At 71.3% G+C, this 49,905-nt stretch carries 48 protein-coding genes and 1 other RNA gene; 12 read left to right on the forward strand and 37 right to left on the reverse strand.

The features are described 5' to 3' along the window. Positions 1–234 precede the first annotated feature (234 nt). On the reverse strand, positions 235–2,169 hold the full coding sequence (locus EXE44_RS14525; RefSeq protein ID WP_137717744.1) for an ATP-dependent DNA ligase: 1,935 nt from the start codon (positions 2,167–2,169) through the stop codon (positions 235–237). Positions 2,170–2,322: 153 nt separating this feature from the next. Between EXE44_RS14525 and EXE44_RS14530 the strand changes: the two genes are divergently transcribed. Next, entirely contained in the window at positions 2,323–2,907 is a 585-nt protein-coding gene (locus EXE44_RS14530) for a GNAT family N-acetyltransferase (RefSeq protein ID WP_137717745.1), read from the forward strand. Between the two features lie 470 nt (positions 2,908–3,377). Here EXE44_RS14530 and ffs read toward each other — a convergent pair. Together ffs and EXE44_RS14540 are read right to left on the reverse strand one after the other, a co-directional pair. Next, positions 3,378–3,689, reverse strand: an RNA gene (gene ffs, locus EXE44_RS14535) — signal recognition particle sRNA. A gap of 115 nt (positions 3,690–3,804) precedes the next feature. Beyond that, positions 3,805–4,218 (reverse strand): hypothetical protein, encoded by a 414-nt coding sequence (locus EXE44_RS14540; protein ID WP_121561889.1) that lies wholly within the window; start codon positions 4,216–4,218, stop codon positions 3,805–3,807. Positions 4,219–4,365: 147 nt separating this feature from the next. On the opposite strand from EXE44_RS14540, the gene EXE44_RS14545 reads away from it, so the two are divergent. Next, on the forward strand, positions 4,366–4,824 hold the full coding sequence (locus tag EXE44_RS14545) for a hypothetical protein (RefSeq protein ID WP_137717746.1): 459 nt from the start codon (positions 4,366–4,368) through the stop codon (positions 4,822–4,824). Positions 4,825–4,877: 53 nt separating this feature from the next. Here EXE44_RS14545 and EXE44_RS14550 read toward each other — a convergent pair whose 3' ends face one another. Then, a complete protein-coding gene (locus EXE44_RS14550) occupies positions 4,878–5,903 on the reverse strand; it encodes an aldo/keto reductase (RefSeq protein WP_137717747.1) in 1,026 nt (341 codons plus the stop codon). An 81-nt stretch (positions 5,904–5,984) separates the two neighbouring features. Next, positions 5,985–6,629 (reverse strand): FAD-dependent oxidoreductase, encoded by a 645-nt coding sequence (locus tag EXE44_RS14555; protein WP_137717748.1) that lies wholly within the window; start codon positions 6,627–6,629, stop codon positions 5,985–5,987. A gap of 425 nt (positions 6,630–7,054) precedes the next feature. Between EXE44_RS14555 and EXE44_RS14560 the strand changes: the two genes are divergently transcribed. The 3 genes from EXE44_RS14560 to EXE44_RS14570 all read left to right on the forward strand — a co-directional run bounded on the left by EXE44_RS14560 (position 7,055) and on the right by EXE44_RS14570 (position 11,132). Then, the gene (locus tag EXE44_RS14560) at positions 7,055–8,812 is read left to right on the forward strand and encodes a 2-oxoacid:acceptor oxidoreductase subunit alpha (RefSeq protein ID WP_121561885.1); all 1,758 of its coding nucleotides are present in this window, start codon (positions 7,055–7,057) and stop codon (positions 8,810–8,812) included. A gap of 3 nt (positions 8,813–8,815) precedes the next feature. Beyond that, positions 8,816–9,679: a 2-oxoacid:ferredoxin oxidoreductase subunit beta gene (locus EXE44_RS14565; protein ID WP_137717749.1), complete on the forward strand. Its 864-nt coding sequence runs from the start codon at positions 8,816–8,818 to the stop codon at positions 9,677–9,679. A 217-nt stretch (positions 9,680–9,896) separates the two neighbouring features. After that, positions 9,897–11,132 carry a digeranylgeranylglycerophospholipid reductase gene (locus EXE44_RS14570; protein WP_137717750.1) on the forward strand — a complete coding sequence of 412 codons (1,236 nt, stop codon included), beginning with the start codon at positions 9,897–9,899 and terminating at the stop codon, positions 11,130–11,132. Positions 11,133–11,204: 72 nt separating this feature from the next. Here the strand turns inward: EXE44_RS14570 and citZ are convergent, their stop codons facing one another. From citZ to alaS, 5 genes are all read right to left on the reverse strand, one after another. Next, positions 11,205–12,356 carry a citrate synthase gene (gene citZ / locus EXE44_RS14575; RefSeq protein WP_137717751.1) on the reverse strand — a complete coding sequence of 384 codons (1,152 nt, stop codon included), beginning with the start codon at positions 12,354–12,356 and terminating at the stop codon, positions 11,205–11,207. A gap of 147 nt (positions 12,357–12,503) precedes the next feature. Further along, the gene (locus EXE44_RS14580; RefSeq protein WP_137717752.1) at positions 12,504–14,393 is read right to left on the reverse strand and encodes a PINc/VapC family ATPase; all 1,890 of its coding nucleotides are present in this window, start codon (positions 14,391–14,393) and stop codon (positions 12,504–12,506) included. 93 nt (positions 14,394–14,486) lie between these two features. Beyond that, a complete protein-coding gene (locus EXE44_RS14585) occupies positions 14,487–15,203 on the reverse strand; it encodes a type 1 glutamine amidotransferase (protein WP_137717753.1) in 717 nt (238 codons plus the stop codon). 107 nt (positions 15,204–15,310) lie between these two features. Further along, entirely contained in the window at positions 15,311–16,114 is an 804-nt protein-coding gene (locus EXE44_RS14590) for an alpha/beta fold hydrolase (RefSeq protein WP_137717754.1), read from the reverse strand. A gap of 20 nt (positions 16,115–16,134) precedes the next feature. Beyond that, positions 16,135–18,915 carry an alanine--tRNA ligase gene (gene alaS / locus EXE44_RS14595; protein ID WP_137717755.1) on the reverse strand — a complete coding sequence of 927 codons (2,781 nt, stop codon included), beginning with the start codon at positions 18,913–18,915 and terminating at the stop codon, positions 16,135–16,137. 234 nt (positions 18,916–19,149) lie between these two features. On the opposite strand from alaS, the gene EXE44_RS14600 reads away from it, so the two are divergent. Genes EXE44_RS14600 through EXE44_RS14610 form a run of 3 tightly spaced genes read left to right on the forward strand, consistent with a single transcriptional unit; the run spans position 19,150 to position 21,641 of the window. Next, on the forward strand, positions 19,150–21,069 hold the full coding sequence (locus tag EXE44_RS14600; RefSeq protein ID WP_137717756.1) for a PAS domain-containing sensor histidine kinase: 1,920 nt from the start codon (positions 19,150–19,152) through the stop codon (positions 21,067–21,069). A gap of 60 nt (positions 21,070–21,129) precedes the next feature. After that, positions 21,130–21,408 (forward strand): signal recognition particle subunit SRP19, encoded by a 279-nt coding sequence (gene srp19, locus EXE44_RS14605; RefSeq protein ID WP_053771557.1) that lies wholly within the window; start codon positions 21,130–21,132, stop codon positions 21,406–21,408. A gap of 2 nt (positions 21,409–21,410) precedes the next feature. Beyond that, positions 21,411–21,641 (forward strand): H/ACA ribonucleoprotein complex subunit GAR1, encoded by a 231-nt coding sequence (locus EXE44_RS14610; protein WP_137717757.1) that lies wholly within the window; start codon positions 21,411–21,413, stop codon positions 21,639–21,641. A gap of 14 nt (positions 21,642–21,655) precedes the next feature. Here EXE44_RS14610 and EXE44_RS14615 read toward each other — a convergent pair whose 3' ends face one another. The 14 genes from EXE44_RS14615 to EXE44_RS14680 all read right to left on the reverse strand — a co-directional run bounded on the left by EXE44_RS14615 (position 21,656) and on the right by EXE44_RS14680 (position 33,838). Then, positions 21,656–21,946: a hypothetical protein gene (locus EXE44_RS14615; RefSeq protein WP_137717758.1), complete on the reverse strand. Its 291-nt coding sequence runs from the start codon at positions 21,944–21,946 to the stop codon at positions 21,656–21,658. Between the two features lie 151 nt (positions 21,947–22,097). Beyond that, positions 22,098–23,600, reverse strand: coding sequence for an NADH-quinone oxidoreductase subunit N (locus tag EXE44_RS14620; RefSeq protein ID WP_137717759.1), 1,503 nt, complete (start codon positions 23,598–23,600; stop codon positions 22,098–22,100). Further along, positions 23,593–25,107 (reverse strand): NuoM family protein, encoded by a 1,515-nt coding sequence (locus EXE44_RS14625; protein WP_137717778.1) that lies wholly within the window; start codon positions 25,105–25,107, stop codon positions 23,593–23,595. Before EXE44_RS14625 ends, EXE44_RS14620 begins: the two co-directional genes overlap by 8 nt. Positions 25,108–25,121: 14 nt before the next feature. After that, positions 25,122–27,155, reverse strand: a complete 2,034-nt coding sequence (gene nuoL, locus EXE44_RS14630) for an NADH-quinone oxidoreductase subunit L (protein WP_137717760.1) — start codon at positions 27,153–27,155, stop codon at positions 25,122–25,124. A gap of 1 nt (position 27,156) precedes the next feature. Further along, positions 27,157–27,477 (reverse strand): NADH-quinone oxidoreductase subunit NuoK, encoded by a 321-nt coding sequence (gene nuoK / locus EXE44_RS14635; RefSeq protein WP_053771562.1) that lies wholly within the window; start codon positions 27,475–27,477, stop codon positions 27,157–27,159. Beyond that, complete coding sequence (locus EXE44_RS14640; protein WP_053771563.1) at positions 27,474–27,833, reverse strand: hypothetical protein; 360 nt, start codon at positions 27,831–27,833, stop codon at positions 27,474–27,476. The genes nuoK and EXE44_RS14640 overlap by 4 nt, the downstream gene beginning before the upstream one ends. Beyond that, positions 27,830–28,096, reverse strand: coding sequence for an NADH-quinone oxidoreductase subunit J (locus tag EXE44_RS14645; protein WP_017342604.1), 267 nt, complete (start codon positions 28,094–28,096; stop codon positions 27,830–27,832). Before EXE44_RS14645 ends, EXE44_RS14640 begins: the two co-directional genes overlap by 4 nt. Before the next feature lie 49 nt (positions 28,097–28,145). Then, complete coding sequence (locus tag EXE44_RS14650; protein ID WP_004596401.1) at positions 28,146–28,607, reverse strand: NADH-quinone oxidoreductase subunit I; 462 nt, start codon at positions 28,605–28,607, stop codon at positions 28,146–28,148. Between the two features lies 1 nt (position 28,608). Next, positions 28,609–29,682 carry a complex I subunit 1 family protein gene (locus EXE44_RS14655; protein ID WP_121561872.1) on the reverse strand — a complete coding sequence of 358 codons (1,074 nt, stop codon included), beginning with the start codon at positions 29,680–29,682 and terminating at the stop codon, positions 28,609–28,611. After that, the gene (locus tag EXE44_RS14660) at positions 29,682–31,346 is read right to left on the reverse strand and encodes an NADH-quinone oxidoreductase subunit D (protein ID WP_137717761.1); all 1,665 of its coding nucleotides are present in this window, start codon (positions 31,344–31,346) and stop codon (positions 29,682–29,684) included. Before EXE44_RS14660 ends, EXE44_RS14655 begins: the two co-directional genes overlap by 1 nt. Further along, on the reverse strand, positions 31,343–32,041 hold the full coding sequence (locus tag EXE44_RS14665; RefSeq protein WP_053771566.1) for an NADH-quinone oxidoreductase subunit B: 699 nt from the start codon (positions 32,039–32,041) through the stop codon (positions 31,343–31,345). Before EXE44_RS14665 ends, EXE44_RS14660 begins: the two co-directional genes overlap by 4 nt. Then, on the reverse strand, positions 32,041–32,457 hold the full coding sequence (locus tag EXE44_RS14670; protein WP_121562442.1) for an NADH-quinone oxidoreductase subunit A: 417 nt from the start codon (positions 32,455–32,457) through the stop codon (positions 32,041–32,043). Before EXE44_RS14670 ends, EXE44_RS14665 begins: the two co-directional genes overlap by 1 nt. 204 nt (positions 32,458–32,661) lie before the next feature. Continuing rightward, positions 32,662–33,270: a 5-(carboxyamino)imidazole ribonucleotide mutase gene (purE, locus tag EXE44_RS14675; RefSeq protein WP_137717762.1), complete on the reverse strand. Its 609-nt coding sequence runs from the start codon at positions 33,268–33,270 to the stop codon at positions 32,662–32,664. Between the two features lie 76 nt (positions 33,271–33,346). Beyond that, complete coding sequence (locus tag EXE44_RS14680) at positions 33,347–33,838, reverse strand: NUDIX hydrolase (protein WP_137717763.1); 492 nt, start codon at positions 33,836–33,838, stop codon at positions 33,347–33,349. An 83-nt stretch (positions 33,839–33,921) separates the two neighbouring features. Between EXE44_RS14680 and EXE44_RS14685 the strand changes: the two genes are divergently transcribed. Together EXE44_RS14685 and EXE44_RS14690 are read left to right on the forward strand one after the other, a co-directional pair. Beyond that, the gene (locus EXE44_RS14685; RefSeq protein ID WP_121561868.1) at positions 33,922–34,191 is read left to right on the forward strand and encodes a type II toxin-antitoxin system HicB family antitoxin; all 270 of its coding nucleotides are present in this window, start codon (positions 33,922–33,924) and stop codon (positions 34,189–34,191) included. 1 nt (position 34,192) lies between these two features. Further along, positions 34,193–34,444, forward strand: coding sequence for a type II toxin-antitoxin system HicA family toxin (locus tag EXE44_RS14690; protein ID WP_121561867.1), 252 nt, complete (start codon positions 34,193–34,195; stop codon positions 34,442–34,444). Between the two features lie 18 nt (positions 34,445–34,462). Here EXE44_RS14690 and EXE44_RS14695 read toward each other — a convergent pair whose 3' ends face one another. The 4 genes from EXE44_RS14695 to EXE44_RS14715 form a co-directional block, all read right to left on the reverse strand. After that, positions 34,463–35,689, reverse strand: coding sequence for a 5-(carboxyamino)imidazole ribonucleotide synthase (locus EXE44_RS14695; RefSeq protein ID WP_137717764.1), 1,227 nt, complete (start codon positions 35,687–35,689; stop codon positions 34,463–34,465). Positions 35,690–36,015: 326 nt separating this feature from the next. Continuing rightward, the gene (locus EXE44_RS14705) at positions 36,016–36,750 is read right to left on the reverse strand and encodes a hypothetical protein (RefSeq protein WP_137717765.1); all 735 of its coding nucleotides are present in this window, start codon (positions 36,748–36,750) and stop codon (positions 36,016–36,018) included. 78 nt (positions 36,751–36,828) lie between these two features. Continuing rightward, positions 36,829–38,016, reverse strand: coding sequence for a cell division protein FtsZ (locus EXE44_RS14710; protein ID WP_137717766.1), 1,188 nt, complete (start codon positions 38,014–38,016; stop codon positions 36,829–36,831). An 81-nt stretch (positions 38,017–38,097) separates the two neighbouring features. Further along, positions 38,098–39,201: an AI-2E family transporter gene (locus EXE44_RS14715; RefSeq protein ID WP_137717767.1), complete on the reverse strand. Its 1,104-nt coding sequence runs from the start codon at positions 39,199–39,201 to the stop codon at positions 38,098–38,100. Between the two features lie 118 nt (positions 39,202–39,319). Between EXE44_RS14715 and EXE44_RS14720 the strand changes: the two genes are divergently transcribed. Next, positions 39,320–39,817, forward strand: a complete 498-nt coding sequence (locus EXE44_RS14720) for an NYN domain-containing protein (protein ID WP_137717768.1) — start codon at positions 39,320–39,322, stop codon at positions 39,815–39,817. Between the two features lie 52 nt (positions 39,818–39,869). Here the strand turns inward: EXE44_RS14720 and EXE44_RS14725 are convergent, their stop codons facing one another. The 8 genes from EXE44_RS14725 to EXE44_RS14760 form a co-directional block, all read right to left on the reverse strand. Then, the gene (locus EXE44_RS14725; RefSeq protein WP_137717769.1) at positions 39,870–41,114 is read right to left on the reverse strand and encodes a M20/M25/M40 family metallo-hydrolase; all 1,245 of its coding nucleotides are present in this window, start codon (positions 41,112–41,114) and stop codon (positions 39,870–39,872) included. Continuing rightward, entirely contained in the window at positions 41,111–42,058 is a 948-nt protein-coding gene (gene dapF / locus EXE44_RS14730; RefSeq protein WP_137717770.1) for a diaminopimelate epimerase, read from the reverse strand. Before dapF ends, EXE44_RS14725 begins: the two co-directional genes overlap by 4 nt. Continuing rightward, positions 42,055–43,422, reverse strand: a complete 1,368-nt coding sequence (gene lysA / locus EXE44_RS14735) for a diaminopimelate decarboxylase (RefSeq protein WP_137717771.1) — start codon at positions 43,420–43,422, stop codon at positions 42,055–42,057. Before lysA ends, dapF begins: the two co-directional genes overlap by 4 nt. Continuing rightward, positions 43,419–44,258, reverse strand: coding sequence for a 2,3,4,5-tetrahydropyridine-2,6-dicarboxylate N-succinyltransferase (locus EXE44_RS14740; protein ID WP_137717772.1), 840 nt, complete (start codon positions 44,256–44,258; stop codon positions 43,419–43,421). The genes lysA and EXE44_RS14740 overlap by 4 nt, the downstream gene beginning before the upstream one ends. Before the next feature lie 57 nt (positions 44,259–44,315). Further along, positions 44,316–45,107, reverse strand: a complete 792-nt coding sequence (gene dapB, locus EXE44_RS14745; RefSeq protein ID WP_137717773.1) for a 4-hydroxy-tetrahydrodipicolinate reductase — start codon at positions 45,105–45,107, stop codon at positions 44,316–44,318. Then, entirely contained in the window at positions 45,104–46,105 is a 1,002-nt protein-coding gene (gene dapA, locus EXE44_RS14750) for a 4-hydroxy-tetrahydrodipicolinate synthase (protein ID WP_137717774.1), read from the reverse strand. The genes dapB and dapA overlap by 4 nt, the downstream gene beginning before the upstream one ends. Positions 46,106–46,339: 234 nt before the next feature. Further along, positions 46,340–46,762, reverse strand: coding sequence for a hypothetical protein (locus tag EXE44_RS14755; RefSeq protein ID WP_137717775.1), 423 nt, complete (start codon positions 46,760–46,762; stop codon positions 46,340–46,342). A gap of 4 nt (positions 46,763–46,766) precedes the next feature. After that, positions 46,767–47,450: a haloacid dehalogenase type II gene (locus EXE44_RS14760; protein ID WP_137717776.1), complete on the reverse strand. Its 684-nt coding sequence runs from the start codon at positions 47,448–47,450 to the stop codon at positions 46,767–46,769. A 137-nt stretch (positions 47,451–47,587) separates the two neighbouring features. On the opposite strand from EXE44_RS14760, the gene EXE44_RS14765 reads away from it, so the two are divergent. Continuing rightward, a complete protein-coding gene (locus EXE44_RS14765) occupies positions 47,588–48,502 on the forward strand; it encodes an HD domain-containing protein (protein ID WP_137717777.1) in 915 nt (304 codons plus the stop codon). Between the two features lie 33 nt (positions 48,503–48,535). Here the strand turns inward: EXE44_RS14765 and EXE44_RS14770 are convergent. Beyond that, a partial coding sequence (locus tag EXE44_RS14770) for an aldehyde dehydrogenase family protein (RefSeq protein ID WP_241991838.1) occupies positions 48,536–49,905 on the reverse strand: 1,370 nt, incomplete at its 5' end.

The following is a 49,905-nucleotide window of genomic DNA, read 5'->3' on the forward strand; positions in this document are numbered from 1 at the left end:
CCGCGATCCGCTCGTCGCCGCGGGCCGCGACCGCCGGGGGCTCGGCGCCGCTCTCCGGGCGGTCGACCGCGAACCCGTCGGCGGCGAGCCGGGCGGCGGCCGCGTCGGTGAGGTCGCGCCGCGTCGCGTCGCCGAGCGGGCCTGGCATGGGCGTCACTACGCGCCGAGGGGTCAAGGGGTTTCGCGTGGCGGAACGCCGGGCGAGGTCGCGTCGGCGCCGACCCGTCGGGCGGCTCAGTCGTCGCCGGCGAGCCGGCGGACCCGGGCGAGCGAGTCGGCGTCGTCGACACCCTTGTCCTCGCGGACGCCGACGAACCGCGGGAACCGGAGGGCGTAGCCGGCCGAGTACGTCGGCGAGGTCTGGATCTCCTCGTAGCCGACCTCGACCACCAGTTCGGGGTCGAACGCGACGGTCGTCCCCGTCTCGTCGACGATGTGCGGCTCCAGCCGCTCGGTGAGGTCCGCCAGCGCCTCGTCGGTGATCCCCGTGGCCACCTTGCCGACCGTCGCGTACCCCGCCGGCACGGGGGCGTCGGCGTCGCGGTCGGCCGCGTCACGCTCCGCTGCGTCACGGCCCGCTACGTCACGACCCGCTGCGTCGCTCGCGTCCCCCCCGTCGTCGCGGACGGCGAGGAGGAACGTGCCGAACAGCTCCGCGCGGCGCCCCTCGCCCCACTCGGCGCCGACGACGACCGCGTCGAGCGTCTCCACGTCCGGCTTGCGCTTCAGCCAGTCGCGCCCGCGGTCGCCCGGAGTGTACGCCGCCTCGGGGTTCTTCAGCATGACGCCCTCGTGGCCCGCGTCGAGCGCGGTCCGCTCCGCGGCCGCGATCGCCTCGGGGTCGTCCGCGAGCGTGAGGTCCGCGGCCGCGTCCGGGAGGACCGCCCGGAGCCGGTCGTGCCGCTCGCGGAGCGGGCGGTCGAGCAGGTCGTCGCCGTCGGCGTGGAGGCAGTCGAACGCGTGGAGCCGCAGCGAGACCGCCTCGCGCATGCGGTCGACGTCGTGCTTCCGGCGGAACCGGCGCAGCACCTCCTGGAACGGGAGCGGGTCGCCGTCGTCGTCGACCGCGACGACCTCGCCGTCGAGGATGACCGGGACGTCGACCCGCTCGGCGACGTACTCGACGATCTCCGGGAGCGCCTCGGTCACGTCGTCCATGTTCCGCGAGTAGAGCCTCGGGCCGAGCGCCCCGTCGCCGCCGGCGGCGGCGTCGCCGCCGCCCGCTCCGTCGTCGCCTCCGGGGTCGTAGTGGACCTGAACGCGGGCGCCGTCGAACTTGGTCTCGACGGCGACCTCGCCGAAGGCGTCGACCGCGTCGGTCGCGGTGCCCGCCTGCGCGAGCATCGCCTGGACCGGGCGGCCGACGCGCAGCGACTCCTCGCGGAGCCCCGCGACCCCCTCGTCGCGGGCGCGGACCGCGACGCGGCCGTAGTCGTTCGTCACCTGGAGCGCCCGCTCGACGGCCGCGACGGCGTCGTCGGGCGCGGCGAGTTCGGGCACCTCGTCGTCGTCGGGCGCGCCGGTGTCGTCGGGGTCGTCAGCGCCGTTGTCGTCGCCCGCCTCGGCCCGTTCGTCCTCCGCGTCGGCGGTCAGAAACGCCTCCGCGATTGCGTCGCGGACCGTTCCCTCGCCGACGCCGAGCCGCATCTCCCCGAGGACGAGACGGGCGAGGAACGCTGCCTCACTGGGCGAACAGCGCGTGAACAGGCCGAACAGCGCGTCCCGCTTGCGCGACTCGCTCCCCTCGCCGCTCGCGGCCGCGAGGTCGCGCAGCTCCTCGTCGAGGGCGGCCACCGTGAGCGCGTCGCGGCCGCTCCCGAAGGCGGCGAGCCCCCGCTGGCCGCCGAGGTCGTACTCGGCCGCGACGGCGCCGATCTCGCCGCGCTCGGCGAGGCGGTCCTCCACGTCGGCGGCCGAGACGTTCTGCCCCGCGGCGCGGGCGATCGCCTCGCGACAGAGCGCGGGCCCGACGTCGAGGGTCCGGGTGTCGTGGGCGGGGAAGACGCGACCGAGGAGGAAGCGGACGACGACCGAGAGGTCATCGGTCGAGCCGTCGTCGGCGGCGCCGCCGGCGTCCGCGAGCAGGTCGGCGACCGCGAGCGTGGTCTCGATGTCGCCGTCGTTCGCGGCCACCCGTTCCGCCCGTTCAGCCAGCGCGGCGAACTCCATACGCGTCCGGTCGGCGGGCGGGGGGCAAAAGCGGCCCGATGCGCCGTGCGCGGCGGGGCGCGGTGGGCGAGCGGATCCGCGTCGCGGCGGGGGACGCCGGCGGACCGGGGCGGCGGGGAACCGCTTTTCACCTCCGGTCTCGTACGAGCGTTCATGTACGTCCGCGACGCCAAAAACCGTGACGAGGCGTGGTTGTTGGACGCCATCGAGCAGCTGGGGCTCGACGACGTCGCCTTCCGGTCACGGGACTACGTGATCGCGGTCGACGAGGAGTCCGGCGACCGGGCGGGGTTCGGCCGCCTCCGCCTCCACCGCGGCGACGAGGACGAGGCCAACCGGATCGAACTCACCGGCATCGGCGTCCTCCCGGAGTGGCGCCGGCGCGGCGTCGGGGCGCACGTCGTCGAGCGCCTCGTCGACACCGCGGCCGCGGACGGGTTCGAGACGGTGTACGTCCTCACCGACCAGCCCGACTACCTCGCGCAGTTCGGCTTCGAGCGCGTCGACACCGACGATCTCCCGCCCGCGCTCTCTGACCGCCTGACTGAGAAGCGGGAGTTCCTCGGCGGCGGGGTCGTCGGCCTCGAACTGGCCGTCGACGCCTTCGAGATGCCGAGTTCCCTCCGGAAGGCGTTCAAAGACGCCGAGCCGACCGGCGACGACGAGCCCGAGGAGTCTGCCGAGGACTTCGGCATCGACCCAGACTCCGCGACGTACAAGTACGACACCGGTCGCTGAGTCGCGATACAACTGCTTTTGAGGTCGCGGTGGCGCGTGCCGGCGAGCGGCCGCCCTCGGCGGCCGCGAGGAGCACGCGCGAGGGACGCGGCGACCGTAGGGAGCCGCGAGGCTGGGGAGGCGTGAGGTGCCGTGCGGTGCGGGGGCGGGACTCGAAGGGGCAGCTGCGCGGCCGGCGTAGGCGTTCACGAGAGCAAAGCTCTCGTGAGCCAATCAGAACGCGGAGCGTTCTGATGGCGACGCAAGCACCACAGGGAGCGAACGGAGTGAGCGACCGAGGAGCACAGCGAGCGTACGGCGGCCGCGCGGCTGGGGCTTCGGCGGTGTTCGCGGCGGCGACGTCGATTGTTTATATACAGAACTCCGCGCAGACGGCGTTCATTTATAAACAACCGCTCGCGAGTTCGACGCTCACGCCGGCGACAACAACGTCGTATCGTCACCACTCCTCGAACGAAACGAAGTATGAATGGCGGACAGGCGGGGTAGCCCGACGTTCCGTCACGGGGTATCCCGATTGCCTCCTCCACCCCGCGACCCGACGAGCGACGGGCGTCCGGCGGTGGGCTGCTCGCTTCCGCGCCTGACCCGGTGTCGCCGACGAACCGCGACGGACCGCTCCTGCGAGCGGGCGCCACGGACCGCTGTCCCCGGCGGACGAGGCTTCCACGTTGGCTCTCGGGGCCCGTGCCGGTCTGACCGGACGTGCCCGCTGTTCGGTCCCCGCTGAAGACTGCCTCACGGGTGACGAGCGGGGCCTAACCGCCCGACCTAGTCCGTTCGACGATATTCGGGTGCGGCATAAGGGCCTTTCGTTCGGCGGGCGCCGTCGAGGCGGGGCAGGGCGGGGCAGGGCGGGACGGGACAGAGCGGGGCGTCGCGGAGCAGGGGGCGCGACTACGTCAGGAGGCCCCGAGCGTACGCCGCGGCGGCGAGCGGGACGGGGACGGAGAGCGCGACGACGACGCGCGCGTGCCACACGAGCCAGAGGTGGTCGCGGAACACCGGGCTCGGCTCGACGGCCAGCGCCCAGCTCGCGGCGCTCGCGGTCGTGGCGACGCCGAGGACGACCGCCACGCCCGCGAGGGTGCCGGGGTCGACGTTCCCGCGTTCGACGGAGGCGATGACGACCGCGGACAGCAGCGCGAACAGCGCGATGCCGCCCCAGCCGACGACGCCGGAGGCGTAGTACGTCGCCAGCTGGGCCGTGTACTCCGGCCCCGTGATGACCGCGTACGGCGCGACGAGCGCGACGACGGTGACCACGGCGGCGGCGATCCCGACGCGACGCGAGACGGCGCGGAGGTCCATACCAGTCCTCGGGACGGCGCCGCGGTAAAAGGACCGGATCGGTCGCGGCGGGCGGGCGGGACGGGCAAGCAGTCGCGCGATCGGGGAAGGCGGCTCGGTGCGCCCCGTTCCCGTAGGGTTTTGCCTCATCGGCGCCCATCGTAGGGCATGACACTCGACGTCGAGCCGCCGGACCCCCCCGAACTCGCCGCCGTCGACCCGAACGAGTACGAGGACGCCGAGGTAGCGGGCGGCGAGTATCGCCGCGACGAGCTCGAAGCGTTCCTGCGCGAGGGCGCGTGGGAGGAGGCGTTCGGGGAGTGGGCCGCCGGCAGCGACATGGACGAAGACGACTGGCGGATCGCCGTCGACCTCGGGTTAGTCTCCCGGTTCGACTTCTTCTGGGACGACTTCGCCGACCGCGTCGGCTACCACGCGCCGGGCCTTCCCGAGGACTGGAAGGAGCGCGACCTCCATCCCGACCTCGACTCGTGGGGCACCGTCTCCGCGATCAACGCCGGGCTCACGGAGCTGGGACAGATCGTCTGCGAGACGCTCAAAGAGGAGTACATCGACTGGGAGGCCGACTTCGAGGCGCCGGACGACCTGCCCGACTTCGAGGCGTAGCCGGCGGCGCGCTCGCGCGGAGTCGTCGGACCCGCCCTACATCCGCGGACCGGTCAGTGGCCCCAGAGGTTCCCGTCGGGGTCGTAGCGCGCGTCCATGATCCGGTCCCACTGCTCGTCGGAGAGGTCGAGGCCGGCGGCCGCGACGTTCTCGTCGAGCTGGTCGACCGTCCGCGCGCCAACGATGGGGACGCAGGTGAACTCGTCCCACTCGGTCAGCCACGCCAGCGCGACCTGCGCGGGCGTCGCGTCGAGCTCGTCGGCGACCTCCCGGACCGCGTCGAGCACCTTCCAGCCGCGCTCGGAGAGATAGAAGCGCTCGAAGCGATCGTCGAAGCTCGCGCGCGAGCCGTCGGGCGCGACCACCTGCTCCGGGTCGTCGGGGTCGGCGCGCTCGTACTTCCCGGTGAGGAACCCGCCCGCGAGCGGGGAGTACGGGCAGACCGCCAGGTCCTGGTCGATACAGACGTCGAGGTACTCCTTCACGTCCTCGTAGTAGCCCGCGTGGTGGAGCGGCTGGACCACGTCGAAGGAGGCGTAGCCGTTGACGTCGGCGGTCCACTGCGCCTTCGTCAGCTGCCAGGCCGCCATCGTCGAGGCGCCGAGGTGGTGGACCTTCCCCTCGGCGACCAGCTCGTCGAGCGCGCGCATCGTCTCCTCGATGGGCGTCTCGTCGTCCCAGCGGTGGATGTAGTAGACGTCGAGGTAGTCGGTGTCGAGGCGGTCGAGGGTGCCCTCGACCTGCGCGCGGATGTGCTTGCGGCCGAGCCCCGAGTCGTTGGGCCCGGGCTCGCCGCGGCCGTCGAACGGGAAGTACACCTTCGAGGCGATGACGTAGTCCTCGCGGTCGCGGTCGGCGAGCCACTCGCCGATGTACGTCTCGCTTTTCCCGTTCGGCGTCCCGTACACGTTGGCCGTGTCGATGAAGTTGATCCCGCGGTCCGCGGCCGCGTCGAGGAGCTCGTGCGACTCCTCGCGACCGGTCTCCACGACGCCGTTCGTCTCGCGCCCGAACCGCCACGTGCCGAAGCAGAGCTCCGAGACGCTGAGTCCGGTGTTCCCGAGCCGTCGGTAGTCCATACGCGCCACTCTCGCGCGCGGTACGTAAAGCGTGGCGGCACCGGCGGGGAGCGCGGGAGGGTGCCGTCCGGAAAGCCGCGACTACCCGAAGTTCTCGACCTTCGCGGCGTCGGCGTCGCCGCCGGCCGCGTCGACCGCGGCCTCCGCGTCCGCGACGAGGTCGGCGAACCCGTAAACGAACACCGTCTCCCCGGCCGCGCCGGTGAGCGCGTCGGCGACGGCGTCGGTCAGGGGCTCGTCCGCGTCCGGGAGGCGAACCGCGGCGCCGCGCTCGCGGAGCGCGTCGATCCGGTCGGCGTGGGCGACGTCGTCGTCGCGGTAGACGACCGCGGCCTCGGCGCCCTCGTCGAGCGCGCGTTCCGCGATGGCGACCGCGGGGCCGACCCCGGGACCCCCCGCGATCACGACGGCGCGGGGCTCGCCGTCGTAGTGCTGGTCGCCGAACGGGCCGGAGAGGGTCATCTCGGTGCCAGCCTCGGCGTCCGAGAGGAACGCCGAGAAGTCGCCGCCCTCGTCGGGATCGATCCCGACCGTGACCTCGAACGTCTCGCCGACCCGGGGCGACGAGAGGGTGTAGAAGCGGGCGACCGACTCGCCGTCGATCTCGGTGCCGAGCTTCACGAACTGTCCGGGTTCGGCCGCGAACCCCTCGGGCGCGGTGAAGCGGAGGGCGCACGTGTCGGGCCCGACCGCCTCGACCGACTCGACCGTCGCTGTCGTGTCCATACCCCGGATCGGCGGGGGAGACACAAACGCCTTCCCGTCGGCGTCGGTCCTGCCCGTGTCGAAACCGGTTCCCACGGGGCGGCTCAACCAACGCCTCCGGGACAGCTCGGACGCGCTCGTCCGTCGAGCCGACGTTCCCGCCGCGTCGACGCGACGCGCTCACCCCGTCGACTCGACGCGCCCGTCGCCGCGTCGCGGGGCCGTTCCCGACCGAGAGTATTCGACGGTCGTCGAAAACCGGTCCGACGCGAGGGGTCGATCGTGAGGAATTTGGTGAACGTATGTTTAATTATCCTCCATTTGGAGCCGATATAGCAGCTTAGAGGCGACAATATTCGCGAGAGCGGACACGTTCGTCCAGAAACGTGTCGGTGGCTCCTTCCAGAAGCCTTTTGATGAGTCCGCCGGAACCTTGCCCATAGCACATGGCTGCGGATTTCAACTGGGCTGTCGGCGGGGAGGCCGGCGACGGCATCGACTCGACGGGGAAGATCTTCGCACAGGCGCTTTCCCGCGCGGGTCGGCACGTGTTCACGTCGAAGGACTTCGCATCGCGGATCCGAGGCGGGTACACCGCCTACAAGGTGCGGACCTCCGTCGACAAGGTACAGAGCGTCGTTGACCGGCTCGACGTGCTCATCGCGTTGACGCCCCGGACGATCGAGGAGAACCTCGACGAGCTCCACGAGGGGTCGGTGATCATCTACGACGGCGAGCGGACGACGATGCAGGACGTCGAGATCCCCGAGGGGATGATCGGCCTCGACGTGCCGCTCAAGAGCCTGGCCGAGGAGGCCGGCGGGGCGATCATGCGGAACGTCGTCGCGCTCGGCGCCGCCTGCGAGGTGGCGGAGTTCCCCATCGAGAACCTCGACTCGGCGCTGGAGAAGCGGTTCAAGGACAAGGGGCAGAAGCTCGTCGACAACAACAAGGAGGCGGCCCGCGCGGGGCAGTCGTACGTCGCCGAGGAGTACGACCACGAGTTCGACTACTCGCTGGAGACCACCGACGAGGACTACGTCCTCCTCAACGGGGACGAGGCGATCGGCATGGGCGCCATCGCGGCCGGCTGCCGCTTCTACGCCGGCTACCCGATCACGCCCGCGACCGACGTGATGACGTACCTCACCGGCCGCATCGAGCGGTACGGCGGCCACGTCGTCCAGGCGGAAGACGAGCTGTCGGCGATCAACATGGCGCTCGGCGCGGCCCGCGGCGGCGCCCGCGCGATGACGGCGACCTCCGGGCCGGGGATCGACCTGATGACCGAGACGTTCGGGCTCATCGCCACCTCCGAGACGCCGCTCGTCATCTGTAACGTGATGCGCTCGGGCCCCTCGACGGGGATGCCGACGAAACAGGAGCAGGGCGACTTAAACCAGATGCTGTACGGCGGCCACGGCGAGGTGCCGCGGTTCGTCCTCGCGCCGACCACCATCGACGAGTGCTTCTGGAAGACGGTCGAGGCGTTCAACCTCGCCGAGAAGTACCAGGTCCCCGTCTACCTCACCGCCGACCTCTCGATGGCGGTCACCGAGCAGACGTTCTCCCCGGACACCTTCGACATGGACGAGGTAGAGGTCGACCGCGGGAACGTCGTCGACGAGACGACGATCGACGACCACATGAGCGAGTCGGGCGGCTTCCAGCCCCACGAGATCACCGACGACGGGATCTCGCCGCGGGCGTTCCCCGGCACGGCCGACGGCGCGCACATGTCCACCGGCCTCGAACACGACGAGCAGGGACGCCGGACCGAGGACACCGACATGCGCGTCGCGCAGGTCGACAAGCGCAACCGGAAGGTGGAGACGGCCCGCGAGCGCGAGGACTGGAGCCCGCGCGAGTTCGGCGACGCGGACGCCGACGACCTCGTCATCACCTGGGGGTCGAACGAGGGCGCGCTCGCCGAGGCGGTCGACATCCTCGACGAGGAGGGCCAGGACGTGCGGGTCCTCTCGGTCCCGTACATCTTCCCGCGGCCGGATCTCTCGGAGGACGTGGCGGCGGCCGAGACGACGGTCGTCGTCGAGTGTAACGAGCAGGGGCAGTTCGCGGACCTCGTCGAGCACGACGTGCTCGAACGGGTCGACCGCGTGAACAAGTACAACGGCGTGCGGTTCAAGGCCGATGAACTCGCAGCGGAGATCAAGTCGACCCTCGAAGCGGGGGTGGAGGCGTAACCAATGAGCTCAGACATTCGATTCACCGACTTCAAGTCCGACAAGCAGCCGACGTGGTGCCCGGGATGCGGCGACTTCGGGACGATGAACGGGATGATGAAGGCGCTCGCGGAGACGGGGAACGACCCCGACAACACCTTCGTCGTCGCCGGCATCGGCTGTTCCGGGAAGATCGGCACGTACATGCACAGCTACGCGCTCCACGGCGTTCACGGGCGCGCGCTCCCCGTCGGGACCGGCGTCAAGATGGCCCGGCCCGACATCGAAGTGATGGTCGCCGGCGGCGACGGCGACGGCTACTCCATCGGCGCGGGCCACTTCGTCCACGCCGTCCGACGCAACGTCGACATGACGTACGTCGTGATGGACAACCGCATCTACGGGCTGACGAAGGGGCAGGCCTCCCCGACCTCCCGCGAGGACTTCGAGACGTCGACGAGCCCCGAGGGCCCGAAGCAGCCCCCGGTCAATCCGCACGCGCTGGCGCTCGCCTCGGGCGCGACGTTCATCGCGCAGTCGTTCTCCTCGGACGCGCTCCGCCACCAGGAGATCATCCAAGAGGCCATCGAGCACGACGGGTTCGGCTTCGTCAACGTCTACTCGCCGTGCGTCACCTTCAACGACGTCGACACCTACGACTACTTCCGCGACTCGCTGGTCGACCTGAAGGAGTCGGACCACGACCCGACCGACCGCGAGGCGGCGAAGGACGTCATCCTCGACAACGAGAAGGAACACCAGGGCGTCATCTACAAAGACGAGTCGTCGGTGCCGTACCACGAGCAGCACGGCGTCGACGAGGACATGTCCGTGCTCCCGGACGGCGCCCCCGAGGGCGCGACCGACCTCGTCCGCGAGTTCTACTGAACCGGATCGCGGGTCCGCCGCCGGGGGCCGGATCGACCCTCGCGCAAGGGTCCTAATCCGCTCGCACTCGGAGGGGCGGAGCCGACCCCGAACGCCGAACCAACCCGCCCGCATTCCGACCTCTCTCGACGGCCAAAACCGGGCGAACGAGGGGGTTCGCACGTATTTTCCGTCGGGTTTCAGCAAGCCTAATTAGGAGGGTCCGCAACTGGCGTGTATGGTTGATCGCTACGACGTCGCTATCGCCGGCGCCGGGCCGGCGGGCGCGCAGTGCGCCCGCGACCTGGCGACGCGCGACTACGACGTCGTCGTCTTAGAGACGGAGTCGGAAGACGAGTTCCCGCGACAGAGCAACAAGTCGACCGCCGGCACGTTCCCGTCGATGATGTCCTCGTTCGGGATCCCCGACGACGTCGTGATGTCCTACACCGACGACGTGGTGCTGGAGTCGCCCAACGAGTACTACGAGAGCTACCAGCCCGGAGCGGTGTTGGAGTTCGCGGAGTTCAAGCGGTTCCTCGTCGAGGACGGCCGCGAGAACGGCGCCGAGTACCGCTTCGACGCGCGCGTCTCCCGACCGATCCTCGACGACGACGGCGTCATCGAGGGGGTGCGGTACAACGGCGACGAGGAGGTGTACGCCGACGTGGTGATCGACGCGACCGGCCCGGCCGCGCCGCTCGCGAGCGCGCTCGACGTCGTCGACCTCGAACGCGAGAACCAGGCGATCGGCATCGAGTACGAGATGGAGGGCGTCGAGATGAACCACCCGGAGTACGCGGACCTCCGACGGGCGATGATGCTCCGCCTGGACCACGACATCGCGCCGGGCGGCTACTCGTGGATCTTCGCGACCGGCGAGGACACCGCGAAGGTGGGCATCTGTTACATCCAGAACGACCGCCACCGCGAGTTCGCCGAGGCGGGCAAGACCGTCGACGGCTACCTCGACGACTGGGTGAGCCGCGACCCGCGGTTCGCCGACGCCGAGCGCATCGACGGGAAGGTTCACCGCGGCTCCGCGCACATCCAGATGCCCGACGAGATGCACACGGACCGCTTCCTCGCGATCGGCGATACCGTGCCGACCATCGACCCGTTATGGGGCGAGGGGATCCACAAGGGCATGAAATCCGCCCGCGCCGCGGCGGCCACCGTCGACCGGTGTCTCACGGACTCGGAGCGCCGCCTCGACGCCGAGAGCCTCGCGGTGTACGAGCGGCTGTGGCACCGCGACGTGGCCCCGCGGATGAAGGCGCGGCTGATGCTCACGCGGCTGCTGTACCTCGCGCCCAACGAGCGCTACGACCGGTTCATGCGCGACCTCAAGGAGGCGGAGGAGAACACCCTCGAACGGGCGAACCAGGGCGACAAGCGCGCGATGGCGAAGCTGCTTCACCTCGACGACATCCCGCTGCTCACGAAGTTCGCCCGCGAGCGACTCGACGTCTGAGACCGCGTCGAAGCGTCGCGACGCCGAAGGAGAGAAAACGCGCCGGGCGACGGACCGCGTCGGTCGCGGTGGCTATCGCTCGTCGATGGGGACGAACTCGGCGTCCTCGGGGCCGGTGTACCGCGCGCGCGGGCGGATGAGGCGGTTGTCCTCCTGGTACTCTGCGACGTGGGCGATCCACCCGCCGACGCGGCTCATCGCGAAGATGGGCGTGTACATGTCGAGCGGGATGCCGAGCGAGTCGTAGACGGAGCCGGAGTAGAAGTCGACGTTCGGGGCGATCCCCTTCTCGACGAGCCCCTGGTCGGTGAGGTACTCCTCGATGGCGGTGGTGTAGTCGAGCCACTTCGTGTCGCCGGACGACTCGGCGAGGTCGCGGAGCTTCTCTTCGAGGATCTTCGCGCGGGGGTCTTTCACCTTGTAGACGCGGTGCCCGAACCCGGGAATGCGCCCGCCGTCGTCCTGCCGGTCTTTCACCCACTGGACGGGGTCCTTCGCGGAGGCGTCGATCTCGTGGAGCACCTCCATCACGTCCTGGTTGGCCCCGCCGTGGAGGGGGCCGGAGAGCGCGCCGATGCCGCCGGTGACGCCGGAGTAGACGTCGGCCATCGTCGAGCCGATCACCATCGCGGTGAACGTGGAGGCGTTGAGCCCGTGGTCGGCGTGGAGCGTGAGCGCCATGTCGAACGTCTCCTCGCTCACGGCGTCGGGCTCGGTCCCGGTGAGCATGTAGAGGAAGTTCCCGGCGTGCGAGAGGTCCGGGTCGGGGGCGACCGGCTCCTCGCCCTGACGGACGCGCTCGAACGCGGCGAGGACCGTCGGGATCTTCGCCGTGATCCGGCGGCCCTGACGGAGGGTGGCCTCGCCGGCGTCGCCGTCTTCGTCCCCCGTGTCCGGGTCGTACGCCGACAGCATCGACGTCGCGGTGCGGAGCGCGGCCATCGGCCGCTCGCCCGCGTCCGCGAGGGCGCGGACCGTCTCGATGACGTCGTCGTTCACCTCGCGCTCCGCCGCGAGGTCGGCGGCGAACGAGTCGAGCTCCGCGGCGTTGGGTAGGGAGCCGTGCCACAGCAGGTACAGCACCTCCTCGTACGTCGCCCCGCGCGCGAGGTCCTCGATGTCGTACCCGCGATACACGAGCTTGCCGACCTCGCCGTCGACGTAGCTCAGATCCGACTCCGCGACGAGGACGCCTTCGAGCCCGCGCTTTAACTCATCTGCCATACCCCGAGTTGTCAAGGCCGTCAAAAAAGCGTTATCTTTCAGGAGGGATACGTTACGACGATCGTGGTACCCCGCCGCGTCGTCCGACGGCGTGGCGGGGTTCTGAAGCGTCCGGCTCGCGGCGCGGCCGACCGGAGACGGTCTCGCTTACCGCGCCGGAACGACCGTCACCGTGCGGTTCCGGTCGATCGCGTCCTCCAGTTCCTCGGCGATGGCGGAGCCGCGGGAGACCTGGACCTCGCCGCCGCGGCCGACGGTGGCGGTGAAGAGGTACTCGCCGTCGGCGCGCACCTCCACCGTCTCGCCGACGCCGTCGTCGACGTCGATGACGACGTGCCGCGAGGTGATCTCCGGCGCGACCACCGTCCCGCGCTCGGCCCCGACCTGTCCGTCGCCGCGGCCGTTGTCGGCGGCGCCGCCCGGGGCGCCCGGGCCCGACCCGCCGGGCTTCTCCTCGTGCGTCCGGACGTCGATGTCGATCCCGAGCCGGCTCTCGATGTCGGCGATGCGGCCGCCGCCCTTCCCGATCACCGTGCCGATGTCGCCCTCGGTGACGTAGACGACCGCCTCGTCGTCGCCGTTGAGCTCCACGTCGACGTGGCCGTGCGCGACCGACTTGATCTCGCGTTCGATCTCCTTCTTGGCGATGCGGCCGACGCCGGAGTCGCCGTCCGCCTCGCCGCCGTCCTCGTTCAGCGGCACCGTGACGACCTGCCGGTTGAACGTGTAGATCTCGTACTCGGGCTGCCCCGTCTCGAAGTTCGAAACCTGGATGACCGGGCGAGCGAGGTCCTCGGCCGTGAGTCCGGCGGGCACCTTCACCTCGGTGGTCACGTCGTAGACGGTGTGGACCTCGCCGGCCTCGATGTAGACGACGGTGTCGACGATCTGGGGGATCATCCCGAGCTCGACGCGGCCGACCAGCCGCTGGAGCGCGTCGATGGCGCGGGAGGCGTGGACGACGCCGACCATCCCGACGCCGGCCATCCGCATGTCCGAGAACACCTCGAAGTCGTCCGTCTTCCGGACCTCGTCGTAGATGGTGTAGTCGGGGCGGACTAAGAGGAGCGAGTCGGCGGTGTTCTCCATTGCGCCGCCGAGCGCGCCGTACTGCGTGATCTCCGGGCCGACCTGGAGGTCGCGCGGCTTCTCCATCGTCTTCACCGCGTAGTCGCTGTCGTTCAGGAACTCCGCGACCGCCTGCGCGAACGTCGACTTCCCGGCCCCGGGCGACCCGGAGATGAGCACGCCGCGCTTGCGCTCTTTGAACCGCTCGCGGAGCTCGTCGGCGAACTCGTAGTCGTCGAGGCTCGTCTTCGCGATCGGTCTGACCGCGGTGATCTCGATGCCGTCCGCGAACGGCGGTCGGGCGACCGCGATCCGGTAGTTGCGGAACTGGACGATGTCCATCCCGTCGTCCGAGAGCTCGATGAACCCCTCGTTCGACTGGCGGGCGAGGTCGACGATCGAGTTGGCCCACTCGCGCATCTGGGCCTCGTCGGTCGGCTCGTCGGCGATCTCGACGTAGCGCATCTCGCCGAGGCTCCCGCGCTTCGCCTTCGGGACGGTCCCCGTCTTGAGGTGGACGGACATCGTCTCGTCGGTGAAGAAGTCCTGGATCGGGAGCTCGTCGACGACGCCGCGGGCGACCGGCTCGACGTACTCGACATCGAGCCCCTTCGCGCGGGCGACCTCGGCCTGGACCACGTCGCTCGACAGCAGCGTCGCGTCGTGGTCGGCGGCCAGGTCGCGGATCAGCGCGTCCACGTCGCCCTCGTGGGCGTTCGAGCGGGCGTCGCCGCTCGCGCGCTCGCCGACGTACCGCAGCTCGATCCGGCCGTCGTCGGCGTAGTCGGCGAGCCGCTTCAGCTCGCTCAGCCCGTCCCAGCCCGATTCGAGCCCGTCGTTGGCCTGCGACTCGAGCTCGCCGACGACCGCCTCCGGGACGAACACGGTGACCGACTCGTAGGTCCCGTCCGCGACGCGTTCGGACACGCGGCCGTCGACGACCGCGCTCGTGTCCGGTACTACGTTCATACCGAGGTTCGGGACGGGAACCGTATAAGCGTGTTCGACCGGGGGCCGCGCCGGCGACGGCGGAAAGGGACCGACCGCGGCCGCCCGTCCCGCTCAGTCGTCAGCGGCGGCGGCGTCCGCCCGCTCGGCCGCCAGCCGCTCGGCGTAGGCGGTGAAGTTCTCGAACAGCGCCTTCGCCTCGCAGGCGGCGTCGTACGCCTCGGGGGTGATCGATTCCAGGACGGCGTCGACGCGCGCGTCGCCGATCTGGTCGCGCTTGCCGTCCGTCACGTCGCGGGCGGTCTCAACGTCGTACTCGGGGTGGAACTGGACGCCCCAGCAGTGCCCGTCGCGGAACGCGTGGACGCCGCGGTCGTTCTCGGCCAGCAGCGTCGCGGACGGCGGGAGTTCGACCACCGCGTCGCCGTGAGTCGTGAAGGCCGTGAACGTCTCGCCGATCCCCTCGAACAGCGGGTCGTCGCGCACCTGTCGGATCTCGTTGTAGCCGATCTCGAAGCCGTCCATCCCGGCGACGCGGCCGCCGAGCGCCTCTGCGAGCACCTGGTGGCCGTAGCAGACGCCGAGGACCGGGACGCCGGCGTCGGTGGCCTCGGCGACGTAGTCGACGAGCGGCGGGATCCACGCCTCGTCCCAGTAGACCGACGAGCGCGATCCGGTCACGACGACGCCGTCGAACTCGGTGTGTTCGGGGAGGTCGCCGTCGACGGCGTCGAACTCGACGAGGTCGGCGTCGATCTCGCGGCGGAAGTTCCGACGGGTGTTCGCGCCGTCGTGGGCGGCGTTCAACAGGGCGAACCGGAGGCGAGTCATCGACCGAACGGAGAGCCGAGAGTCACAAAACGGTTGCGGCGCCGGACGTGCCGGCCGCCGACGCGGACGCGCCCGCGCCGCCCGCACCGCGGCGTTCGCCCGCCGCCCTACGCGAACGGGTCGCCCGCCTGCTCGGCGAGCCACCCGACGAGCAGGTCGTTGACCGCGGCCGACGCCTCGACGCCGACGAGGTGCCGGGCGCCCTCGATCGAGTGGAACTCCCCGCGCGGGAGCCCCTCCGCGAGCGTCTCGCCGGCCGTGACCGGGCAGGCGGTGTCGTCGGTGCCGTGGACGACCAACGCCGGCGTCGTGGCCTCGAAGAGGCCGTCGGTCAGGTCGAACCCCTCGACCGCGGCGCGGTGGGCCTCATACGTCTCGCGGTCGGCGTCCTCGGCGAGACGCCACTCCGCGATCCGCGAGAGCGCGTCCGGGTGCGCCTCGCGGAAGTCGGGCGAGAGCAGCCCGGAGAGCGACCCCTCGACCGCGGCCGGGTCGCTCGGGTCGGCCCAGACGCCAGCGGGGTTGTACGCGTCGCCCGCGGGCGGCGTCCCGATCAGGGCGAGGCTCGCCGGCCGCGAGGAGGCCAGCGCCGCCGTCAGCGCGACCATCCCGCCGAGGCCGTAGCCGACGAGGTGTGCGTTGCGGATCCCCTCGGCCGCACAGACCGCGTCGAGGTCGGCCGCGAGCGCCTCGACCCCGTACGGGCCGGGCGGGGCGTCGGACCGGCCGACGCCGCGCGTCTCCGGCGTGACGACCGTGTGCGGCCCCGCCAGCGCGGCGTGTTGCCAGCCGAACTGCCACGCGCCGAGGCCGACGTCGCCGCAGAACACGACCGCCTCGTCGGGGTCGCCCGCGTCGGGCGCGTCGACCTCGTAGCGGATCTCGACGCCGGCGTTGGTCGCGTGGGGCATGGGGGGTCCGTGTGGGGCCGTCAGGCCTCCTGGAGGTTGCGGAGGACGTCCGGAGCGGCGTCGAGCGCCTCGTCCAGCGCGTCCGCGTCCGGACCGCCCCCCTGCGCGAAGTCCGGCGGGCCGCCGCCCCCGCCGCCCACGCGGCCGGCGAGCTCAGAGACGACCTGCCCGGCGTTCACGTCGACGCCGTCCGGGACGCCGACGACGAAGCTCGCGGAGCCGTCGGCGCCGCTGCCGATCACCGCGACCTTCCCGTCGTCGACGTGGGCGTTCGCGGTCGCGCGCAGTTCGTCGGCGTCGCCGTCGAGCCGCTGGATCACCGCCGTCGTCCCGGCGACCTCGACCTCCTCGGCGTCGGCGCCGCCCGACGCGCGCGCGGTCGCCAGTTCCTCTTTGAGCGACTCGATCTCCTTCCCCCGCGCCTTCCACTCCTCGAAGAAGCGCTCGGCGGTGTCGGGCACGTCGAGGGGGTCGACGTCTAACACCTCGGCCGCGTCGTACAGCGCGTCCTCGGTGCGCTGGGTCGCCTCGACCGCCGCGGCGCCGGCCGCGAAGGCGATCCGCTCGACGCCGTCCTGGACGGGCTCCGTCTTCAGCACCTTTACGGCGCCGATCTCGCCGGTCCGGTCGACGTGGGTGCCGGCGCAGGCCTGGACGTCCGCGTCGCCGACGTGGATCAGGCGGACGTTCGTTCCCGGCGGGACGCCGCCCTGGTACAGGTCGAAGCCGTGTTCGGCCTCGGCCTCGTTGCGGTCGGGCCACTCCTGCCGGACGGGCACGTCGTCTCGGATCAGCTCGTTCGCGACGCGCTCGATCGCCTTCACGTCCTCGCGGGTGATGCGCTCGAAGTGGCGCACGTCGAGCCGCGCCGAGTCCGTCCCCTTTTGCGCGCCCGCCTGCCGGACGTGGTCGCCGAGCACCTGCCGGGCGGCGTGGCCGATGAGGTGGGTCGCGGTGTGGTGCGCGCGGAGCCGCTCGCGGCGGTCGCCGTCGACCTGTCCCTTGACGAACTCGCCTTTCCCGGGGTCCGCGTCCGTGCGGTGGAGGACGACGCCGTCGACCTCCTGAACGTCGTCGACGTCGACCGTCGTCTCGCCGACCGTGAGGTGGCCCCTGTCGGCCGGCTGGCCGCCGCCCTCGGGGTAGAACATCGTCTGGTCCAGGACCACGTCGTACCCCTCCTCGGCGTCGAGCACGTCGAGGACGACCGCCTCGAACTCGGTGCGGCCCTGGTCGTCGTAGAACAGCTTCTCCGTCTCGGGGAGGTCGGCGAGCCGCTCGTCGCGCTCGTCGGCCGCCGCCGCGGCGTCGCTCTCCTCGTGGCGGTCGGCGACGAGCGCGTAGAAGTCGTCCGGCACGTCGACGGTCGCGCCGCGCTCGCCGGCGATGTCGGCGACCATGTCGGGCTGGATCCCGTGGGAGTCGTACAGCTCCAGCAGCTCCTCGGTCGGGATCGGCTCGCCGGTGCCGGCGTACTCGTCGGCGAGCTGCTCGACCTTGCGGGCGCCGCGCTCCAGGGTCCGCTCGTACTTGCGCTCCTCGCTGCGGACGATCTCGCGGATCGTGTCGCGGTTCTCATAGCCGAGCCGGTCGGCCTGTATGTCGACCAGCTCGTCGAGGGGCGCGTCGACGCCCACCTCGTCGACGAGCCGCTTCATCCGGCGCAACACCATGCGGGCGAGGTAGCCCGTGCCGACGTTCGAGGGGACGATCTCGTCGCCGAACATGTACGCGAGCGTCCGCGAGTGGTCGGCGATGGCGTAGATCGATTCGAGCGGCTCCACCAGCTCGCGCAGCCGGTCGACGTCGACGTCGAGCCGGTCGGCGATCTCGCCGCGGGCCGCCTCCACGTCGTCGACGTCGTCGATGTCGAGGCGGCCGGAGAGCTTCGCGGCGCGGTGGACGATCTCGCGTTCCGCCTCGGTGTGTTCGATCCCGGCGTTGTCCTTCAGGAATTCGATGGCGTCGGGGTAGACGGCCTCGTACACCGTCGCGGTCCCCTGACTCATCCAGGTCCACCGCTCTAACCCGTACCCGGTGTCGACGATGTACGTGTCCATGAACGAGTACGAGTTCCCGTCTTTCATCTCGTAGTCGCCCTCGGGGTCCTGTTCCATACACATGAAGACGAGCGTCGCCAGCTCGGCGCCCTTGTAGATGACCTCGATGGCGGGGCCGGCGTTGCCGCCGCCGACCCACGGGTCCTCGATGTAGGTGATCTCCTCGAGGTTCGCCCCGAGGCTCTCGAACAGCTCGTCGCAGTACCGGACCGTCTCGTCTTTCCAGTACACCTCGCCGTGGTAGGCGTACTCGTCCTCCTCGACCTCCTCGCGCGTGTTGAACGCGTGGTGGGCCATCATCTCGAACGCCATCGTGTGACGGCCCGTCTTGCCGACGTTGTCGATGTCCTGCATCCGGATACAGGGCTGCGAGATCGTCAGCGGGTTCGCCGGCGGCGGCGTCTGCCCGGAGGTGACGAGCGGCTGGAAGTCGTAGATCGACGCCTGTGTCAGGAGGACGTCGTCGCGCCAGCGGTTGGCGGCGACGGGGTACGGGTCGATCCGCTCGTGGCCGTGCTCCTCGAAGAATGAGAGGAACGCCTCGCGCATCTCCGACAGCGACCGGGCCTCCGGGAACCCGGGGTCGTCGATGAAGCTGTAGTCCTCACAGGGCGGCTCGCCGCAGAGTTCTCGCTCCGCGTCGCGGGTCCAGAAGTGCGCGCCACAGGAGGTACACTCCCTGCGCTCGAACCCCTCCTCCTCGAAGTAATCGAGACGGTACTCCGCTTCGAGATCGCTCATTACACGAACGTGGCCCGTGTTGCTCCAAAAGGGTTCCGGGGTCGCTCGTCGGGCGCGACGCGCCGTTCGCCGCCGCGAGCCGGCCTCGATCGACGGCGCTCGGACGGAACGCCGCCGGCCGGTCGCGCGGCCCGTCGAGAGCGGCCGCGTGGCGGGGCGGAACGGGCGATCGGGCCGGATCTGGTCGACCGGTAAGAAGATTTATACTCTCGGCGACACCTATCACGTACAATTGTGACTTCTGCGCTGGGCGAGCGCGCATCGGTTCTCGTCCTCGGCGGCGCCCCGGGACTCGCCGACGACCTCGAGGACCGCCTCGGCGCCGACGCTCCCGACGGTGAGGACGACGCGGTCGAGACGCACGCCGCCGACGCGGCCGCCGTCGACGGGTCGCGTATCGCCGGGGCCGACGTGACCGTCGTCGCCAGCGAAGCGGGGCTCGAACGGGTCCGGTCCGCCGACCCCGTCGGTTCCGTCGTCGCCTTCGTCGACGACCCGACCGGCCGGGTCGCGACCGACCCGCTCGTGGACGCGGTCGCGCGGACGCCGGAGTCGCTCTCGGAGACGGTGTCGTGGCTGCTCGCCCGGGAGCGGCGGTCCGTCGTCCGGACGGAGCCGACGCGGACCCCGTCGCGGATCGAACAGCTCAACGCCGGGATGACGGAGCTCGCGGCCGTTAGGTCGGTCGACAAGGCGTACCGGGCCGCGATCGCCGTCGCCGAGCTGGTGTTCCCGGAGTACCAGAGCGTGGTCGCGGTCCGCGACGGCGAGTGGGTCGAGCCCGTGGTCACCTCCAGCGGGACGCCCGTCGAGGACTGTAACCGCGTCCGCGTCGGGACCGGCGTGGCGGGGCAGGCGGTCCAGACCGGCGACGTCTCCATCGCGCCGAACCCGAACCCCGAGAGCCAGTTCGACACGCTGCTCACCGTCCCCGTGGGCGAGGACGTGGTCTTCCAGCTCGCGGCCGGCGGGAGCGACGACGCCGACGCGTTCGACGACGCCGACCGCCGGCTGGCGGAGCTGCTGGGCTCGCACCTCGAAGAGACACTCGACCGGATCGACGTCACCGAGACGCTCAGGGCCGAGCGGGACCGCCTGCTCGCGCTGTTCACGAACGTGCCTGACCCCGCCATCGCCTACGACTACGTCGACGGCGACCCGGTCGTCCGGCAGGTGAACGAGGCGTTCGAGGCGACGTTCGGATACGACCCGGAGACGGTGATCGGCGAGTCCATCGACGACTACATCGTTCCCCCGGAGGCCGACGCGGAGGCGGCGGAGCTCAACGAGCAGCTCCAGCGCGGCGAGAACGTTCGCCGGGAGGTCACGCGGGTCACCGCCGACGGGCCGCGTCACTTCATCCTCCACGTCATCCCGATCCACCTCGACGCCGCGAACGCCGCCGGGTACGCCATCTACACCGACGTCACCGACCGGCGCGAGCGCGAGGAGACGCTGCGGCGACAGAACGAGCGGCTCGACGAGTTCGCCTCCATCGTCTCCCACGACCTCCGGAACCCGCTGTCGGTCGCGGACGGGTACGTCGACCTCGCCCGCGAGACGGGCGACCCGGACCACCTCGACAGGGTCGCGGACGCCGTCGCGCGCATGGACGAACTCGTCGAGGACCTCTTGTCGCTGGCCAGGGAGGGGCGGTCGGTGGGCGAGACGGAGCCGGTGTCGCTGGCCGCCGTGGCGCGAGAGGCCTGGGAGGGCGTCGACACGGACGCCGCGACGCTGACGGTCGAGTCCGACGCGACCCTGGAGGCGAACCGCACGCGGCTGCGCGAACTGTTCGAGAACGTCTTCCGGAACAGTGTGGAACACGGTTCCACGAGCAGTCGGGGAGAGCCCGACGACAGCGTCGAACGCGGCCGCGACGCCCCCGACGAGCCGCTCTCGGTCCGGGTCGGGACAGGCCCCTTCGAGACGGACGACGGGAGCCCCGCGAGCGGCTTCTACGTCGAGGACGACGGCGTCGGGATCCCGGAAGCGGACCGCGACCGGGTGTTCGAGAGCGGCTTCACGACCGACGAGTCGGGCACGGGACTCGGGCTCGCCATCAGCGAGCGCATCGCCGAGGCGCACGGCTGGACCGTCGAGGCGACGACCGGCGCGGACGGCGGGGCGCGGTTCGAGTTCCGCACCGACTGAGCGGCGCCGGGCGCGCGGCGGTCCGAAACGACCTTACGCCGCGCGCGAGGGGATCACGGTATGGTCGAGAACGTCGTCTACCCCGCCTACTTCGACGCCGAGCTGTCCCGCTCGGAGGGGCGCCGCGTCCCGACGGATCTGGCGGTCGAAGCGCCGACCGTCGACGAGATAGCGAAGGCCGTCCAGCAGGTCGGCTACGACGCGGTCGTCGAGCGCGACGCGACGTACTCCCGGGAGTTCGAGGCCCGCGGGTACGTGGCGGTCCAGGGCACCGATGACACCGCGAAGAACGACCTCGTCCAGGCGATCGCCGCGTACCTCGGCGTGCTCCGGGAGTAACCGTGCGGCGCGTCGGTACCGTCGTCCGCACCGCCGGCGGGCTCGCGATCGCCCGCGGCGACGCCGGCGCCGAGCCCCCGCGGATCGGCGCGAGCGTCGTCGACGAGTCGCTGTCGACGGTCGGCCGCGTCGTCGACGTGTTCGGGCCGGTCGATCGCCCCTACGTGGCCGTCACGCCCGGCGACGGCGTCGGACTCCCCGACCTCGTCGGCGGCAAGCTGTACGCGCGGTAGCGCCCCGAGCGGGGCTACGCCTCCGTCGCGTCGCCGCCCGTCACGTCGAAGTCCGCGAGCGTCTTGTCCGTGCGAGCGATCCGCTCCGCGACCAGCAGCTTCTCCCGGCGTTCCAGCCGGTCCCAGTCGAACTCCGAGGGCGGCGACGCCTCGAGCGACTCGAACTGCTCGATCACCGCCTCGTTCGCGAACCGCTCGAACGACCCGCAGCTCGGACAGGTCATCGAGAGGTGCGAAGTGTCGAACGAGCGCGTGACGGTCTCGTCGAGGCAGTTCAGACACCGGTAGGTGCGAGTCCGGGACACGCGCGTACCGAGGGACCGAACGAATGAGTATCTGTGGGCGCCGGCGCGGGGGTCGGCGACCGAAAGCCGCCGCGTCTGTCCCCCGCCGAGGCGGTCGGCGCCGTCGCTAGGGGCGTGAGGCACGTCGAAAGCGGAGAAGTCCCGCGGGCGCTCAGAACAGCGCCGACGCCGCCGCCTCGGCCGTCTCGATGACGGGGCCGAAGCCGGGTAGGAGCAGCACCGTCGCGACCGCCGCGAAGACGACCGCGGCGTACAGCGCCGTCGGCCGCACATCGATCGCGTCGAGCGCGCTCGGCGACTCGGGGTCGTCGAGGAACAGCGCCTTCACGACCCGGCTGTAGTAGTACAGCGACACGACGCTGTTCACCGCGCCGAGGCCCGCCAGCCACAGGAAGCCGTTGTCGATGGCCGCCTGGAACAGGAAGTACTTCGAGAAGAACCCGGCGAACGGCGGGAGCCCCGCGAGCGAGAACATGAACACGGCCATCGCGACGGAGGCGACCGGCGCGCGCCGCCAGAGCCCCGCGTAGTCCGCGAAGGTCCGACCGACGCCCCACCGCTCCGCCATCGCGACGAAGAGGAACGCGCCGGTGTTCATGAACCCGTAGACGAGCAGGTGCGCCATCGCGGCGCCCATGACCGTGCCGTTGGCGGGCCCGTCGACCGTGAGCGCGGCGACGCCGATGAGCGCGTACCCGGCGTGCCCGATGGAGGAGTACGCGAGCATCCGCTTGACCTCCTCCTGGACCGCTGCCGCGAAGTTACCGAGCGTCATCGTGACGGCCGCGAGGACCGCGAAGGCGAGCATCCAGTCGACGTTCGCGGACACCGCCATCTCCAGCGGGAACGCCTCGGTGAACACGCGGAACGCGACGACGAACCCGGCGGCCTTCGAGGCCGACGAGAGGAAGGCGCTCACCGGCGCGGGCGCGCCCTCGTACGCCTCCGGCGCCCAGAAGTGGAACGGGACGGACGCGGTCTTGAACGCGACGCCGCCGATCATCATCACGACGCCGACGCCGAGCACGCCGGCCAGGCCCTCTATCGACGCCGACGCGATGTCGGCGAGGATGAGCGACCCGGTCGCGGCGTACACGAGCGAGATGCCGAACAGGAAGACCGCCGACGAGAGCGCCCCGACGAGGAAGTACTTCAGCCCCGCCTCGACGCTGCCGCGGTCCTGCTTGAGGTACGCGACGAGCACGTACGACGGCAGCGACACCATCTCTAAGGCGACGAACACGACCGCGAGCGAGTTCGCGACCGCGAGCAGCGCCATCCCGGTCGCCGCGAACGTCACGAGCGAGTAGAACGCCGCCGGGTTGGCGTGGTCGTGGAAGTAGTCGTGCGCGGCGACTAACACCAGCGCGGTCACCGACGCGAAGATGGCGGTGAAGAACAGCGCCAGCGTGTCCACCTTCACCGCGTCGGCGAACAGCAGCACGGCGCCGCCGTCCGGGCTCACGCCGCCGCTGGCGGTGAGCCAGACGGTAGCCGCCAGCGCGGCGAGCGACCCGACCGCGCCGACGACCGCCATCGACGTGTTCGAGCGCGCGTCCGGCCGGACCGTGTCGACCAGCAGCAGCGCGAGTCCGGTGACGGCCAACAGCAGCGCCGGCAGCAGCGCCGTCACGGCGGGCAGTCCGTTAACCATCGATCGTCACCCCCTCGACGACCGGCAGGGCAGCGTCACGGATCATCTCGAAGAAGATGTCGGGCGCGACGCCCAGCACGATGATCGCCACCAGGAGCACCGCGAGCGGGGCGACGTCGTGGAACGCCGCGGGGCCGACGTCGTAGTCGGTCTCCAGTTCGAAGGGACCGAACAGCGTGCTCTGCATCGCCGACAGCAGGTAGCCGGCGACGATGACGATACCGAACATCGCGAGCGCCGTGAACACCGGGGCGTACGGGAGCGCCGGCGCGGACAGCGAGCCGACGAAGATGAAGAACTCTCCGGCGAAGCCAGCCATCAGCGGGAGCCCCATGTAGCCGAACGCGCCGGCGACGAGGATGCCGACGGTGACCGGCATCCGGTCGGCCATGCCGGCCATGTCGCCGACCATCCGGGTGTGGGTCGCGTTGTAGATGACGCCGACCGCCATGAACATCAGCCCCGAGATGAGGCCGTGCGCGACCATCTGGAACGTCGCCCCGCCGATCCCGTACTCGGTGAAGACGATGAGTCCGAGGATGACGTAGCCCATCGACGAGACGGACGAGTAGGCGACGATCCGCTTGAGGTCCTTCTGTGCGAGCGCCAGCATCGCGCCGTAGATGACGCTGATGACGGCTATCGCCGCGATCGGGACCGCGAGCATCGACGCCTGCTCGGGGAGCATCGTGAAGTTGAACCGGAGCAGCGCGTACGTCCCCATCTTCAGGAGGACGCCCGCCAGGAGCACCGACGCGGGGGTCGGCGCCTGAACGTGGGCGTCCGGCAACCACGTGTGGAACGGCACGATCGGGACCTTCACCGCGAACCCGAGGAACATCGCGAGGAACGCGACCATCGCGATGCGGTCGGCCGGGATGCCGAACCAGGCGCTCAGGTCGCCCGCGGCGATCGCCTGCGCGATCTCCGGCAGGGCGAACGACGACACCGAGTCGCCGAGCGCGAACACGAGGCTCATGAAGCCGATGAACATCAGCAGCGACGCCGCGTTCGTGTAGACGAAGAACTTGATCGCGGCGTACTTGCGGCGCGGACCGCCCCAGATCCCGATGAGGAAGTACATCGGGACCAGCACGGCCTCCCAGAAGACGAACCACAGGAAGAAGTCGAGCGCGGCGAAGACGCCGAGCAGGTTCGCCTCCATGAACAGCATGAGCCCGTAGAACTGGCTCTGTCGCGTGTCGACGGGCGTCCACGCGCTGAGGATCGCCAGCGGCACCAGGAACGTCGTGAGCACGAACAGCGGGAGGCTGATCCCGTCGAGCCCGACGAACCACGAGACGGTGCGGCCGCCGACCTCGAGCCACTCTATCTGGGTCGCGTACGCGATCTCGCCGCCGAGCAGCGCGTTGCCGCCGGCCTCGAAGCCGGACCAGAGGTAGAGGCTGCCGACGAACGGGATCAGGCTGATCGCGAACGCCAGCCTGCCGGCCCACTCGTCGGGCGCGAGGAACACCGTCAGCGCGCCGACGAACGCGGCCGCCATGAGCGCTTCGAGTATCACAGGAACCACCCCCCGGTCGCGCCGAGCACGAGCAACAGCGCGACGAGTCCGAAGGTGAGCAGCGCGGCGTACTGCGAGACGACCCCCGACTGGAGCTTGCGGATCCGGCCGCCGCCGGTCAGGCTCACCGAGGAGACGCCGTTCACGACGCCGTCGATGATCCCCTGGTCGAAGGTGTTCGCGCCGCCCGCGACGTCTTCCGTCCGATACGCGAGCCAGACCTGCAGTTCGTCGAGGTAGTAGTTGTTGTACAGCACGTCTTTGATCCCGCCGAGCTTGGCGGTGTGTTCCGTCGGCGACGGCACGTTGTACAGCCGCCAGGCGAGTCCGAGTCCGAGCAGCGCGAGGCCGAGCGAGACGGCCGCGCCGACGAGGACGGTCCCGGCCTCACCGCCGACGAGGTACGCGCTGCTGTACGGACCGATGTCGGCGTAGTGGTGCGAGGAGAGCCCCTCGATGCCGCCCCACTCGTTGTCGAGCCAGCGGTGAAGGAGGTCGATGCCGTCGAGGCCGAGCACCTTCTGGACCGGGACCATGTTGATGAAGCCGGTGACGACCGCGAGCGAGCCGAGGACCGTCAGCGGCCCCTTCACGTTCCACCGGACGGACTCGGGGTCGCGGGCGGTGTCGCTGCGGGGCTCGCCGTGGAACGTCAGGAACACCATCCGGAAGGTGTAGAACGCGGTGACCGGCACCGCGAGCAGTCCCATCAGGTAGCCGCCGAGCAGCAGCGGGTCGTTGAGCCCGTGGACGAGCGCCTCGTAGAGGATCTCGTCTTTCGACCAGAAGCCGGCGAACGGGAAGATGCCCGCCAGCGCCAGCGAGCCGGCGAGGAACGTGTAGTAGGTGACGGGGAGCTTCGACTTCAGCCCGCCCATGTCCCACATGTCCTCGTTGTGGTGCATCGCGATGATGACCGACCCGGCGCCGAGGAACAGCAGCGCCTTGAAGAAGGCGTGGGTGGTCAGGTGGAAGACGGCGGCCACGTACCCGCCCGCGCCGAGCGCGAGCATCATGTAGCCGTACTGCGAGATGGTCGAGTACGCGAGCACCTGCTTCAGCTCGTCTTTCACGAGCCCCATCGTCGCCGCGAACAGGGCCGTGAAGCCGCCGACGAAGGCGATGACCGCCATCGTCGTCGGCGTCAGCACGTAGAACCCGTACATCCGCGCGACGAGGTAGACGCCGGCCGCGACCATCGTCGCGGCGTGGATGAGCGCGGAGACGGGCGTCGGGCCCTCCATCGCGTCGGGGAGCCACGTGTGGAGCGGGAACTGCGCGGACTTGCCGACGACGCCGCCCAGGACGAGCAGGCCGACGACCGTGAACCACGTCTGGACCCCGACTCCGCCGGGGGTCCACACGACCTCACCGGCCTCGGCCAGCGCCGGGAACGACTCGGGGCCGGCGAACTGCGCCGTGCCGAAGGTGGCGAACACCGCGACGACGCCGACGAGGAAGAAGTAGTCACCGAAGCGGGTGACGAGGAACGCCTTCTTCGCGGCCGACGGCGGGCCCGGCTCCCGGAAGTGGAAGCCGATGAGCAGGTACGAGCAGAGCCCGACCAGCTCGAAGAACATGAACGCCATCAGCAGGTTGTCGGCGACGACGAAGCCGAGCATCGACGCCGTGAAGAGGCCGAGCCCGGCGTAGTAGCGCGGCAGCCCGGTCTCGCCCTCGTCGTTCATGTAACCGAGCGAGAACACGTGGACGAGCAGCGCCACGAGGGTCACGATGACCAGCATGAGCGCCGACAGCGGGTCGATCAGGACGCCGAACGTGAGTTCGATGTCCGTCGGGCCGATGCCCGCGCCGCCCTCGCTCGCCCAGTGGTACAGCGTCTCGTTGTACGCCCGTCCGCCCGCGACGGTCGCGGCGACCCAGATCGACAGCAGGAACGAGCCGGCCGTCGCCGCGATGCCGCCGAAGGCGCCGCCCTTCGGGAGGTACCTGCCCGCGCCGAGCGCGACCAGGAACGAGAAGAACGGGAGGAGTACGATCGCCGGAACGTATGCGAATGCGTTCACCATCTTACCACCTCATCTCCGCGGGAACAGTCACGTCGGTCGTGCCGAAGTTGCGGTATAACACGAGTATGATGCCGATACCGATCGCGACCTCGGCGGCGGCGAGCGCGATGACGAACAGCGCGAACACCTGCCCCGTGAGGTCGCCGTAGTACAGCGCGAACGCGACGAAGTTGATGTTGGCCGCGTTCATCATGAGCTCGACGCTCATGAGGAAGTACAGGGCGCTCCGCCGCGTCAACACGCCGAACAGCCCGATACAGAAGATGGCCGACGCCAACAGCAGGTACCACGACGGCGGGATCGAGGACGCGAGCGCCGTCATCGGCGGTCACCTCCGTCGCGTCCGCCGTCGGTGAACGCCTGCCCGACCGCAGCGACGACCGAGCCGTCCTCCTCGCGCTTGGCCAGGTAGACGGCGCCGTCGACCGCCACGTCGAGCGCGACCGCGGCGATCAGGAACGCCGCGAGGAACCCCTCGGACGGCACCGCGCCGAGGTCGTACTCGGCGAGGTTGAAGAGGGCGTACCCGATGTTGTGGACGACCGAGGCGTCGGCCGGGAAGCCGACCTCCTCGAAGCCGAACGTCGCCCCGTTGACGGTCGCGGCCAACACCGCGAACAGTCCGCCCACGGCGATCGCGGGCGCGATCCGGGAGCCGCGGCTCTCGTCGCTGCTCACGCGCTACTCACCTCCGTTTCTGAATCCGATCGCGTGAGCATCACGGCGAACGTGACCAGGATGAGGACCCCGCCCACGTAGACGAGGATCTGCATGGCGGCGATAAACTCCGCCCGCAGCATCACGTAGTGCACCGCGACGCTCGTGAGGGCTCCGCCCAGAAGCAGCGCGGCGTGGAACACGTCGCGCGCCAGGACGACCCCGAGGGCGAACGCCAGCGTGACCGCGGCGAACAGCCCGAACGCGATGGTAGCATAAACCATTGTGTTTGTCTCCTATGAGAACCCCTTTGAAGATTTCGAGACGTGCCCGCTACTGGTAGTCGACCTCGCCGTCGCCCTCCCCGATCCACGCGCCGCGATCGGGGTTGCGGGACTCCAGCGGGTCGATTCCCTTGTACCACGGGACGTTCTTGAGCTGTTCTTTGTTGAACACGAAGTCGTCTTTCGTGTCCGCCGTGAACTCGAAGTTCTGCGTCAGCAGGATGGCGTCGACGGGGCAGACCTCCTCGCAGAGCCGGCAGTAGATGCACTGCCCGATGTGGAGGTTGTACTGCTCGCCGTTGCGCTGGTCGTCCTGAACGATCTGGATCGTGTCGTTCGGACAGACGTTCTCGCACTGCCGACACCAGATACACCGCTCCTGGCTGAACTTGTGGACCCCGCGGAACCGCGGGCTCACCTCGGGCGCGTCCTCCGGGTATTCCACCGTGAACGTCGACCCGTCCAGCGCGTGTTTCATCGTCGTCGCCATCGATTTCATGAGTCCGATCATATCAGGCGATCACCCCCACGATTACGGCCGTGAGCACCAGGTTCGCGAACGACAGCACCAGCATTCCCTTCCAGCCGATCTCGATCAGCTGGTCGATACGGACGCGCGGCAGCGCCGCGCGGGCCCACTGCGTGAACAGGAAGAAGCCCCAGATCTTCACCACGAACCAGATGAAGCCGATGCTCTCCGGGCCCGGACCGGACGCCCCGCCGAGGAACGTCACGGCGAGGATCGCGCCGCCCAGGAAGATGTGGACGAACTCCCCGAGGTAGAACAGGACGAAGTACGCCGAGGAGTACTCGGTCTGGTACCCCGCGACGATCTCCGTCGGCGCCTCGGGGATGTCGAACGGGTTCCGGCCGATCTCGGCCATGTTCGCGGTGAGGAACAGCACGAACGCGAACGGGTTGACGAACGCGTACCACGACGGGATCGAGACCCCGGCGATCGTCACGAGCGTCTCCGTCTGCGCGCCGACGACGCCGCTCATCTGGAGCGTGCCGGCGAAGATCACGACCGACATCGCCGTGACGATGAGCGGGATCTCGTACGCGAGGTTCTGCGCGACCGCGCGGAGCCCGCCGAGCAGCGAGTACTTGTTGTTCGACGCGTAGCCGGCCATCACCAGCGAGACGGACGCGATCGACGCGAACGCGAACACCAGCGCGAACCCGACCTCCGGGTCCGCGAGGTGGAGGTTGATCGGGCCGAGCTGCCCCATCGGGATGACGGAGAAGCCGAGGAGCGCCGACGCCGGCAGGAGGATCGGCGCGATGTCCCACGAGGGGCGGTCGACGCCCTCGGGGATGATGAGCTCCTTCGCGAGGAGCTGGACCGCGGCCGCCGGGATGATGAGCAGCCCGTAGGGACCGATCCGGTCGACCGCGATCCGGTCGGTGAACGCGGCCGTGATCTTCCGTTTCGCCCACGGGCCCGCGACGCCCGTGAACGCGAGGATGATGTTCCCGACGACGAACGCGGCGACGAGCGAGGCCGCGACGTCGCCGATCACGCTGTCGAGACCGAGCGTGTCGGTGATGAACTCGGGGAACAGCTGCGCGGGCGCCGTGCCCATCAGCGGTCCACCTCCCCGAGAACGACGTCGAGGCTACCGAGCGCGGCGATCACGTCGGGGATGTACTCCCCGTTCGCCATCTCCGGCAGCGTCTGGAGGTTCGAGAAGCACGGCGACCGGATCTTGAACCGGGCGGGCTTGTCCGTCCCGTCCGACCGGATGTAGATGCCGAGCTCGCCCTTCGCGCCCTCGACGGCGCGGTAGATCTCCGTGTCGTCGTCCGGGCGCAGCGTGCGCGGCACGTTCGCCTGGATCGTCCGCTCGTCCTCCGGCCAGTCCTCGAGCAGGTCGACGCACTGCTCGATGATCTTCGCGGACTCCTCGACCTCGCGCATCCGGACGAGCAGGCGGCTGAAGTTGTCGCAGCCGTCCTCGGTCACCACGTCCCAGTCGAGCTCGTCGTAGTAGCCGTACGGGTCGTCGCGGCGCAGGTCGTAGTCGACGCCCGACCCGCGGGCGACGGGGCCGGTCGCGCCGTAGTTCTTCGCGACCTCCGGCGGCAGGATGCCGGTGTCGATGGTCCGCATCTGGAACACCTCGTTCGAGGTGATCAGGTTGTGGTACTCCTCGATCGACTCCGGCAGCTGATCGAGGAAGTCGCGGGTCTTCGAGAAGAACTCCTCGCGGGGCTCGGGCAGGTCCCAGACGACCCCGCCGAGGCGGAAGTAGTTGAACATCAGCCGCTGGCCCGTCAGGTCCTCCAAGAGGTTCTGGACGCGCTCGCGGTCGTTGATGGCGTACATGAACGTCGCCGTGAAGTCGCCGTTGATGTCGAGCGCGAACGTGGCGAGCGCGAGCATGTGCGCCGCGATCCGGCACATCTCGGCGCCCATCGTCCGGATGACCTGCGCGTACTCGGGCACCTCGATGTCCGCGAGGTCCTCGGCCGCGCGGGCGTACGCCCACTCGTTGAGCAGCCCCGCCGAGATGTAGTCCCAGCGGTCCGGGTACGGCATGATCTGGTGGCGGTACGTCCCGGACTGGGCCATCTGCTCCTCGCTGCGGTGGAGGTAGCCGATGTCCGGCTCGACGTCGGCGACCTGCTCGCCGTCGAGGACCGTCTTGAGGTGGAGAACGCCGTGGGTCGCCGGGTGGTGCGGCCCGATGTTGAGGAACATCGTGTCGGACTCGGCGTCCTTGTGGTGGTCCTCCAGGGGATTCGCGTGCTCCGGGAGCGTGGCGATCTGCGGCCGGTCCTTGTCGTAGTCCATCGACAGGGGGTGGCCCTGCCAGGTCTCCGGCAGGAGGATCCGGCGCAGGTCGGGGTGGTCGTCGTACTCGATCCCGATGAGGTCGTACGCCTCCCGCTCGTGCCAGTCGGCGGTGCGGAAGACGGGCTCGCCCGACTCGGAGACGGGGTTGTCCTTGTCGGCGGGGACGACGACGCTGACCTCCTGGGTCGGGTCGTCGTACTTCTTCAGGTGGTAGATCGACTCGTAGCGGTTCTCGTACTCCTGTGCGGAGACGACGGAGAGGTGGTCGTACCCCGCCTGCTCTTTCAGGGTCCGGAGCGTCTCCTGGACGGTGTCCGGGCGGATGACGAAGCCGGGCGCGTTCAGGTGGTCGTCGCGGTCGACGACGAGGTCGCCGAGCAGCGCCTCCAGCTCGTCGGGCGTCTGCTCGACGGCGCCGTCGTCGACGGTGTCTGGTCGTTCGAGGCTCATGGCGAATCAGCGAAGTTGTACCGCATGACGAGCTCGTCGTCGTCGATCTGGTCGGCCAGCTTGTCGACGAGTTCGTCGCGTTCGAGGTCCGAGAACTCCTCCAGCTCGTACGGCTTGACCGTGACGGGCGCGGCCTCGCCGTTGGCGACGCGCTCCTGCAGCTTCACGACGCCGTAGACGAGCGCCTCGGGACGGGGCGGGCAGCCGGGGACGTGGATGTCGATCGGGATGACCTCCTCGGCGCCTTTGATCACGTTGTACCCCTCCTGGAACGGGCCGCCGGAGATGGTACACGAGCCCATGCCGACGACGAACTTCGGCTCGGGCATCTGGTCGTAGACGCGCTTCATCCGCGGGGCGAACTTGGAGACGATCGTCCCGGGGACGATCATCACGTCGGCCTGGCGCGGCGAGGCGCGGGGGACGCCCGACCCGAAGCGGTCGAGGTCGTGTTTCACCGCGTAGGTGTGCATCATCTCGATGCTGCAGCAGGCGATGCCGAACTGCAGCATGAACATCGAGGATCCCCGACACCAGTTCAGGAACTTGTCGAACTTGGTGAGGATGAACGGCGAGGAGCCGAACGCCTCACGCAGGCGGGAGTTGAACCGGTCTCCCTGCCCGGTCATCCGGGCGTCTCGGGTCTCGGTTACGACTTGCGAATCGTCGGTGATAAACGGTTGATCGCTGCTCATTAGTTGAGGTCCTCCGTCGTCTTTCTGCTGGTCGCGCGGGGGCTGCGGGCCCAGCTGATCGCCCCCGACCGCCACGCCCAGACGAGTCCGACGGCCAAGATTCCGACGAACGCCAACATCGGCCACAGCAGGTCGGCCATCGGCACGCCGGCCTGGACGGCCGGACGGTAGATGACCGCCCACGGGAACAGCAACACGGTCTCGATGTCGAACACGACGAACAACAACGCGACCATGTAGTACTGGATGTTGAACCGGATCCGCGTCCCGCCCGTCGGGGTCTCGCCGGACTCGTAGGTGGTACTTTTACCGGTCTCAGGCACGCTCGGACGGAGCAGCGCCGACACTGTCATCATCCCTATCGGAATGAGCAGGCCGACGGCCGCCAAGGCGCCAATCGCTATCCAATCGCTCATATAGGTCTCCGTAACGTGCTGGCGTTTGGACCGCCCCCTCATAAGCGTTGAGTCTTGTGCGTCCGCGTGCGTGCGGGCCGGTACCGGCCGTTCGCGGTCGAAGCGCCGGAAATGTCACCGAGAGCCGCCGAACGGGTTCGTCGCGGAGCGAAAAGGGGCGACGCGTCGGGAGCAGGCCGGCCGGCCGGACGCGACGCGGTCCCGCTACCGCTCGCGGAACCCGTCGAGTCCGAGGTCGTGGAGGTCGGCGGAGACGTCCGCGACGCCCGCCTTCTGCTCGTCGTGGATCTCGACCAGTCGCTCCTCGACCTCTTCGTGTTCGCGCGCGAGCACCTGTGCCGCCGACAGCGCGGCGTTGTACGACTTCCCGGCGTCGACGGCGACGATCGGCGCGCCGGTCGGCATCCCGATGACGGAGTCGACCGACTTCTCCTGGACCGGCACGCCGATGACGGGCACCGGGTAGGCGATCGAGGCGGTCATGTTCGGGAGGTCCGCGGACTTCCCCCCGGCCCCGGCGACGATCACGTCGAGGCCGCGGTCGGTCGCCGTCTCCCCGTACGCGTACATCAGCTCCGGCGTGCGGTGCGCGGAGACGACGTAGCTCTCGTAGGTGAACCGGGCGTCCGGCGCCTCGTCGAAGTCGGTCTGCTCCGCGAAGCCGAGGTCGTCGAGCGCCTCGTAGGCGTCCTCCATGACGGGGAGGTCCGAGTCCGAGCCCATGACGATCCCCACGTCCGGGGTGGTCGCCGGGTCCGCGTCGGCCGCCGCCTCCGCTTCGAGCCGGTCGATCAGGTCGTCCACCGTGGTCATGGGCAGAGATTCGGCGGAGGCCGGTAAGGAAGTGCCGAATGCGGCGAGCCGGAGGGAACTTCCCCTCGAAGCGCTGTCAGAGGAATCCCCGGAGCAGATCCCCGTCGTGGAGGTTCGCCGGGACCTCGTCGAACCACCGCGCGGCGCGGATCTCGTCCGGATCGACTCCGAGGTCGGCGGCGTCCGGAACGCGGCCCTCGGCGCGCGCCGCGAAGACGACGTAGTCGGCCTCGAACGCGACCGCGTCGCGCTCGGCGTCCACGTACGACTGCTCGAAGACGACAACCGGGTCGCCGATCGCCGCGTCGAGTCCGGTCTCCTCGCGGACCTCCCGCGCCGCCGCGGCCGCCGGCGACTCCCCCGGTTCGACCGCGCCGCCCGGGAGCACCCATCCGTCCGACCACGAGGTCCTCACGAGCGCGAGCCGACCGTCGGGGTCGGAGACGCGGGCCGCAGCCGTCAGGGCGGTTCCCTCCTCCGCCCACTCGCGGAGCGCCTCGATCCGGTCCGGCGGGAGCCGGATCGACTGGCGTTCGCGTGGCGCGTCGGGTGCGAGACCGTCCGGCATCGAGTCGTCACTTGGTCGGCGCACCGGTATCAGTCGTTCGTCTGCCCAACCCTTATCAACGAAATCGGACGAAAGATACGGTAATGGCGAGCTCGACGGAAGACGGAGCGGACCGCGACGGGGAGATCCGCCTCTGGCGAGACGAGGGCTGGTGGATCGCCCGAGACGTCGGGACGGGCGTCACGACGCAGGGAGAGTCCCGGTCCGACGCGCTGGAGAACCTCGACGAGGCCGTCGCGCTCCACCGAGGGGAGATCGGTCGCGAGCCGACCGACGAGGAGCTTCGGGAACTCGGGATCGACCCCGAGGAGAACGCGACCGGAGACGCGGAACCGCCCGACGTCCTCGAATAGCGTGGCGAGGCGCACGTTCTCTGGGCGGGAGGTTGTGAAGGTCCTCGTCAACCGCGGCGGGTTCGAGTGGCGACGAACGACCGGCGACCACGCGCAGCTGTACTACGAGCATCCGACGAACGAGAGGGACAGACGGCACGTCACGGTTCCGCTACACGACGAGCTTCGGGAGGGAACCCTCAGCGGTATCGCGGACGACGCCGGCGCGCGTGACTTCGACGCCTTCTGCGCGTGGATCGACCGAAACTCCTGAAGACCGGACGGTCCGCGGCTACGCGTCTCGGAACGTCAGTTCGTCGCGGAGTTCTTGCGCCCGCGAGAGCAGCGCGTCGGGGTCGACTTCGTCCGTCACGTCCCGGTCCGTCACCGTCAGGTGACCCATCTTCCGGAGCGGGTACACGTCGTCTTTGCCGTACCAGTGGAGGTCGGCGTCGGGCGCGTCGAGGACCGTCTCGACGTTCCGGAGCGTGGCCGCCTCTCGCTCGTCCACGTCGCCGGAATCACAGCGTGATTCCGGTTGTCTCACGAGAGCTCTGCTCTCGTGAACGTCGCCGAGCACGTTCGCGGTGACCGCGGGCGCGACGAGGTCGGTCGGGCCGAGCGGCCAGCCGAGGACGGCGCGGACGTGGTTCTCGAACTGCGAAGTGCGCGCGCCCTCGATCGTCCAGTGGCCGGAGTTGTGCGGACGCGGCGCGATCTCGTTGACCAGCACCTCCCCCTCGCGCGTCTCGAACAGCTCGATGCCGTAGACGCCGCGGCCGTCGAGCACCTCCAACACGTCGCGAGCGACGGACTCCGCCTCGGCGACGACCGCGTCGTCGGCGCGGGCCGGACTGACGCTCTCGCGGAGGATCTCCTCGCGGTGGATCGTCTCCGTGACCGGGTAGGTCCGCGTCTCGCCGTCCGCGCCCTTCAGGCCCATCACGGCGACCTCGCGCTCGAAGTCGAGGAACTCCTCGGCCATCGCGGCGCCGCCGATCTGATCGAGCGCGGCGGCGGCCTCGTCGAGGGTCTCCACCGGGACGTTGCCGCGGCCGTCGTAGCCGCCCTCGCGGGCCTTCAGCATGACGCCGCCGAACTCCTCGACGACGCGTTCGAGCCCCTCGGCGGTCGCGACGGCGACGAACTCCGGGACGGGGATCCCGGCGTCCGCGAGCGCCTCCTTCTGGACCAGCTTGTCTTGGATCGTCCCCAGGGTGTCCGGGTCGGGATGGACCGGCACGCCGTGCGCCTCGCTCGCGGCCGCGAGGCGGTCGGGGTCCGCCAGCTCGATCTCGAAGGTCAGGGCGTCGGCGCGGGCCGCGAGCTCGTCGAGCGCGTCCGCGTCGTCGAAGTCGCCGACGATCTGCTCGGTCGCGACCGGCGCCGCCGGGCAGTCCGGCGTCGGGTCCAACACGACGAGGTCGACGCCGAGCGGCGCCGCGGCTTCGCCCAGCATCCGGCCCAGCTGTCCGCCGCCGACGACGCCGAGCGTCGGCCCCGGAAGGGTGATCGACATGTGCGAGTCGGTACTGAACAGAGATGAATAAGTATTGCCAAAATGCGAAGCAGATAGACACGAACACGGATCAGTCGGTCGGTCGCGGGCGCGCTCGCCGCCGCCGCGGGCCTCTTCGGCGTCGGGTGGGCCCTGAACGCCCCGGGATTGGCCGCCCTCTCCCCGGTCGGGTTCGGGGTCGCCGTCGCGGTGAGCGTCGGAGTCTCCGCCGCCGTGTACGCGGCGGTCGTCTCGCGCCGGTATCCGGTCCGGCTCGGCGACCTCCTGAGCGCCGCGGACGGGACCGACCGATGAGTGTGAAGAGGCCGGTCGGCCGGGACGGAGCGTCAGACGGAAATCCGTTCGAGGTCGCTTTCGAGGCCGTCGACGAACTCGTTGTACGCCGCGACGAAGCCGCGGAACCCGTCCGCGTACTCCCGGACGTCGGCCGCGGAGGGCGCGCCGTACTGCGAGAGGAGGTAGAGGCCGCCCGACCCGCCGATCCGGAGGTACGAGACGCTCCCCTCGTCGTACTTCAGCTCCCAGCGGTCGCCCTCCACGCGCGCCGTGAACGTCCCGTAGTCGTCGCCCTCGTACCGGTGGATCTCCCCCGCGATGACCGCGCAGGTCTCGCGGATCGCGTCGAGGACGCGGTCGCGCTCCGCCACCACGCCGTCGGTTGTCGCCGGCTCCGGGAACTCGGCGCTCACGCCGTCGAGGACGCCGGACAGCGAGTCGACGTGGTCGTTCCACGCCGCCACGAACGCCGCGTAGTCGTCGAGGGCGCCCGCGAGGTCGGCGGGGTCGGGCGGCTGCTTCGTCGAGATGACGTACGTGTCCGACCCCGACTTCGGCGAGAACAGGAGGAACTCCAGCTCGCCCGCCTCGTGTTTCACCGTCCACTCGCCGCCGGGCGTCGACAGCGTCTCACGGCCGTAGTCGCCGCCCTGGAGCCGCGCGAGCTGGTAGGCGATCGCCCCCGCGTGGTCGCGCACGGCGGCGACGAGCTCGTCGCGCCGCTCCGCGACGGCCGCGGCGTCGCGCACGTCGAGGTCGATCCCGAGGTCTGCCTGCGTCGTCACGGGATCACTGGGCGCGCCACCGGGTTAATCGATTCGGGTCGCCCGCCGGGCGTCGGCGGCCGGTCCGCGGCGGCGCAGTCACTCGATCGTCTCGCGGATCTCGCGGATCCGGTCCGGCTCGTCGATGCCCGACCGGATCACGACGGCGAACACCTCGTCGCCCTCCGGGACCGGCGCGTCGCCGCTCAGGATCGCGTCCGAGCCGGCCTCCTCGGCGAGCCAGCGGCGCCCGTCGGCGATCGCCTCGCGGTTGAGCCACGCCGGCGGGCCGCCGACGACGAGCAGGGTCCGGTCGGCGCGCCCGTCGGGGACCTCAATCGTGTTCTTGCCGCGGGTCGCCTTCCGGATCACCGTCTCGATGGCCGACACCGCGGCGCTGGTGTCGACCTCGGTCGGCTCCGAGGAGCCGAACAGCCCGAGCCCGAACTTCGAGCCCGAGTCGGGCGCCTCGACTGCCTGCGTCGCGTGACCGATCGCCGCGACCTCGCCGTCGCCGCCCGCCGCGCGGGCGACGTCGCTCGCGTCCAGCACCTGCTGGGGCGTCTCCGTCCCCTCGGGCGTCTCGCCCGCGCCGAACAGCGCCGCGATCCGCTCGACTGCGACCCCGTTGAGCCGGTCGCGCGCCCCGCCGAGCGTCTCGCTCGGACGGAGCCACGCCGCGTTGTCGAACGGGAAGACCGCCGCGCACTCCTCGGAGAGCGCGTCGAGCGTCCGCGCCGCGTTCCGCTCGGCGAGCGGGCGGTGCGGCGTCGGCGCCGCCGACCCGTCACCGGCTCCCGCGCCCGATCCCGCGCCGCTCGCCCCGCTGGCGGACGCGCTCCGCGGCCCGTCGTCGTCCGGTTTCTCGGTCTCGGCGCGGGTGGGAAGGAAGCCGAAGGCGTAGACGGGGGCGTCGTACAGGCGCGAGAGCTCCGCGGCGAGCGCGGGGGCCGCGCCCGCGCCGGCCGCGCCGCCGAGGCCGACGACGAGCAGGAACGCCTCCGCGAGCGACGGCCGCTGGTCGTCCATGGCCCGGCCGAGCTCGCTCGCGTGCGCGTCCCCGAGGCGGCGCCCGGCGTGGAGGTCGCCCTGGAGCCCGTCCCCGCCCGCGGCGTCGCCGAACCGGTACCGGCGCTCCTCGCCGAGCGCGTCCAGCGCCCCGAGCGCGTCCATGTCGGTGTCGAAGGCGTTGACGCCCGCGAGGAACGGGTCGTCGCCGTGCGCCGCGGCGAGCCGGTCGGCGACCCGCCCGCCGGCCCCGCCGAGTCCGATGACGTGGAGTCGCATACGTGGCCCGGTCGTCGACCGGGGATATATGACTTCGGCTCGGCGCGAACCGTTACCGAACCGCCCTGCGCCCGCGACGGCTCAGAACTCGTCGAGCTGACGCTGTCCGGCGGGGATCTCGGGCCCCGGGTCCGGCTCCACCCCGAGCAGGCGCAACAGCGCGGTGTCCGCGAACGTCAGCGCCAGCACGAGGATGATCGGCGCGAGGAACAGCCCGTGGAAGCCGAACACGACCGGGCCGAAGATGTACGCGAGCATCAGCAGCCCGACGTGGGTGGTCTTGCCGCTGAAGTACGGCCGCAGGACGATGTCGGGGATGGTGTCGACGACCACGGCCGCGACCGCGAGGAACCCCGCGACGTACACGAGCAGCGAGAGGTCGCCGTCGAGCGCGAGCGGGACCGACATCGCCGCCGCGATCGGGACGTAGACGATCTTCATCCCGATCACGGGGATCAAGCTGGCGACGCCGGTGAGCGCGCCGGCGAGCGTGGGGTACGGGATCTCGACGGCGGCCGGGGCGACCGCGTTGTACCCGAGGTAGGTGACGACGGCGATGATGCCGATCGCGATGACGTTGAGCAGGTTCCCGTACAGCACCGCCTCCAGCTCGTCGTCGGCGGTCTCGAGGTACTCGCGGACGACCGCGTCGTCGTCGAACGAGAGGAGCCAGCTGTGGAACCGGGACCCGTCGATGAGCAGGTAGTAGGTCACGACGATGGTGATGAGGAGGTTCAGGGCGAGCCCCGAGAGGGTGCTCGCCAGCAGCGACGCCTGTTCGGAAACGAGGTCGATGAGGGGGTCGAACTGCCCGGACCGGTACGCCGCGAGCAGCTCGTCGGCCGTCGGGTTCGACAGCTCCGCGAGGTCGCCGATCACCGAGTTCTCCGCGCCGATGGTGTCGGCCACCGGGTACGTCTCGATGAACCGGCGCGCCTCCAAGATCAGCAGCACCAGGGTGTAGCTCACCAAGCCGATGAGCGGCACGCCGATTACCGACAGCGACACCACCGCGCGCACCCGAGCCGGCAGCCGGAAGCGTTCGAGCCGGTGGTAGAACCGCCGCGTCGAGTAGTAGAGGAAGACGGCGACCGTGAGCGGGGCGACGAACCGGTAGGCCACGTAGCCGGCGACGAACGCGACCGCGAGGCCGAAGAGGGCGACGACGAACCGCTTTTCGTCCATGGGCCACGGTCGCCATCGGCTGACATAAACCATGGTGGTCGCCGCGACTCGCCCGCGCCCGGAACCCGCGGCCGCGCGGATCCCAAAGCCCCTAACGGCGGGCGGTGAAGGAGAGCCTATGAACGACATTCACCCGGACCAGCGCGTCGCGGTGTTGGCGGACTCGCAGAACCTGTACCACTCCGCGCAGAGCGTCTACTCGCGGAACATCGACTACTCCGGCCTCCTCGAGGAGGCCGTCGCGGACCGGTCGCTCGTGCGCGCCATCGCGTACGTCATCCGCGCCGACTCGCCCGAGGAGGAGAGCTTCTTCGAGGCGCTCCGCGACATCGGCTTCGAGACGAAGATCAAGGAGATCAAGACGTTCGCCGACGGCTCGAAGAAGGCCGACTGGGACCTCGGGATGAGCCTCGACGCCGTCTCGCTGGCGAGCCACGTCGACACGGTCGTCCTCTGCACCGGCGACGGGGACTTCGCCCGGCTCTGCTCGCACCTCCGCCACGAGGGCGTCCGCGTGGAGGCGATGGGGTTCGGCAACTCCGCGGCCGACGAGCTGATCGAGGCCGCCGACGACTTCGTCGACCTCGCGGAGGAGGAGGAGACGTTCCTGCTGTAGCCGGCGCACGTCCCGTCCGGCGTTGCGAGCGGGCGTCCGAGCGCGGCCGCGCTCACCCGAGCAGCGCGGCGACCGTGTCCTCGACCGCCGCCGCCGCCGCCTCGACCTCGCGCACCCGGACGTACTCCCGCTCGGCGTGCGCGACCGCGCCCGACTCATCTGCCAGATCGCCGGGCCCGAACACGACCGTCGGCGCCGGCGCGAAGTAGGAGGCCTCCGTCGCCGCGCCGAACGGCCGGGCGTCGCCGCCGCGACCGCCGGGGAGGCCGACCGCGTCGCTCGCCTCCCGCGCCGCCTCGGCGACAGTTCGGACGAGGTCCTGGTCCGGGTCCGTCGCGAACGCCTCCAGGAACGGCGACTCGCGGTCGGTGAGCGCGACCGCGGCGTCGACCCCGCGGTCGCCGGCCGGGCCGCTCGCGAGCGACTCCCGCACCGCGTCCGCGAGCGCCGACCGGAACTCCTCGGCGGTCTCGGGCGGGACGCTCCGCCGGTCGACCGTTATCTCGCAGTCCGCCGGCACCTGGTTCGTCGCCGCGCCGCCCTCGACGACCGTGGGAGTGAGCTTCGGCGGCCCCAACTGCGGGTGGGCGGTCGCGTCCGCGTCGAACGTGCGGATCGCCGCGAGCGCGTCCTCGGCCGCCGCGACCGCGTTCGCGCCCGCGAACTCGGCGGCGTGCGCGGCAGTCCCGGACAGCTCGACGGTCGCCTGGAACCGCCCCTTCGCGGCGGTACAGGCGTCGAGCCCCGTCGGCTCGCCGACGAGGAACAGGTCGCCGTCGAGCCGGTCGTCGGTCCCCGGCAGCCGCCCGGTCAGCGCCGCGGCGCCGAGCGACAGCGCCTCCTCGTCGGGTGTGAGCGCGAGCGTGAGCCGCCCGCGGTCGGGGTCGGCGGCGAGGAAGCCCGCGAGCAGCGCCGCGAGCGGCCCCTTCGCGTCGCAGGCGCCGCGGCCCCGGATCACCTCGTCCGGGTCGTCCCCGGATCCCGTCGGAGCGCCGCGCTCGCCGTCGCGCGCGGGACCGCGCTCGAACCCGACGTGCGGCGTCACCGTGTCGAGGTGCGTGTTCAACACGAGGTGCGGCCCCGCCTCGGGCGCCGGCGAGCGCTTCTCCGCGAGGACGCAGCCGTCCGCGACGACCGCGGGGTCGGCGCCCCGTCGGTCGAGGAGGTCGACGACGGACTCGCGCATCTCGTCGGGCGACTCGTGGGAGGGGATCCGGACCGCGTCTTCGAGGAACGAGACCGGGTCGAAATCGGGCCCCGCGTCCGAGCCCGAGCCGGCATCGCCGTCGCCGCTCATCTGGGGTCGGCGGGGAGCGCCCCCGAGAACTCGTGGGCGACGGGCCCGGCGAGCGTGGCGTGGCCGCGGTCCGGCACCGTTATCTCCAGTTCGCCGCCCGGCGGCCGGCTCACGGCCGACTCGCCCTCGATCAGGCCCAGGCGGCGGGCGGCCGCGACGACCGCGACCGCGCCGGTGCCGCAGGAGCGCGTCTCGCCCTCGACGCCGCGCTCGAAGGTGCGCTGGTCGAGGACCGCGGGCGCGTCGCCGCCGCCGTCGTCGACGACGGCGGCGAGGTTGACGTTCGCGCCCTCGGGGAAGACGCCGGCGTGCCGGACCGGCGGCGCGACCGCGTCGAGGTCGACCGCGTCGATCCCGTCGTGGTCGTCGCGGCCGCCGTCGACGAACGCGACCGCGTGCGGCACGCCGGTGTTGACGGCGGTGACGGTCAGCCCCTCGACCGGCTCGTCGACCAGCGGCTCGTCCGCGAGCGCGCCCTCGCGGGCGACCGGGACGCGGCGGGGGTCGAACGTCGGCTCGCCCATCTCGATGGTGGCGGCGCTCCCGTCCGCGGTCACCGTGGCGCGGCGGGTGCCCGCCTGCGTGTCGATCATGAACTCGCGGTCGCCCGTGCGGTCGTGGGCCCAGCGCGCGACGACGCGGGCGCCGTTGCCGCACATCGTCGCGGTGGAGCCGTCCGGCTGGACCAGCGTCATCACGACGCGCGTCGGGTCGAACCGCTCCTCGATCGAGAGGAAGAGGACGCCGTCCGCGCCGCGTCGGCCCGACGGCGCGCCGCGGTCGTCGGCGTCGGCGAAGTCGCCGCCGTCGACGCCCGTCTCGCGGTCGCAGTACGCCCGGGCGAACGCCGCGCGGTCGCCGACGTTCTCGGCGGCCGCGTCGACGACCAGGAAGTCGTTGCCCGTGCCGTGGTACTTCTCGACCGGGACGGCGTGGGTGCTCATCGGCCGCCCTCCGTCCGGTCGGCGCGGCCGCGCGCCGCCTCTCGCTCGACCGTCGTCAGGTCGTCGAGCGCCTCCCGGCGTCGGACGACCGTCGCGGTCCCGTCGTCGAGCGCGACCTCCGCCGGCCGCGGTCGTGAGTTGTATTGGCTCGCCATCTCGTATCCGTACGCGCCCGCGATCCCGACCGCGAGGAGGTCCCCCCGGCGCGGGTCGGCGAGCGCGCGGTTCGTACCCAGCGTATCGCCGGTCTCACAGATAGGTCCGGCGACCGTGACAGGGGTTGCCTCCCGCTCGGCGACGGGGGGCGCGTCGCCCCCGTCGCGGTCCCGCCCGCCGCCCAGGTTGCGGATCGGGTGGTAGGCGTCGTACATCGCCGGCCGCAGGAGGTCCGTCATCCCCGCGTCGACGCCGACGACCGTCTCGTCGGGCGTCGGCTTCACGGTGTTTACCCGCGTCAGGAGGACGCCCGCGTCCGCGACGACGTAGCGCCCGGGCTCGACGGCGAGGTCGGTGCCGTCGGGCAGCGGCGCGACCGCCTCGCGCGTCGCCTCGGCGACCGCCGGCAGGTCGAGCGGCGGGGCGTCCTCCTCGTAGGGGACGCCGAACCCGCCGCCCACGTCGACGTAGTCGAGGTCGACGGGGGCCGCGTCGCCGTCCGGGTCGACCAGCTCGCGCGCCAGGTCGCCCATCCGCGCGACCAGTTCGCGGTGGCTGTCGAGCTGCTCCGGATCGATTCCCGAGCCGGCGTGCGCGTGGACTCCGACCACGTCGAAGCGCTCGGCCGCGTCACGCGCCGCGTCGGCGGCGCGGTCGTAGGGGATCCCGAACTTCGCGGCGCCGCCGGTGGTGACCTTCTCGTGGTGGCCCGCGCCCACGCCGGGGTTCACGCGGACGCAGACGCGGCCGTCGTAGCCGCGCTCCGCGAGCCGGTCGAGGGTGTCGACCGCGCCGACGGTGACGGTGAGGTCCGGCTCCGCCGCGGCGACGCCGGCGACGTAGTCGAGGTCGCGGGCCGGCGGGTTGACCGCGGTGTAGTGGAGCCGCGAGCCGTCGAAGCCGGCCGCGAGCGCGCGGTCGACCTCGCCCGCCGAGGCGCACTCGGCGTCGAGGCCCGCGTCGCGGACCGCCTCCAGGACAGCGCGGCCGGTGTGCGCCTTGACGGCGTACCGCACGTCGGCGTCGGGGAACGCCGCGAGCAGCCGCTCGCAGTTCTCGCGGACGCGGTCGATGTCCTGGACGTACAGCGGCGTCTCGTGCTCGGCTGCGAGGTCGCGGAGGCGGTCGGCGTCCCAGTCGCTCACGCGGCGGACCGGGGAGTTCTCGTCGGGGGCGGTCGGTGCCGCGCTCGCGTCCGCGTCGCTCATTCCCGGAGCGCGTCCTCCCGCCGCGTCGCCTCCAGCGTCTCCTCCTCGACGTGCGTCGCGACGACCGCGGGCTTGTACGCGCCGCCCTCGAAGAGGTCGTGGTCGCCGACGGACGACTCCACCATCCGGGTGAACGCGCGGCGCTCGGCCGGGAGGTGGCCGTAGACGACCTCCTCCTCGACGAGGTCGTAGACGGGGATCCGGGGCGTGAGGAGCGTGTTCTCGCCCACGACCGAGTTCTCGCCGACCCGGAATCCCGAGGTGACCCGACAGCCCGCGCCAAGCGAGACGCCGTCCTCGATTACCACCGGCGCGTCCTCGACCGGTTCGAGGACGCCGCCGATCAGCGTGTTGGCGCCGAGCTTGACGTTCTCGCCCAGCTGCGCGCAGGAGCCGACCGTGTCGCAGGAGTCGACGAGCGTGCCGTCGCCGACGTACGCGCCCATGTTGACGAACGAGGGGCTCATCATGATGCAGTCGCTGCCGAGGTACGCCCCCCGGCGGATCGCCGTCCCGTCCGGCGTGTTCCGCGTGCCGCGCTCGGCGAGGTCGTCCGTGTCGCGCAGCGGGAGCACGTCGTGGTAGGTGACGCCGCCGTACTCGCGGGGCTCCGTCTCGCGCAGGCCGAAGTTCAGCAGGATCCCCCGCTTGACCCACTCGTTGGCCTCCCACGAGGTCACGTCGTCGCCCGTTTTCTCGGCGGCGCGGACCTCGCCAGCCTCCAGGGCGGCGAGGAACTCGTCGATCACGGCCGCGTCCGCGTCGGTCGCGTCCGCGGCGGTCAGCCCGTCCTGATATCGGTTCCACAGGTCGGCAACGTCGGATTCGAGGCTCATTGGGTGGTGTAAGGATGAGTGTCGGTATTTGTGTGTCGGTACAGGGATACTCGACGGTTATTCATCGGCGTCACCCGCGTCCAGCACGTCGCCGAACCCGTACCAGCCGGGGTCGCGGCCGGCGACCCAGTCGGCGGCGTCGAGCGCGCCCTCGGCGAACACCCCGCGGTCGCCGGCGCGGTGCGTGAGTTCCAGCGTCTCGCGGTTCCCGGCGAGCAGGACCTCGTGTTCGCCGGTCACGTCGCCCGCGCGTCGGGCGTGGACGCCGACCTCGCCCGGGCCCCGCGGCGCGTCGCCCTCGCGGCCGTGGACGCGCTCGTCGAGGTCCTCGCGGACCGACTCCACGTCGTCGAGTATCGACTTCGCGGTCCCCGAGGGGGCGTCGCGCTTCGCGTTGTGGTGCGTCTCGGTCAGCTCCACGTCGTAGCCGGGCAGCGCCGCGGCGGCCTCGCGGACCGCGCGGCGGAGCGCGGCCACGCCCCGGGCGAAGTTCGACGCCTTGAGCACGGGAACTGCCTCGCTCGCGACCCGGAGGTCGCCGATCTGTGCGTCGGCGAATCCCGTCGTTCCGGTGACGAACGGGACGCCGGCGTCGGCGCAGGTCTCGGCGTACGCGACCGCGGAGTCGGGGCCGGTGAAGTCGATTAGGACATCCGGCTCTTCGCTCGCGAGCAGGTCGTCGAGGTCGTCCGCGTCGGCGACCGGGACGCCCGCGACCGGGTCGGTCTCGGTGCGGTTGACCGCGACCGCGACGGCGACGCCCTCGCGGTCGACGGCCGCCTCGATCACCTCGCGGCCCATGCGGCCGCCCGCGCCGGTGACGGCGAGCGAGAGCGCGTCCGCGCTCATTCCGCGCCCTCCGTCGCCGCGGGGTCGACGGCGGTCGGGTCGATCGCTCCCGGCGCGTGCTCGTCGTACGCGGCCAGCAGGTCGCGGAGCGACTCGCGACGGTCCTCGGAGAGCCGCGAGAGCGGCGAGCGGACCCGGGGGCCGCCCCGGCCGCGGATGTGCATCGCCTCCTTCACCGGGATCGGGTTCGTCTCGGCGAACAGCTCGCGGACGAGCGGCGACAGCTCGTGGTGGAGCGTCCGCGCGCGGTCGTAGTCGCCCGAGAGCGCGGCGCCGACCATCGCGCAGGTCCGCTCGGGCTCGACGTTGGCGACCACGCTGATCGTCCCGGTCCCCCCGATCGAGAGGACGGGGAGCGTGAGGCCGTCGTCGCCCGACAGCACGGCGAACGCCTCGTCCCGGGTGCGCTCGATCACCTCGCTGATGAGGTTGAGGTCGCCCGAGGCGGCCTTGTACCCGCGGATGTTCGGGTGTTCGGCGAGCTCGACGGTCACGTCGACCGGGATCGACTGGCCCGTCCGGCTCGGCACGTTGTAGACGATCTGCGGGAGGTCGACCTCGTCCGCGATGGTGCGGTAGTGGTCGAGGAACCCCTGCGGCTCGGGCTTGTTGTAGTACGGCGAGATCAGGAGGAGGCCGTCGGCGCCCGCGTCGGCCGCGCGCCGCGACAGCGAGAGCGCCTCCGCGGTGTTGTTCGAGCCGGTGCCGGCGATGACGGGGATGTCGTCGAGGGCGTCGCGGACCGTCTCGATCACCGCGACGTGCTCGTCGTGGCTCATCGTCGCCGACTCGCCGGTCGAGCCGACGGGGACGACGCCGTCGACGCCCGCGCGTTCGAGGAACCGGGCGTTCGCGGCGAGCTGGTCGTGGTCGACCGCGTCGTCGTCGGTGAAGGGGGTGGTCATCGCGGGGTACACGCCCTCGAAGGGCGCGTCGGTCGTTTCTCCGTCCGTCGCGTCGTGCGTCGCGTAGGGCGTCGTGGTGGTCGTGTCTGTCATGGGTGCTGCGGTGAGTCCGGGTCGGTCAACGGGTCGGTGCGCGCGAGCCGGGGGTCGTCCGGGACGGGGTCGCCACTCCCGCCGGCGGACGGCTCACGCGCGTTTTTTCGAGAAGAGCCGCGCCGCTGGCGTCGACTGCGGGCCGCGTGCGGACGCGGGTCGGGTCACACCGACATATGGAACGGTCGCGCGCTTATACGTTGTGTCTCGGGTCGAAACTGCCGCGGTGGCGGGTCACGGGGGCGCTCCGCGGTCGTCGCCGCGGACGGCGGGCCGCGTCGCGAGCGCGACCGCCGCGACCGCGGTCGCGAGGTTCAGCCAGAGCGTCGGCCTGTCGAACCCCGCCAGCGCCTCGACCGCCAGCCACCCCAGCAGGGCGAGGCCGACGGCGGCCGCGGCCGCGGGCGCCCGCTCCCGACCGGCGTACAGCCCGTAGCAGACGGCCCCTGACCCGACCCCGAAGACGGCGAAGAGGACGATCCCCGGAACGAGGTAGTCCGCGAACGGCGTGCGGCCGAGCGCGGCGGGCGACAGGCCGACGATTCGACCGGAGGGCGCGGCGATCAGGGCCGCGCCCCCGACGAGCGCGCGGACGGAGAGCTGCGCGAGGACGGCGATCAACGCCAGCGTCTCGGGGTGCCGACCGCGGAGGCGCACGCAGTCAGGCCCCGAGCAGGTCCGCCAGCTCGTGGAGCGTCTCGACGGTCGCGTCCGGGTCGCCGCCGAACGGCTCCCACGGCGTCCCCTTCCGGTCGACCCACGCGGCCTGCATCCCGGCGTGGCGCGCGCCCAGCACGTCGAACCAGCCGGCGGTCGCGTGGACCACCTCGTCGATCGGCGTCCCCGTCCGGGCCGCGCCGTGGCGGTAGAGCTCGGCCGCCGGCTTGAACGTCTCCACCTCGTCGGCGCTGACCGTGTCCGCGACGAGGTCGGCGATGTCGGCGTGGTCGACGAGCGACGCGAGCATCTCGGGGTCGCCGTTCGAGAGGACGTAGCAGTCGTACCCCGCGTCGCGGAGCCGTCCGATGGCGTCGCGCACGTCGTCGAACACCTCCAGCTCGTGGTACACCGCGAGGATCTCGTCGCGCTCGGCCTCGGACAGGTCGACGCCGTGCGCCGCCAGCGCGTACGTCAGCGCGTCGCGGTTCATCTCGTAGAACGGCTGGTAGGCGTCGACCGCGTTCGCGACGAACGTGTACGCCAGCGACCGCGACCGCCACAGCCGCGACACCGGCTCGGGGTCGGCGACGCGGTCCGCGAGCGCCGCCTCGGCGGCCTCCACGTCCACGAGCGTGCTGTACGAGTCGAACGTCACCGTCGAGACGCGGTCCGGGTCGAGCGCCATGGGCGGTGGCACAGCCGGCGGCCGGATAAGCGGTCGGGACGCCGGCAGGATCCGTCGCGGCTCGCCCGGACCTCGGCGGTCCGGACGGGGATCGAGGGCTCGCACATTTATCCCGGCCGGGCGACTCTGGGAGACGCATGAGCGACCCGTCCGACGACGCCCCCGACCCGACCGACGGCGACGACGTCCCCGACCCGACCCCGGCGGACGAACCGACCGCGGGCGACGGGGTCAGCGCCGACACCGACGCCGCCCGCCACGAGTACGACCCGGACGCCGAGCACGCGTTCCCCGACGAGCGCCTCAACGAGGTCCTCGCGCGGCTCGAATCGGACGAGGAGGTCGTCGCCTACTTGGAGGCGCAGAACGTCAACCCGGTCGCCCGGAAGGGGTACAACGACCACGGCGCCAAGCACGTCGAGATCGTCCGCGACCGCGCGCTCCGGCTGTACGACCTGCTCAAGTCCGGCGGCGTCGAGTTCAACGGCGCCCGCCAGCAGGGCCTCGACGAGGCGGACGAGCCCGTGATCGTCGCGCTGGCGGCGACGCTCCACGACATCGGCCACGTCGTCCACCGCCACGACCACCCCTACTACTCGATCCCGCTGGCCGCAGACCTGCTCGACGACCTCCTCCCGACGTTCTACGGCGTTGCCGACCGGGTGCGCGTGAAGGCGGAGGTGCTCCACGCGATCCTGTGTCACCACACGGAGGAGCAGCCGCTCACGCTGGAGGCGGGAGTGGTCCGGATCGCCGACGGCCTCGACATGGAACGCGGTCGCTCGCGCGTCCCCTACGAGGAGGGCGGGCGCGGGATCAACACCGTCTCCTCGCAGGCGATCGAGCGCGTCTCGCTCCGCGAGGGCGACGAGACCCCCGTTCAGGTCGTTATCCGGATGAACAACGCCGCCGGCGTCTACCAGGTCGACTCCCTCCTGAAGGCGAAGATAGAGGGCTCGCTCCTCGAAGACCGGATCCGGACCGTCGCGATCAACACCCACAGCGACGGCCGGGACGGGAACGGCTCGATCGTCGACCGCATCGAGCTCTGAGCCGGCCGGTCCGTCCGAGTCCGACGACGCGGCTCAGGGGCCGCGGAGCGTGTCGCCGGCCCCGTTCCGGTGGGACGCCTCGTCCGCGACGCTCGTCGCCGCGACGGTCGCGGTCTGCGCGAGGCGGTCGGGCGTGAGCCCGCCGCGGAGCTGGCTCCCCTCGGCGGCGCCGCCCCCCAGCACGGGCGCCGCCTCGAACCCGTTCGAGCGCGCGCCGGTCGCCGCGATCCCCGGCTGATTGACGACGAGGCGCCCGGGCGCGAGCCGCTCCGCGGCGCGCCGGGCGCGGCGCTGCTGGGTGGTGTGGACCGCCGCGGCGTGCGGGGACCCGATCTCCGCGGCGAGCGCGAGCGCGCCGTCGAAGCCGCTCCGACCGTGGACCGCCACCGCGGGGATCCCGGGCAGCGCCGCGAGCCGGTCGTCGACGCCGTCGGGCTCGGCGACGAGGAACGCCGCCTCGCGGGCCGCGCTCGGGAGGTCGAGCTCGGCCGCCAGCCACCGCGGCGAGTTCCCGCGGGGGTCCGTCGCCCCGCCCTCGGCGTCGCCGAGGAGCGACCGCAGCCGGTCGCGCTCGGACGCGTCGAGGACGTAGCCCCCCTCGGCTTCGAGCGCGGAACACAGCGATCCGACCGCCGGCGACACCGTGACGACCGCGGCGTCGCCCGCGGGGTGGGCGCCGAAGTCGTACGTCGCGCCGACCGCGACCCGCGTCGCCACGGCCTCGGCCGGGACCGACCCGTCCGCGACGGCGACGACGCCGTCGGCGCCGGCGGCGAGGTTCGGCGTCCCGCAGCGCTGCCCCGCCGCGACCGTCGCCGCGGAGCCGGCCGCGACGACGAAGTCGGCGCGCTCGAACAGCGCGTCCGTCTCGGGCTTCGCGGCGGGCGCCGGCAGCATCGACACCGCGCCGGTCGGCGCTCCCGCGTCGGCGAGCGCGCGGCGGACGGTCTCGACGACCACGTCGCACGTCTCGACGGTCGAGGGCGAGGGCGCGAAGACGACCGCGTTCCGGGCGGCGAGCGCGTACAGCGAGAGGACCGCGGGGATCACGACCGGGTGGGTCGCGGGGACCGACGCGCCGACGACGCCGACCGGCCCGGCGACGGTCACGGTCCCCCGCGCGCCGTCGCGGTCGACCACGCCGGCGGTCGGCGCGTCTCGCAGCGTCCGCCGGGCGGCGTCGAGCGCGGTCGCTATCTTCTCGGCCTTCGTCCCCGGGTGGCCGCGCCCGGTCTCGTTGGCCGCCGACCGCGCGAGCCGGCTGACCGTCTCCCTGTCGGCCAGCCGCTCGCCGACCGACCGCACGAGCGCGTCGACGTCGCCGGGGTCCCACGCCGCCAGCTCGTCCGCGGCCGCCCGCGACGCCGCGACGGTCCGCGACGCGCGGCACGGGAGGTCTGTCC

This window comes from Halorubrum sp. SS7 (assembly GCF_005435055.1).
Lineage (GTDB): Archaea > Halobacteriota > Halobacteria > Halobacteriales > Haloferacaceae > Halorubrum > Halorubrum salinarum.

Coding starts and splice junctions, on each gene's coding strand:
- EXE44_RS14525 (WP_137717744.1), bottom strand. CDS start 2,169: ATGGAGTTCGCCGCGCTGGCTGAACGGGCGGAACGGGTGGCCGCGAAC.
- EXE44_RS14530 (WP_137717745.1), top strand. CDS start 2,323: ATGTACGTCCGCGACGCCAAAAACCGTGACGAGGCGTGGTTGTTGGAC.
- EXE44_RS14540 (WP_121561889.1), bottom strand. CDS start 4,218: ATGGACCTCCGCGCCGTCTCGCGTCGCGTCGGGATCGCCGCCGCCGTG.
- EXE44_RS14545 (WP_137717746.1), top strand. CDS start 4,366: ATGACACTCGACGTCGAGCCGCCGGACCCCCCCGAACTCGCCGCCGTC.
- EXE44_RS14550 (WP_137717747.1), bottom strand. CDS start 5,903: ATGGACTACCGACGGCTCGGGAACACCGGACTCAGCGTCTCGGAGCTC.
- EXE44_RS14555 (WP_137717748.1), bottom strand. CDS start 6,629: ATGGACACGACAGCGACGGTCGAGTCGGTCGAGGCGGTCGGGCCCGAC.
- EXE44_RS14560 (WP_121561885.1), top strand. CDS start 7,055: ATGGCTGCGGATTTCAACTGGGCTGTCGGCGGGGAGGCCGGCGACGGC.
- EXE44_RS14565 (WP_137717749.1), top strand. CDS start 8,816: ATGAGCTCAGACATTCGATTCACCGACTTCAAGTCCGACAAGCAGCCG.
- EXE44_RS14570 (WP_137717750.1), top strand. CDS start 9,897: ATGGTTGATCGCTACGACGTCGCTATCGCCGGCGCCGGGCCGGCGGGC.
- citZ (WP_137717751.1), bottom strand. CDS start 12,356: ATGGCAGATGAGTTAAAGCGCGGGCTCGAAGGCGTCCTCGTCGCGGAG.
- EXE44_RS14580 (WP_137717752.1), bottom strand. CDS start 14,393: ATGAACGTAGTACCGGACACGAGCGCGGTCGTCGACGGCCGCGTGTCC.
- EXE44_RS14585 (WP_137717753.1), bottom strand. CDS start 15,203: ATGACTCGCCTCCGGTTCGCCCTGTTGAACGCCGCCCACGACGGCGCG.
- EXE44_RS14590 (WP_137717754.1), bottom strand. CDS start 16,114: ATGCCCCACGCGACCAACGCCGGCGTCGAGATCCGCTACGAGGTCGAC.
- alaS (WP_137717755.1), bottom strand. CDS start 18,915: ATGAGCGATCTCGAAGCGGAGTACCGTCTCGATTACTTCGAGGAGGAG.
- srp19 (WP_053771557.1), top strand. CDS start 21,130: ATGGTCGAGAACGTCGTCTACCCCGCCTACTTCGACGCCGAGCTGTCC.
- EXE44_RS14620 (WP_137717759.1), bottom strand. CDS start 23,600: ATGGTTAACGGACTGCCCGCCGTGACGGCGCTGCTGCCGGCGCTGCTG.
- EXE44_RS14625 (WP_137717778.1), bottom strand. CDS start 25,107: ATGGCGGCCGCGTTCGTCGGCGCGCTGACGGTGTTCCTCGCGCCCGAC.
- nuoL (WP_137717760.1), bottom strand. CDS start 27,155: ATGGTGAACGCATTCGCATACGTTCCGGCGATCGTACTCCTCCCGTTC.
- nuoK (WP_053771562.1), bottom strand. CDS start 27,477: ATGACGGCGCTCGCGTCCTCGATCCCGCCGTCGTGGTACCTGCTGTTG.
- EXE44_RS14645 (WP_017342604.1), bottom strand. CDS start 28,096: ATGGTTTATGCTACCATCGCGTTCGGGCTGTTCGCCGCGGTCACGCTG.
- EXE44_RS14650 (WP_004596401.1), bottom strand. CDS start 28,607: ATGATCGGACTCATGAAATCGATGGCGACGACGATGAAACACGCGCTG.
- EXE44_RS14655 (WP_121561872.1), bottom strand. CDS start 29,682: ATGGGCACGGCGCCCGCGCAGCTGTTCCCCGAGTTCATCACCGACACG.
- EXE44_RS14660 (WP_137717761.1), bottom strand. CDS start 31,346: ATGAGCCTCGAACGACCAGACACCGTCGACGACGGCGCCGTCGAGCAG.
- EXE44_RS14665 (WP_053771566.1), bottom strand. CDS start 32,041: ATGAGCAGCGATCAACCGTTTATCACCGACGATTCGCAAGTCGTAACC.
- EXE44_RS14670 (WP_121562442.1), bottom strand. CDS start 32,457: ATGAGCGATTGGATAGCGATTGGCGCCTTGGCGGCCGTCGGCCTGCTC.
- purE (WP_137717762.1), bottom strand. CDS start 33,270: ATGACCACGGTGGACGACCTGATCGACCGGCTCGAAGCGGAGGCGGCG.
- EXE44_RS14680 (WP_137717763.1), bottom strand. CDS start 33,838: ATGCCGGACGGTCTCGCACCCGACGCGCCACGCGAACGCCAGTCGATC.
- EXE44_RS14685 (WP_121561868.1), top strand. CDS start 33,922: ATGGCGAGCTCGACGGAAGACGGAGCGGACCGCGACGGGGAGATCCGC.
- EXE44_RS14695 (WP_137717764.1), bottom strand. CDS start 35,689: ATGTCGATCACCCTTCCGGGGCCGACGCTCGGCGTCGTCGGCGGCGGA.
- EXE44_RS14710 (WP_137717766.1), bottom strand. CDS start 38,016: ATGCGACTCCACGTCATCGGACTCGGCGGGGCCGGCGGGCGGGTCGCC.
- EXE44_RS14715 (WP_137717767.1), bottom strand. CDS start 39,201: ATGGACGAAAAGCGGTTCGTCGTCGCCCTCTTCGGCCTCGCGGTCGCG.
- EXE44_RS14720 (WP_137717768.1), top strand. CDS start 39,320: ATGAACGACATTCACCCGGACCAGCGCGTCGCGGTGTTGGCGGACTCG.
- EXE44_RS14725 (WP_137717769.1), bottom strand. CDS start 41,114: ATGAGCGGCGACGGCGATGCCGGCTCGGGCTCGGACGCGGGGCCCGAT.
- dapF (WP_137717770.1), bottom strand. CDS start 42,058: ATGAGCACCCACGCCGTCCCGGTCGAGAAGTACCACGGCACGGGCAAC.
- lysA (WP_137717771.1), bottom strand. CDS start 43,422: ATGAGCGACGCGGACGCGAGCGCGGCACCGACCGCCCCCGACGAGAAC.
- EXE44_RS14740 (WP_137717772.1), bottom strand. CDS start 44,258: ATGAGCCTCGAATCCGACGTTGCCGACCTGTGGAACCGATATCAGGAC.
- dapB (WP_137717773.1), bottom strand. CDS start 45,107: ATGAGCGCGGACGCGCTCTCGCTCGCCGTCACCGGCGCGGGCGGCCGC.
- dapA (WP_137717774.1), bottom strand. CDS start 46,105: ATGACAGACACGACCACCACGACGCCCTACGCGACGCACGACGCGACG.
- EXE44_RS14760 (WP_137717776.1), bottom strand. CDS start 47,450: ATGGCGCTCGACCCGGACCGCGTCTCGACGGTGACGTTCGACTCGTAC.
- EXE44_RS14765 (WP_137717777.1), top strand. CDS start 47,588: ATGAGCGACCCGTCCGACGACGCCCCCGACCCGACCGACGGCGACGAC.